Below are 57,671 nucleotides of genomic sequence, written 5' to 3'. Positions count from 1 at the left end.
GAGCGCAACTTCATAGATGCCCAGAAGAAGGGCCTCAAAGGACGCGACATCACCGATTATATCGATGACAACGTGAAGATGGCTAATGTGCTGAAAACCACGATGACCGACTTCGACGGTGGCTACGTGATGTGCGGACTGACAGGAAGCGGAGAGATGTTTGCCATGAGAGACCCATGGGGTATTCGTCCGGCTTTCTGGTATAAGGACGACGAGGTGATAGCATTGGCAAGCGAGCGCCCAGTGCTTCAGACCACATTCGGACTCGACTGCGACGACATCCACGAGCTGGAGCCCGGACAGGCGATAGTAGTGACAAAGAACGGCGTGGACAGTCTGGAGCAGATAATCGAACAGCGTGGCGACAGCAAATGCTCGTTTGAGAGAATATACTTCAGCCGCGGTTCCGACCGCGATATATACAATGAGCGCAAGAAGCTCGGAGAACAGCTCACGGAGAGTATTCTGAAGGCTGTGGATTACGACACCGAACATACAGTGTTCTCTTTCATACCAAACACAGCCGAAGTGGCGTTCTACGGAATGCTCGGAGGCTTCAAGAGGTATATCAACGACCAGAAGATAGAACGTCTGTATAACCTCGGCCATACACCGACTAAGGACGAGCTGCAGGAGATTCTCCATCAGTATGTCCGGAGTGAGAAGGTGGCATGGAAGGACATCAAGCTTCGCACCTTCATCACAGAGGGAAACACCCGTAAGGACCTGGCGTCGCATGTATACGATGTGACATACGGTTCGATAGAGCCATACGTTGACAATCTCGTCATCATCGACGACAGCATCGTTAGGGGAACCACTCTGAAAGAGAGCATACTGAAGATTCTCGACAGCCTGCACCCAAAGAAGATCGTGGTGGTGAGCAGTTCGCCACAGATACGATACCCCGACTACTACGGTATCGACATGCCGAGCCTGGAGGAGTTCTGTGTCTTTGGTGCCACAATGCAGCTGCTGAAGGAACGCGACATGCTCCATGTCGTTGACGATATTTATGAGAACTGTCTCGCAGAGCTCAAGAAACCGAGAGCCGAGATGCGCAACTGCGTGAGAGACATCTACACGCCTTTCACGGTGAATGAGATAAACCAGAAAATCATCGAGATGCTGCGCCCAGAAGGCATGACAACACCGGTGGAACTCGTGTTCCAGTCTATCGAAGGACTCCACGAGGCTATACCTGGCCATAAGGGAGACTGGTATTTCACCGGCAACTATCCTACTCCCGGAGGCACGGAGCTTGTAAACAGAGCCTTCGTCAGCTTCTATGAGAACAAATACAAGAAGAGAAAATAGAATTATAACAAAATAACCGCAAGGTTTAAAAACAACTATATAAATGAGAAATGTAACTTTAGTCTTGGAAGATGGAACCAAGTTCCACGGAAAGTCGTTTGGCTACGACCAGCCCGTTGCTGGCGAGGTGGTGTTCAATACAGCCATGATGGGCTATCCGGAGAGCCTTACCGACCCTTCCTACGCAGGTCAGCTGATGGTTCTCACTTATCCGCTTGTAGGTAACTATGGCGTGCCTCCGTTCACTATCGAAGAGAATGGTCTGGCTACATTTATGGAGAGTGACAAAATCCATGCTTCGGCAATCATCGTTGCCGACTATAGCGAGCAGTATAGTCATTGGAATGCTGTAGAGTCGCTTGCCGATTGGCTCAAGCGCGAGCATGTGCCGGGAATTACCGGCATCGACACCCGCGAGCTGACTAAAGTGTTGCGTGAGCACGGTGTCATGATGGGAAAGATTCTCTTCGACGACGAGCCGGACAATGTGCCGGTGGCAATGTATGAGGGAGTGAACTTCGTCGACCGTGTGAGCTGCAAGGAGATTATCCGCTACAACGAGGGTGCCGGCCGCAAGGTGGTGCTTGTTGACTGTGGCGTGAAGCATAACATCATCCGTTGTCTCATCAACCGTGGTGTGGAAGTTATCCGTGTGCCATGGAACTACGACTATACCGACATGGAGTTCGACGGCCTTTTCCTCGCCAATGGGCCTGGCGACCCGGACATGTGTGAGGAAGCAGTGGCAATCATCCGCAAGCAGATGTCAAAGTCTACAAAGCCAATCTGTGGTATCTGTATGGGTAACCAGTTGCTCGCCAAGGCAGGCGGCGCAAGCATCTACAAACTGAAATACGGTCACCGTTCCCACAACCAGCCAGTGCGCATGGTTGGCACAGACAGGTGTTTCGTGACGAGCCAGAACCACGGCTATGCCGTTGACGCCAAGACTCTCGGCAAGGACTGGGAGGAACTTTTCGTGAATATGAACGACGGCAGCAACGAGGGCATCAAGCACAAGACCAACCCTTGGTTCTCAAGCCAGTTCCACCCGGAGGCTTGCTCCGGACCGGTAGATACAGAGTTCATGTTCGACAAGTTCGTTGAAGCACTCAAATAATGATTCGCTGAAACACGTTATAGTCACATTCTGCCGTCCTCTCTCTCTTGAGACTGGCAGTGTGGAATCAAAGTATCAAGAAACTCAAGATAATATAATAATGAAAGACGATAATATAAAGAAAGTCCTGCTCTTAGGTTCAGGCGCATTGAAGATCGGTGAGGCCGGTGAGTTCGACTATTCCGGTTCTCAGGCACTCAAGGCACTCCGTGAGGAGGGAGTGGAAACAGTTCTCATCAACCCTAACATCGCCACCGTACAGACATCCGAGGGCGTTGCCGACCAGATCTATTTCCTTCCTGTCCAGCCATATTTTGTGGAGAGGGTAATCGAAAAGGAGCGTCCGGATGGTATCCTCCTTTCTTTCGGCGGACAGACGGCTCTCAACTGCGGTGTTGAACTCTTCAAGAGCGGTGTGCTCGAGAAATACAATGTCAGGGTGCTTGGCACACCGGTGCAGGCTATCATGGACACAGAAGACCGTGAGCTTTTCGTTCAGAAGCTCGACGAGATTGACGTGAAGACCATCAAGAGCGAGGCTTGCGAGAACATCGAACAGACACGCAAGGCAGCTGCCGAACTCGGTTATCCTGTTATTATCCGTGCCGCATACGCATTGGGAGGTCTGGGATCAGGTTTCGCTGACAACGAGGAGGAACTGGACAAGCTCGCTGAGAAGGCATTCGCTTTCTCTCCGCAGGTGCTTGTGGAGAAGAGTCTCAAGGGATGGAAGGAGATAGAGTATGAAGTGGTGCGCGACCGCTACGACAACTGTATCACCGTTTGTAATATGGAGAACTTCGACCCGCTGGGAATCCATACGGGAGAGAGTATCGTAATCGCTCCTTCACAGACGCTTACAAACTCAGAATATCACAAGCTCCGTGCCTTGGCTATCAAGATCATCCGCCATATCGGTATCGTGGGTGAGTGTAACGTGCAGTATGCGTTCGACCCAAAGAGCGAAGACTATAGAGTGATCGAGGTGAATGCCCGTTTGAGCCGTTCGTCAGCTCTCGCTTCAAAGGCAACAGGTTATCCTCTGGCTTTCGTTGCTGCAAAGCTCGGTATGGGCTACGGACTCTTCGAGCTGAAGAACTCCGTGACCAAAACCACCAGCGCATTCTTCGAACCGGCTCTCGACTATGTGGTCTGCAAGATACCACGCTGGGACTTGAGCAAGTTCCGTGGCGTAGACAAGGAGTTGGGATCATCGATGAAGTCTGTCGGTGAGGTAATGGCTATCGGCCGCAACTTCGAGGAAGCTATCCAGAAGGGTCTCCGTATGATCGGTCAGGGTATGCACGGCTTCGTTGAGAACAAGGAACTTGAGATTCCTGATATCGACGCCGCCCTTCGTGAACCTACAGACAAGCGTATCTTCGTCATCTCGAAGGCTATGCACAAGGGATATACCGTTGACGATATCCATGAACTGACTAAGATTGACAAGTGGTTCCTCGAGAAGCTGAAGCATATCATCGACATCGACGAGGAGATGAAGAAGTGCAACATAAATACTCTTGACAAGGAACTGATGCGCACGGCTAAGGTCTATGGTTTCACCGACTTCCAGATAGCTCGTGCAGTCGGCTTGGAGCAGGAGCTTCACAGCATGGCTAAGGCAGGTCTTGTTGTAAGACAGTTGCGCAAGAACTATGGCATCCTTCCTGTAGTAAAACAGATAGATACCCTTGCCGCTGAATATCCGGCACAGACCAACTATCTGTATGTTACATACGCCGGTGTGAAGAGCGACATCACCTTCGAGAACGACCACCGCAGCATCGTGGTGCTCGGTTCAGGTGCCTACCGCATCGGTTCTTCAGTTGAGTTCGACTGGTGTGGCGTGCAGGCTCTCAATACTATCCGCAAGGAGGGCTACCGCTCGGTGATGATAAACTATAACCCTGAGACCGTTTCTACCGACTATGACATGTGCGACCGTCTCTATTTCGATGAGTTGACATTCGAGCGTGTTATGGATATCATCGACATGGAGCAGCCTTATGGCGTCATTGTTTCCACCGGTGGACAGATTCCTAACAACCTTGCAATGCGCCTCGATGAGCAGCATGTGCCGATCCTCGGTACCAAGGCTAAGGATATCGACAATGCCGAAGACCGTGCCAAGTTCTCTCAGATGCTCACCAACAACGGCATCAACCAGCCTGAGTGGAGCGCTCTGACCAGCATGGAAGACATCGACAAGTTCATCGATAGGGTAGGCTTCCCTGTTCTTGTGCGCCCAAGCTACGTGCTCTCAGGTGCTGCCATGAACGTATGCTCTAATGAGGACGAGCTGAAGCGTTTCCTCCAGTTGGCTGCCAATGTCAGCGAGGATCATCCGGTCGTAGTGAGCAAGTTCATCGAGCATGCCAAGGAGATTGAGATGGATGCCGTGGCAAAAGACGGTGAGGTCATTGCTTACGCCATTTCTGAGCATATCGAGTTTGCCGGTGTACACTCCGGCGACGCTACAATACAGTTCCCTCCACAGAAACTCTATGTTGAGACCGTGCGCCGTGTGAAGCGCGTCGGCCGTCAGATTGCCAAGGAACTCCACATCAACGGACCGTTCAACATCCAGTTTATGGCTCGCGACAATGACATCCTCGTCATCGAGTGTAACCTGCGTGCCAGCCGCTCGTTCCCATTCGTGAGCAAGGTATTGAAGATCAACCTCATCGAGCTTGCCACACGAGTTATGTTAGGTCTGCCGGTAGAGAAACCGAGCAAGAACCTCTTCGATCTTGACTACGTGGGAATCAAGGCTTCTCAGTTCTCGTTCAACCGTCTGCAGAAGGCTGACCCAGTTCTCGGTGTAGACATGAGTTCTACTGGTGAGGTTGGATGTATCGGAAACGACACAAGCTGTGCCGTGCTCAAGAGTATGCTTTCCGTAGGTCAGCGTATTCCGGAGAAGAACATTCTTCTTTCTACTGGTAGTGCAAAGCAGAAGGCAGACATGCTCGACGCTGCACAGATGCTCGTGAAACATGGTTATAAGCTCTTTGCAACAGACGGAACAAGTAAGTTCCTCACTGAGAACGGCATTGAGAACACCCATGTGCTCTGGCCTTCAGACCCGGACGACGGCAAGACTCCAAAGGCTCTTGATATGCTCCACAACCACGAGATTGACATGGTGGTGAACATTCCTAAGAACCTCACCAGCTCTGAGCTTACCAACGGTTACAAGATTCGCCGTGCGGCAATCGACCTCAACGTTCCGTTGATTACCAACAGCCGTCTTGCCAGTGCATTCATATCAGCATTCTGCACTACCAAGCTCTCAGATATCGAGATTAAGGCATGGGGTGAATATTAATCGTGATAAGCTGGAGTTGATATACTCCAAGAATAAAGGTACATAGTTACCATAATAAAAACAGCCAAGGATTCAGTTATTGCCGAGTCCTTGGCTGAGTTTTTTTACCACCCCAAAAACGACCTAATGACCGATTGGGGTTAAACCCAAATCGGTCATTAGGCCGTTTAATGTATAATTTTAATAACTGCTTGCAGTCTTTTGCTTTTTATAAGGCGTCTTTTGCTCGTTTTTAATTCGCAATAGCCCGCTATTACTCATTAAAAGCCAAACAAAATCCACTCTTCTAAAAAACAAAATCCATGCAAGCCCTAATGACCGATTTGGGTTAAAAAAATGGCATAATCGCACTTTTCAGCGATTATGCCATTTTTTTTGTATATATGAAGGATTAGAATTCCACTTTGATGATATAGTCGTCTTCGTCACCCTTTCTGTCGTTCAGCTCGAAGATTGTCTTGCCAGTGGCTTTGTCCTTTCTGAACGCCAGTTTGTCGCCTGTGATGAGGTTTGTCGCCTTCTTGGCTTTACCCTTCATTGTCACGGCGATTTCACCATCCTTCTTGTCTGTGAGGATATGTATATAGAGAGGAGCCTTTTTCCCCTTTCCGCATGTCGACACGATGCTGTCGCCAAGCGCCACTTCTCCTGCCACAGTGCGGTATATGCTTTCGCCGGCATTGCCGTTCAGCCATTTGCCCATGTCGGCAAGACGGTCGAGAGCCGTTGCCGGAAGTTCGCCGTTTGGCTGCGGACCGATATTGAGCAGCAGGTTGGCTCCCTTAGCCGCTGTGCGCACGAGCAGTCTGATGAGTTCCTTGGCCGATTTATAGTTCTGGTCTTTTATCTTGTATCCCCACATGCCGTTCATCGTCTGACAAGTCTCCAGCGGCAACCGGCTGATAGACTGTCCTGACAGACCGTTCTTGTTCTCTCCCGGAATGTCTCTTTCAAACATCTGCATGTCTTCGCCCTCAAACGGAGTCTGGTGGTGGTTGTTGCCGATGATGCATGCCGGTTGCAGTTTGTGTATCATAGCATACTGCTCAGGCAGCTGCCAGTTGAATGGGATTGTGTCCTCGTCGTGGTCCCACCATCCGTCAAACCATATACCGTCCACCTTTCCGTAGTTTGTCAGCAGTTCGGTGAGCTGTGCGTTCATGAATTTGTAGTAGTGGTTCCAGTCCGCCTTCTTCGGGTCTTTGCCCGTTGTCAGTCCTGTTCTGCCGGCAGGGTAGTCCTCTCGTGTCCAGTCGATGTGAGAGTAGTAGAGATGCAGTCCAATGCCCTGTTTGTGGCATTCGTCAGCCAGCTGTCTCACGATGTCTTTGCCGTATGGCGTGTTCATGATGTTGTAGTCGGACTGTTTTGTGTCCCACATCGAGAAACCCTCGTGGTGGCGGGTTGTGAAGCAGATGTATTTGGCTCCCGAAGCCTTTATCGCCGAAATCCATTTCTCGGCGTTGAAGGAGTGCGGATAGAAAGCGTCAGCCACCTTGGCGTATTCGTCCTTGTTGGGACCATAGTTGAGATACCATTCCCCCTGTGCGAACATACTGTAAAGTCCCCAATGCAGGAAAATGCCGAATCGGTTGTCAGAAAATTCATTTCGTGCCTGCAGGTTCTCTGCTGTCGGCACGTAATGCTGCTGGTTGCAGGTTTCGGCTTTCTGCTGGTTCTGTGCGTTGCCCAGAAGAGTTGCCGATGCAAGTAGTGCTGTTATCAATGCGTGTTTCATAAAAATAAGGTTATCAAAAGATTATTATAAACCCAGTTCCAAAAGTCCGCATAGCGGGAGTTTCCTGCGATGCGGACCATGAAGCCGGTTTTTCAGTCATTGTGTATTTCTTGTTCCGTGTATTGTCAAGGTCTCATCGTGTTAGGCAGTTTGAAGTCCTTGTTGAACACGTCAGCCACCTTGTCGATTTCGAGGAACGTGGTGCCGCCGCCCCTTCCGAAGCTGCCGCTCAGATATGCAATCTTGTCCTCCATCTTCAGGTAGCCCTTCTGTCGCAGCATTCTCAGCGCTGCCACGAACTGGTCCTGCGGTTGCAGTTTCTTATGCTGGAACACCGGAATCACTCCGTAGCTCAGAGCCAGCAGTCTCTGCACCCTTTCCTTTACGCAGATGGCGAGTACGGGGTTAGGACCGCGGAAAGCCGCCAGGTTGCGTGCTGTGCGTCCGTATAGGCTGTCGGTGATGATTCCCCTCACTCCGAGACGCTCCGTTGACTCGATAGCCTGTTTTGCAAGGAATTCGCTCACGTTACAGTCGTTGCTCAATGGCACAGGGATGTCGTTTTCGCGCATCTTGTCCTTCTCAGCCTGTTCGGCTATGGCAGCCATTGTCTTTACAGCCTCCACCGGGTATTTACCCGATGCCGTCTCGCCGCTGAGCATCAGGGCGTCGGTGCGGTAGTATATGGCATTGGCGATGTCGGTCACCTCGGCACGTGTAGGACGAGGGTTGTTTATCATCGTGTGCAACATCTGTGTGGCAACGATAACAGGCTTCTTTGCCTCGATACACTTCTTGATGATCATTCTCTGGATTCCCGGAATGCGCTCGATAGGCACCTCGATGCCCAGGTCGCCACGGGCGATCATGATACCGTAAGACGCCTCGATAATCTCGTCGATATTGTCAACGCCCTCCTGGTTCTCGATCTTTGAGATGATCTTTATCTCGCTGTTATGCTCGTCAAGAATTCTCTGAACAGCCAGCACGTCTTCCTTGCTGCGCACGAAAGAGTGGGCTATGAAGTCGATGTCCTCTTCTATTGCGAGCAGGATGTTCGCTTTGTCCTTTTCAGTCAGCGCCGGCAGGTCGATATGCTCTCCCGGAACGTTGACGCTCTTTTTCGAACCCAGCTTTCCGTCGTTCTGCACCTCCACGCAGAGCGAGTCGCCGTCTTTTTCATAGACGAGCATATCCAGTTCTCCGTCGTCGAAGAGCACGTGGTCGCCCACCTTCACGTCGTCAATGAAATTTTCGTATGAAACGTTCACTGTGTCGTGAGAAGTATCTTCTGTATTGTGTCCGTAGATTTTCACCCTTTCCCCCGTTTTGTATTCAATGGGTTGGTCAGTGGCTGTGGTCCTCACTTCCGGTCCTTTGGTGTCGATGAGTATTCCGATGTGTCTTGACACCTTTCTCGTGTTTTTGATAATCTCGCGTAGACCGTCGTGTGAGGCATGTGCGGTGTTCATTCTGACTACGTTCACACCTGCCAGGAATAGCTGGCGGATAAAGTCTACACTGCATCTGCGGTCGCTGATAGAAGCTACAATCTTAGTTTGTTTCATACCTGTATATTATTTACCTATTTAAATTCAATGCAAAAATACAACAATAATTTCTATTTCCGTCTCAGGTGTTGTGATTATTTGCTGTTATTCGACTAAAACGATTTCGTTCAGGGGCTGAACCGTTGATGATGGTCATCTGTATGCAGCTTCAGTCCCATTCCTTGAAGTGCAGTTCCTGTTCCACCCATTGTGGTCTCTTCTTGTCGTCGCAGGGGTTCGACACGCTCAGTCCGATGAGCCGGATAGGTTTCGTTGTGGTGTCCACCTGTCTGAGGAGTTCCTTTGCCAGTGGCAGGATGTCCTGTTTCTTTGTGAGCACCCTGTCAGACGTTATGCTGCGTGTGATGTTGGTGAAGTCGGAGTATTTTATTTTCAGGCTCAGCGTCAGTCCTCTGAATCCGCTTTTCTCCAGTCTTGTCAGCAGTTCCATCACCGTGTGGTATAGTTCTATTATTATCGCCGACCTTTTGTTAATATCCTCCAGGAAAGTCTGTTCGCAACCCACCGACTTCCTTATCCTTACGTTCTCCACAGGCCGCTCGTCTATGCCACGTGCGAAATTATAGAACGTGGGTCCCGCCTTTCCGAACACCTCAGTGAGATGCTTCAGCGAGCATTGTCTCAACTGTTCCCCGTTGAATATCCCCATGCGGTGCATCGTCTCTCTCGTCTTCGGTCCCACGCCCCAGAAATCCTCTATCGGCAGCGTTGCGATGAAGTCGAGAGCACGGTCAGGGTGGATGGTAAACAGTCCGTCGGGTTTGCGGTAGTCAGAGGCTATCTTGGCGAGAAACTTGTTGTACGACACTCCCGCACTTGCCGTCAGCTCCGTCTCCTGCCTTATAGCTTCCTTTATCTCCCTTGCTATGTCTTGAGCGAGCAGAATCTTCGGCTTGTTGCAGGTCACGTCGAGAAAAGCCTCATCGATAGACAGCGGTTCTATCAGGTCTGTATAGCGTTGGAAAATGGCGTGTATCTGTCGCGACACCTCTTTGTACGCCTCATGCCTGCACGGCACGATAATCAGTTCCTTGCACAACTGTTTCGCCTTTGCCATCGACATAGCCGAGCGCACTCCATATCGCCTTGCCTCATAGCTCGCCGTAGACACCACACCACGTGGTCCGTCGAACCCCACGGCAATCGGTTTGCCGCGCAGCTCCGGATTGTCTCTTTGTTCCACTGCAGCAAAGAAGGCATCCATGTCGATATGTATTATCTTTCTCATATTGTCCATTGGCTTGTCATGCAAGGATTTCTGTTTGATGCTTCATGCCTGTTTCTGATGTAGGCATTTTGCGTGACTGACACGTTTGCAAATGCAAAGATAATGTTTTTATGGCAGATATATATAATGTTTCATTAACATCATTCAGTCTTGTTGGTCCTTGAAGTGGTTTGGATATTCTTCAGCAGTCTGGCTACAAGATTCTTTGTGTTGTCTGACAAAATCAAGGAATCCTCATGAAACCTATACAATTTCATCCAAGTCATTAATGATATGGATGGTGTATATAGCATCCTTGTTGAAGTCCTTTATCATGTTTTCATGGATTTCCTGCTCTCTGGTGTTCTCATAATAGGGCATTATAATGATGAGGAACTTATGCCTCAGTGACCTTCCAAGTCTTTGTGGTCCAATCACTTCTGAAGAGGAATAGTTTGCAAATACAGCATATTTGCAGTCTGTAAGGTTGGCATTCTCATTGAGAATATTGACAGAGACTATGTGGTCAATCTTCCTGTTGTTGCAATCATTGTATATTTGGTCAGAATCTTTGTTCTTTGAGGTCGTTTCCTGTATTATTGTTTTTCTGAAACAAAGTGTCATAGTATCATTTTGAGCTTCACTTCAGAATCTAAAGTACTGGCGGTGAAAGAATTACGTCAATGATACTTTTCTGAATGTTTTACAGAAAAGTATCATAAAAGTATCATAGAAGTATCATCGGGATGTCATCGAGGGAATATAGATGTATTATCAATCAGCCATCGGCTTTTCATCGGAATCCCCTTCGTATGCGAAAGCGTATACCTAAACATTTTAGCATCCGCTTAGGCATAGCATTCATACTATATTATCAACTTGATGATTGACATTTACCATAATGCTATTTTCCCCGCTATACCCAAATCAAGTGTAGCTGTAGAAATTCCCAATGCTTGGAACACACGGCTTATAGTAGGCAAGGTTATAACACTTGTACCTTTTTCTAATTTGGAAATTTGAGCACGCTGCACACCGATACGCTCGCCAAGTTGTTCTTGTGTGAGATTCTGTGCCAGTCGAGTCTTTCGAATGGCTTCACCTACAATATAGGCATTCACATCCTCTTTGAGCTTTGCTTCCATGGCTTCACGCTCCGGTGTACCTCTTTTACCCCAAAGTTTATCCTTCATATTGTCTGCTGGTATCAATTTCATCTGTGCCATAATGCTATTTCTTTTTATTATTAAAATACTCTTTTCTTATCTCTTCCGCTTTGGTTATTTCCTTTAGTGGTGTCTTCTGGGTTTTCTTGACAATGCCATGAGTTGCGATAACCAATGTTTCTTCTTCTGTCAACACCACTTTTAGTTTGTTGATGCCCATTTTGTTTGATTTATAGTGCAAAGATAATATATTGTTTCCAAACAACGATACAAAATTAAGTGTTTCGATTGCTTGTCTCTCATTTTTTTTCGTAATGGTAATCTCATAGTATCATATATGCATCTACATCTTCCTTTATTTCCCTAAATATCATGATTCAAATATTGCTGTCCGGTATAGCTTTTGCAAGCTGCATATGGTCAGCCTTCTCTCTGGTTTGCCATTTATTTTGCGAATATCCCGATGGCCAAATCACAGTCATTGGCAAGGAGAACAAAAAAGTACAAGAAATGGGCACGGTGCTTGCCCATGTTGGGCAACGTGCTTGCCCCAGTTGGGCACGGTGCTTGCCCCAGTTGGGCAGAATCCGTTCCGGAAAAGTGCCCAAAAACATTAACCCGAATCGGTCATCAGGGCTTGCCTGGATTTTATATTTTTAGAAGAGCGAATTTTGTTTGGCTTTTATGAGTAATAGCTTGCCGTTATGTTTTCTGTTCTTCGTGCTGAGGTTTTATAACCTGTGGATTTTTACCATAAAACAATATGTTTGGCATTTGCAAACCGCATACTTGGTCCCCGTTTTCCGCTTGTTTGCATCAAGAGAATGATAGAAATAAGAAGCCATGACATCTATTGCCAAATGACCGTTGTTATGAAAACCGTTACAGAAGATGAAAATGTGCTATTTAAGTTGGCAATAATAATAAAAATGTGTAACTTAGCACCCCAATTATGTATTTACTAAAATATAAGGAAATGATTATAACTACAACACCCTCTATAGAGGGACATCCGGTTAAGGAATATAAGGGCATTGTGACCAGCGAAGTGATAATCGGTGCCAATGCCATCAGAGACTTCATGGCAGGTATCCGTGACTTCTTCGGCGGCAGGAGCAGAACCTACGAACAGGTGTTTGCCGAAGCGAGATTCAACGCCTTCCGTGAGATAGAGCAGCATGCCGTGAATCTCGGCGGCAATGCCGTTGTGGGCGTTCGCCTCAGTTATGAGACCGTTGGCTCAGGCAACTCCATGCTGATGGTGGTCTGCAGCGGTACGGCAGTCGTGATCTGATTTCCGAAAGCCCCATCTGCAAGGAGGGAAGAAACATACTACTACTATATAATAAGACTAATCCAAGAGTCGCAAGTGTAAACTCGCAGCTCTATCGAAACAAACAAGATGATGAAGAAAAGTAATATCGTGAGGCTACTCTGCCTCGCTGTATTTACGGCAGGCGCTATTGAAGCAGCTGCCGATACCACGACAATCACCGTGATGCTGAAGAATCCTCTCAATGTAAGGCGTGCTGACGTTCCGGTGGTGTTGCAACTGAAAGATGTGCCCTTCAACGTGAAGGATGCAGTGGTGAGATGCGAGGGCAGGGAAGTGGCATCTCAGATAGACGACCTGGACCGTGACCTGCACAATGACGAACTCGCCTTCGTGATAGACATGGACGCCAAGGGCAAGAAGGTGGTCACCGTAGACCTGTATTCGGAAAAGCAGGCGGACCGCAGCTATCCGCGCCGCACATACGGCGATATGATAATGAGAGACAACAAGACGAAGGTGAAGAACGGATTCCGTTCCTACGTCCACTCGGTCTCAGCACCCGAAGGAGTTGACGTATTCCATCTTCTGCATCACCACGGAGCAGATTTCGAATCAGAACTCGTGGCATACAGAGTGTATTTCGACGAGCGCCAGACCTTCGACCTCTACGGCAAGTACAAGAAGCAGCTCGAACTCGAAACAAGCCAGTTCTATCCCGATGACAAGCAGCTTGCCGACGGATATGGCGATGATGTGCTCTGGGCAGGCAAGACTGTGGGACTCGGAGCCCTGCGCGGTTGGGACGGCGAGAAACCGACAATGGTCAGTCCGGTGCTGTCGAGAGGCCAGCGTATGGTGGCGAGCGGACCCGTCCGCACCATCGTGGAACTCACCGACGAGGGGTGGCAGCTCTCGGGCGAGACCTTCAACATGAGGCAGAACGTGATAATCTATGCCGGACACAGAGACTGCGAGGTGCATGCCTGGGTGGACACGCCGGCAAAAGACGTGAAGTTTGCCACGGGAGTCATCAATCTGAACGACAAGATGTATTCCGACCATCGCGGACTCGTGGGCGACTGGGGCGGCAACTGGCCTAACGGTGCCAAGGACTCGATAGCCGGAAAACCGAAAATCGTGGTTGGTCTGGCAGTCAACGTGCCGGAGAAATATGTGGATAGCGAGCCGACGACGGAGAAAGACCAGTATCTCTATGTCATGCACACGGCAGGCGGCAATTATCTCACATACAATATGGCGTTCACCTGCGACAAGGAAACCTTCGGCTATAAGGACGCCAAGGAGTGGTTCGCATGGATGAAGCAATGGAAGAAAGAACTCGACAATCCCGTGACCGTCACCATAGAGTAGCGGACGGGAAGGAAAGAAAAATCAAATAAATGTCAACTATGCTGTAGTTTTCCAGATACTGCCAGCGTTATATAAGTAGTATTGACATTAAAACGAAAGAGTATGAAGGAATTTTTCAAGCAAGTAGGAGCTACGGTAGTAGGTATCATGATCTTCTGCCTCGTAGTGGGAGTGATGAGCGTGATGAGCATCGTGGGCATGATTGCCTCGTCAAGTGCCACAAAGGACGTTGCTGACAACACGGTATTCGTGATAGACCTGAACGGACAGCTGCAGGAGCGTGCCGAAGACGACATCATGGCGGTGCTCTCCGGCGGCAGAACCGACGTGATAGGACTCGACGACCTGCTGCTCGCCATCAAGAAGGCAAAGAACAACGACAAGGTGAAGGGCATTTACATACAGTCGGGACTCTTCGTCTCTGACTCTTACGCTTCGCTGCAGGCGGTGCGCAAGGCGTTGGTAGACTTCAAGAAGAGCGGCAAGTGGATAGTGGCATACGGCGACGTGTATACACAGGCCACATACTACCTCTCGTCGGTTGCCGACAAAGTGTATCTCAACCCCAGCGGTCAGGTGGAATGGAGCGGAATCTGCTCGCAGACGATGTTCGTGAAAGACCTGATGGCAAAGTTCGGCGTCAAGATGCAGGTGGTGAAAGTAGGAGCCTACAAGAGTGCAACCGAGATTTTCACCGGCGACAAGATGAGCGACGCCAACAAGGAGCAGGTGTCTGCATTCATCAACGGAATATGGAACACGGTGTGTACCGACGTGGCGAAGAGCCGCAAGGTGACCGTTGCACAGCTCAACCAGTATGCCGACAACATGATAACGCTGGGCGATCCTAAAGACTACGTGAAATACAAGCTCGTGGACAAGCTGCTCTATGTTGACCAGCTCAAGGCAGAGGTGAAGAAACTGATGAACCTGAAGGATGACGACGACGTGAACACAATAGGCATAACAGGAATGGCCGGAGTGCCCGGCGGAGCCGACGACGGAGACTGCATCGCCGTGTATTACGCCTATGGCGACATCGTGGACAACGCCACAGGAATGGCATCTCGCAGCCATGTGATCGACGGTGCCAAGGTGTCGGCAGACCTGCGCGACCTCGCCGATGACGACGACGTGAAGGCAGTGGTGATAAGGATAAACTCAGGAGGCGGCAGCGCCTATGCCTCAGAACAGATATGGAGAGCCGTGCAACTCGTGAAGGCAAAGAAGCCGGTAGTGGTTTCTATGGGCGGAATGGCAGCATCAGGCGGATACTATATGAGCTGCTCAGCCAACTGGATTGTGGCAGAACCAACCACGCTGACGGGAAGTATCGGAATCTTCGGAATGTTCCCAGACGCCAGCGGACTGCTCACAGAGAAGCTCGGAGTGAAGTTCGACGAGGTGAAGACAAACAAGAACAGCGGTTTCGGCACTATGGCTCGCCCGTTCTCTGAAGAGGAGATGGGCTATCTCTCGGCATATATCGACCGCGGATACAAACTCTTCCGCCAGCGTGTGGCAGACGGACGCCGTCTCTCTACCGATGCTGTGGAGAAGATAGCACAGGGCAGAGTATGGCTCGGAGAGGATGCGCTGAAGATAAAGCTCGTAGACCAGCTCGGCGGACTCGATGACGCCGTGGCAAAGGCTGCGAAACTCGCCAAGGTGAATGACTACTATACTGCCGAATTTCCGGCAAAGGCAAGCTGGATGGACGACCTGCTGGACAACGGATTCTCTTCGGGCAGCTACATCGACGAGCAGATGCGCATGACGATGGGAGAATACTACTCCACATTCATGTTGCTGAAAAACATCAACCGGCAGTCGGCAATCCAGGCACGCATGCCTTATGTCATAACAATAAAATAGCGAAAAAACAATAACTCCACAACAGATATGGAAGGCGATTTCATCAAAATCAACGATTGGCTGCTGCCGCTGAGCTGGATCTACGGAGCGGGAGTGAGGCTGCGAAACCAGATGTTCGAAATGGGCATGCTGAAGAGCCGCAGCTTCGACATCCCCGTAATCTCCGTTGGTAACATCACCGTGGGAGGCTCCGGCAAGACACCACATGTGGAGTATCTCATCAATCTGCTCAGAGACAAAGTGAAAGTGGCTGTGCTAAGCCGCGGATACAAGCGCAAGAGCAAGGGATATATGCTTGCCACCGCCGACACTCCGATGAGCGACATTGGCGACGAGCCGTATCAGATGAAGAAGAAATTCGCCGATATCTATGTGGCTGTTGACAAAGACCGCTGTCATGGCATCGACCAGTTGACGGCAAACGAGGAGACGTCAGACACCGACGTGATACTTCTCGACGATGCCTATCAGCACCGCTACGTGAAGCCGGGAGTGAACATACTGCTCGTTGACTATCACAGACTGATAATGTATGACAAACTGCTGCCGGCAGGAAGACTCAGAGAGCCGCAGAAGGGGAAGGCGAGAGCCGACATCGTGATAGTGTCGAAATGTCCCGCCGAACTCAAACCGATGGAATTCAGGGTCATAACCAAGGCGATGAACCTCTTCCCGTATCAGAAACTATATTTCACTACGCTGAAATACGGCAGTCTGAGACCCATCTACGGCGGTGAGGACAGAAAACTCGACACGCTGACCGGCGATACCTCGATATTGCTGCTCACGGGAATAGCGTCGCCGCAGCAGATGATAGTAGACCTGAAGCCATACACGGAGCGTATCACACCGCTCACCTTTCCTGACCACCATCAGTATACCGATGCCGACATCGACCGCATCAATGCTGAATTTGAGGCGATGAAAGGCAACGACAAGATGATTGTCACCACGGAAAAAGACAACGCCAGACTATGCGGAATGGAAGGACTGAGCGACGAGGTGAAAAAGATTATCTACGTGCTGCCCGTGGAAGTGGGCTTCATGTTAGACCAAGAAGAAGATTTTAACGAAAATATTATTGGCTATGTACGAAAAAATTCAAGAAACAGCATCCTGGCTAAAGCAAAGGATGACAACAAGTCCGACAACAGCGATAATTCTGGGAACAGGACTCGGACAATTAGCTTCAGAAATAACTGACAGCTATGAGTTTCCCTATTCTGAAATCCCCAACTTCCCTGTATCTACAGTGGAGGGCCATGCCGGAAAACTCATTTTCGGCAAGCTCGGAGGCGTAGACATCATGGCGATGGAAGGACGCTTCCACTATTATGAGGGATACAACATGAAGGAGGTTACATTCCCTATCCGAGTGATGTATGAACTGGGCATCAAGACCCTCTTCGTGTCTAACGCCTCGGGAGGCATGAACCCGGAATTCAAGATCGGAGACCTCATGATCATCACAGACCACATCAACTTCTTCCCGGAGCATCCGCTGCGCGGAAAGAACTTCCCCACGGGACCACGTTTCCCGGATATGCACGAGACCTATGACCACGCCCTCATCAAACAGGCAGAAGACATCGCCCGAGAGAAGGGAATCAGAGTGGTGCATGGAGTGTATATGGGAGTGCAGGGACCTACATTCGAGACACCTGCAGAATACAAGATGTATCACCGCATGGGAGCCGACGCAGTGGGAATGAGCACCGTGCCGGAGGTTATCGTGGCACATCATTGCGGCATCAAGACCTTCGGAATCAGCATCATCACTGACCTCGGACTCGAGGACACACCGGTGGAGGTGAGCCACGAAGAGGTGCAGGTGGCTGCAAACAACGCACAGCCGCTTATGACTGAAATCATGCGTGAGATGATCAGACGCGCATGATAGAGACGGAGAACTTGTAAACATATAGACACGTGGGGCAGACAGACTGGCAGACAATGTAGTGAAACGCCAGGGCTGCTGGCAGACGGGAGTATGTTTGGATATTGACTTGTCCTGTGACCTATATAATATAAGGTGACGGGACAAGTTACTTTGGTTTAGCCCACTAAAACTCGTCAACTTGTTTACTTGTCATCTTGTCAACTCGTTTACTCGTCAACTGTATCGCAAGTTTAATACTTGCGATACCCAAATAATATAAAGAAACAAAAGAAAATAATGACAGATATCTCAAAGCTCGGAGAGTTCGGGCTCATCCATCGTCTTACGGATGGAATAAAGATAAAAAACAGTTCAACGCTGAAAGGTGTAGGCGACGACTGCGCCGTGATGCACTATCCAGACAAGGAGGTGCTTATGACAACCGACATGCTTATGGAGGGAGTGCATTTCGACCTGACATACATCGACCTGCAGCACCTGGGATACAAGGCAGCGATGGTAAACATCAGCGACATCTTCGCCATGGGAGGAACACCAAGGCAGATGACCGTCAGCCTGGCTATAAGCAAGAGGTTCTCGGTGGAAGACATGGAGATGTTTTATAGCGGACTGCAGATGGCGTGTGACAAATGGAACATCGACATCGTGGGAGGCGATACCACTTCGTCATATACAGGCATGGCGATAAGCATCACTTGCATTGGAGAGGCAGACAAAGAAGACATCATATACAGAAACGGAGCCAAGGACACCGACCTCATCTGCGTGTCGGGAGACCTCGGAGCGGCATATATGGGACTGCAGCTGCTGGAGAGAGAAAAGCATGTGTATTATCAGCAGGTGGAAGAGGCAAAGAAGAAAAACGACAAAAATGCCCTGAAGATGCTGACGGACTTCCAGCCCGATTTCGCCGGAAGAGAATATCTGCTGCAGCGACAGCTCAAACCGGAGGCAAGAGGCGACGTGATAGAAAACCTGCGCAAGATGAACATCAAGCCTACGGCGATGATGGACGTGAGCGACGGACTGAGCAGCGAGTTGATGCATATCTGCGAACAGAGCGGATGCGGATGCAGGGTGTATGAGAAAAACATTCCGATAGACTATCAGACGGCTGTCATGGCAGAGGAGATGAACATGAACGTGACCACCTGCGCACTGAACGGAGGAGAGGATTATGAACTGCTCTTCACCGTGCCAATCGGCGACCTGGACAAAGTGAGACAGCTCGACGACGTGAAACTGATAGGAAACATCACGAAGAAAGAATATGGCTTGCAGCTCGTGGCAAGAGACGGAAACGAGTTTGAACTGAAAGCGCAGGGATGGAACCCACTGGCGTGATGGATTAAAGGAAAGGATTTCATAAAGTATATATCGACTAATTATATAAATATAAAGAAGAAGGACTAAGGAACAAGCACAGATCTTCATGGAGGACAGAATATTAAAGGAAAAGAAAATCAGACGCGAACTTGACCTGTTGCTCAGAACCGGTGAAGTGCTCGTGGCAAGTGGAGCTGATACAAATAGAATAATCAGAAACATGCATCGTACGGCAGCATTCCTCGGATTGCCGGAAGAGAATCTGCACATTCATGTGACGTACAATATGCTTCAGGTGAACCTCAGTGATGAGGAACACTCGCTCAGCAAATTCCAACGTTGCGACAGGCATGGCATAAACATGACTGCCATAACGGAAATCAGCCAACTCTCATGGAAGGCAATCAGAGAAGACTATTCTCTCGACAAATATGAGGAGGAGCTTGAGAAGATAAATGGCAAACCGCGCAACTACACGGTGAACCAGGTGGCTGTGGGAGCGGGATTTGCCTGCGGAGGTTTCTGCATACAGTTCGGCTGCGACTGGACGGCATTCTTCTATGCCTCGATAGCAGCCATCGTGGGATTCAGATTGAGAGCCTATCTCAACGAGAAAGGGTCTAACGGATATGTGAACATCGGAATTGCCGCATTCGTATCCACGCTCCTCGCATGGCTCTCGACATTTATATCGACACCGGCTGTAGCACAGTATCTGCCAGAATGGCTGTATGCCATCTTGCATACCGACACACCGTGGCATCCGCTCATGGCATGCGCATTGTTCATTGTGCCAGGCGTACCGCTGATAAACTTCGTGTCGGATATGATAGAAAGCCATATCCAGATGGGACTCAGCAGAGCCATCAACACGCTGCTTATGGTCACGGCGATGTCGTTCGGAATATCAATGGCGATTACGGTGTGTGGAGTGGACAACTTTGTGAAAGACCTCAGCATGACGCCACACAACACATACATCAGCTATTCTATAGCGGCAGCAATATCGGCAATGGGATTCTCAATGATTTTCAACATACCGAAGAGGCTGCTTTGGGTAGTCGCCATAGGAGGTATCATCGCTGTATGTACGAGAAACTTCGTGAATCTCGGAGCGAGCAACAACAACGTAGGACTCGACCAGGGACCTATCATGGCATCGCTTGTAGGATCGACGCTTATCAGCATCATTGCCGTGAAGTTCGTGCATGTGTTCCATGCGCCGCATCAGTGTCTCGCCATTCCGAGTGTCATACCGATGGTGCCGGGAGTGCTTATGTATCGTGCGCTTTTCGCACTTATAGAGATGCAGGGCGTGGTGGGAGAACTTACCGAGGCGTTCTCTAATGCAGTGAAGGCATCGCTCATCATCCTGTGCATCGCCATTGGTGTAGCCATTCCGAACATCTATGCGCGCCGCTGGCTGATGCCGATGAGGAAGCATAAGCTGAACCAGCTTATTGCGCAACGCCGCGAGAAACGTATTTTCGAAGGACTTGATCCGGAATAAACAGAAACAAACAACAAGATGTGACAATAAGTCACGTCTGTGGTGTGCCAAAATGTCGTATGGACGTTTTGGCACACTATTCGTATATGGACCGGTGAACGCTCGCAAATGGATTGCAGCGGAAATTAATAGTATAAACAATTAAATACATACAATTATGAATATCAAACCATTAGCAGACAGAGTTTTAATCGTACCTGCTCCAGCAGAGGAGAAGGTTGGTGGTATCATTATCCCAGACACTGCAAAGGAGAAACCTCTTCATGGAAAAGTCGTTGCCGTAGGTCATGGCACCAAGGACGAGGAAATGATTCTGAAAGAGGGTGACGAGGTGCTCTACGGAAAGTATTCCGGCACAGAGCTCGAGTTTGAGGGCGAGAAGTATCTCATGATGCGCCAGAGCGATGTACTCGCTGTATTGACAAAATAATTAGTATAGAACAACAATTTAATTAAAAGGATTACAATCATGGCAAAAGAAATAAAGTTTGATGTAGATGCCCGCGAGATGTTGAAGCAGGGCGTAGACCAGTTGGCTAACGCCGTAAAGGTTACACTCGGTCCTAAGGGCCGCAACGTTGTCATCGAGAAGAAGTTCGGTGCTCCACAGATTACCAAGGACGGTGTTACCGTAGCCAAGGAGGTAGAGCTTGAGAACCGTTTCGAGAATACCGGTGCACAGCTCGTGAAGAGCGTGGCAAGCAAGACTGGCGATGACGCCGGTGACGGTACTACTACAGCTACCATCCTCACACAGGCTATCGTGAACGAGGGCTTGAAGAACGTTACTGCCGGTGCCAACCCAATGGACTTGAAGCGTGGTATCGACAAGGCTGTAAAGGCAGTCGTTGCTTACATCAAGGAGAATGCTGAGATTGTTGACGACAACTACGACAAGATTGAGCAGGTGGCTACTGTCAGCGCCAATAACGACCCGGAAATCGGTAAGCTCATCGCCGATGCTATGCGCAAGGTGAGCAAGGATGGTGTTATCACCATCGAGGAGAGCAAGAGCCGCGACACATATATCAATGTGGTTGAGGGTATGCAGTTCGACCGTGGTTACCTGAGCGGATATTTCGTTACAGACTCTGACAAGATGGAGTGTGTCATGGAGAACCCATACATCCTTATCTACGACAAGAAGATCAGCAACATCAAGGACTTCCTGCCTATCCTGCAGCCAGCAGCCGAGAGCGGACGCCCATTGTTGGTAATCGCTGAGGATGTTGATTCAGAGGCTCTTACCACATTGGTTGTCAACCGTCTGCGTGGCGGCTTGAAGATCTGTGCTGTAAAGGCTCCTGGTTTCGGCGACCGTCGCAAGGCAATGCTCGAGGATATCGCAGTATTGACAGGTGGCGTTGTTATCAGCGAGGAGAAGGGTTTGAAGCTTGAGCAGGCTACTCTCGAGATGCTGGGTACTTGCGACAAGGTGACTGTTTCCAAGGACAACACCACAATCGTGAACGGTGCCGGAGAGAAAGAAAACATCGCCGACCGTATCGCTCAGATCAAGAATGAAATTGCAAATACTACAAGCACTTATGACAAGGAGAAACTGCAGGAGCGTCTCGCCAAGATGTCTGGTGGCGTAGCTGTGCTCTATGTCGGTGCAAACAGCGAGGTTGAGATGAAGGAGAAGAAGGATCGTGTTGACGATGCACTCTGCGCTACACGTGCCGCAATCGAGGAAGGTGTAGTAGTAGGTGGTGGTACCACATACATCCGTTCTCTCGGCGTGCTCAAAGACATAAAGGGTGAGAATGCTGATGAGCAGACAGGTATCAACATCGTTGAGCGTGCCATCGAGGAGCCTCTCCGTCAGATCGTGCGCAACGCCGGTGGCGAAGGTGCTGTAGTAGTACAGAAGGTTCGCGAAGGCGAGGGTGACTTCGGTTACAATGCCCGCAAGGATGTTTATGAAGATCTGCGTGTAGCGGGAGTTATCGATCCTGCCAAGGTGGCTCGTGTAGCTCTTGAGAATGCAGCATCAATCGCAGGTATGTTCCTCACGACTGAATGTCTCATCGTTGACAAGCCAGAGGAGAAGCCTCAGATGCCAATGGGCAACCCTGGAATGGGCGGTATGATGTAAAAAATGACAAGTTAAGATAACAAAAGAGGGAGCCGGTTTGTGTGCTGGCTCCCTTTTTTTATTTCTTTTATCACTAATTTATAATTTTCTTGTCAAATAATTTGGCAGTGATGAAAGTTATTCATAATTTTGTGGCGTAAATAAAAGAAGAATATATTAGCATAATAATATAACATTATTTTTTGATTTGTTTTAGTAGATTAGTTTTTAAGTAGTTTGTTTTTGAAAATCGGTTGTCGTGAGACATCCGATTTTTTTTGTATCTATATATTTGTATGTAGAATTATTTGCGTACTTTTGCATCATGGAAAAGCTCATAGAACTTTATGCAGGATGGTCGGGTGAGAAGCCCGCCAAAACAGAGAAGATTGCGGGAGCTGGCAGCAACCGTGAGTATTACAGATTTACGGATGCGGCAGGCAAGACTGTAATAGGAGTCATTGGAACAAGTCGCGACGAGAACCACGCCTTCATATATCTTGCCGAACATTTTAACTCGATGAAACTTCCGGTGCCTACCGTTCTTTGTGTTTCGGATGATGAGCTGCGCTATCTGCAGACCGACCTTGGCGGCACTTCGCTCTACGATGCTCTCAAGGCAGGACGGGATGCAGGTGGACGCTATACACGGAAAGAGAAGCAGTTGCTCGTGAACACCATACGAGAGTTGCCGGCTATACAGATGCAGGGAGCTGTGGGGCTGGACTGGAGCAATTGTTATCCGCAGCCTGAGTTTAACCAGGACAGTGTGCTCTTCGATCTCAATTACTTCAAGTATTGTTTTCTGAAACCTACAGACCTCGACTTCCATGAGCTGAAGCTTGAGGCAAATTTCAGACTCTTTGCCAAAGACCTGACATCAGAAAACACCGACTCTTTCCTCTATCGTGATTTTCAGGCACGCAACATAATGCTCGATGATGCCGGCAATCCATATTTTATAGATTTCCAAGGCGGCAGGAAAGGACCTTTCTATTATGACATCGCCTCCTTTCTCTGGCAGGCATCTGCGAAATATCCGCATAAGCTGCGACGCGAACTGATATATGAGTATTATCATTCGCTGAAGAATTATACTGAAGTTCCTTCGGTGAGGCATTTCGTGGAGAGATTGTCACTCTTCGTGTTGTTCCGCACGCTGCAAGTGCTCGGCGCATACGGTTTCCGCGGATATTTCGAACGTAAGAAATATTTCATCGACAGTATTCCTGCGGCTATGCAGAACCTGAGAGAACTGTTGGAACTCGACGTGTTCCACTATCCATATATGATAGACATGCTGAAGCGTCTCACACAGTTGCCGCAGTTTGCTCCCAAGGAAGAACCGCGCCAGAGTCGCACTGACGGACTCAAGACCGATGACGCTTCTATCTTCAAGGGACATCCGCAGGATGGTCCTGCCACATTCTCGAAGTATGACGGCAGGGGACCTCTCGTCGTAAGGGTATTCAGCTTTTCATTCCGCAAGGGCATTCCGGAAGATGAGTCAGGCAACGGCGGTGGTTATGTGTTTGACTGTCGCAGCACCCATAACCCTGGTCGCTATGAGCCATACAAGAAATTGACAGGGCTCGATGAACCGGTAATCCGATTCCTGGAGGACGACGGTGAGATACTGACATTCCTCGACAGCGTGTATAAGTTGGCAGACGCTCATGTGGCTCGCTATATGCAGCGCGGCTTCACCGACCTGATGTTCAGTTTTGGTTGCACAGGCGGTCAGCATCGCAGTGTGTATTCTGCACAACACCTTGCCGAGCATCTCAACCAGAAGTTCGGAATAGAAGTGAGGGTGGTGCATAGAGAGCAGAATATCTCACAGGTGTTGGAGAGAAGATAAATGACAAGTATACGAGTAGACAAGTTGACGAGTAGACAAGTAGACGAGTAGACAAGTTTACAAGGCTCATTCCATGTCGTATCGTTCTCGTAATCTTTATAATATAAAAACTTTCATGCAAAGATATTTCATTTATTTGAGTTATGACGGCACCTCATATCACGGTTGGCAGGTGCAGCCCAATGGCAATTCTGTTCAGGAGGAGCTGCAGCGTGCCCTCTCGACATTGCTTCGCGAGAAGAAGGAAGTGGTGGGAGCCGGTAGAACCGATGCCGGTGTGCATGCCCGTGTGATGGTAGCACATTTCGAGCATGACGCATCCGTTGATTGTCCCCAACTCGCATACAAGCTCAACAGACTGCTGCCGCGCGACATCTCCGTGATGAAGGTCATTCCGGTGGATGCTGATATGCATGCACGTTTCAGTGCCACGAAGCGCACCTACCATTATTATATACACACGCGTAAAGATCCATTCCATCGCTTCTTCTCGTGTGAGACACATTACGACCTCGACTTCACATTGATGAACAAGGCAGCTTCGCTGTTGCTTTCGGCTTCCGACTTTGCTGCATTCTGCAAGACACATACCGATGTGAAGACCACTATATGCAGGGTGACAAGAGCCGAATGGGTGGACGACGGCTGTGGCTGTTGGCATTTCGTCATATCTGCCGACAGGTTCTTGCGTAATATGGTGAGAGCTGTTGTAGGTACGCTCATCGAGGTGGGCCGCCATCGCATGACTCTGGAACAGTTTCAGAGCGTGATAGAAGGCAAAAACCGCTGCAAGGCAGGCGAGAGCATGCCAGGCAATGCTCTCTTTCTTGAAGACGTGAAGTATCCTTTTGATGAGTAAGAAGATGAACCGTCAACTGGTCTACAATAAACAATAAAAAAATATATATAATCATGTGGCTGATATTAGCATTCTTATCAGCGACGCTTCTCGGATTCTATGACTCCTTCAAGAAGCAGTCGCTGCGCGACAATGCTGTAATTCCGGTATTGTTTCTCAACACGTTGTTTTCATCATTGATTTTCCTGCCGTTCATCCTCTTGTCGTCAAGCACCACGGTGCTCGACGGGTCGATATTCCATGTGGCATCCGGAGGATGGGAGGTCCACAAATATATAATCGGCAAGAGCTTTATCGTATTGTCCTCCTGGATATTCGGATATTTCGGTATGAAGCATCTGCCTCTCACTATCGTCGGACCAATCAATGCCACCCGTCCTGTAATGGTATTGGTGGGAGCCTTGCTCGTCTTTGGCGAACGGCTCAACGTTTATCAGTGGATTGGTGTGGCGCTGGCTGTCGCATCCTTTTTCATGCTCAGCAGAAGCGGCAAGAAGGAGGGCATCGACTTCAAACACGACAAGTGGATATATTTCATCATCCTTGCCGCTGTGCTCGGTGCTGTCAGCGGACTCTACGACAAATACCTCATGGCACCGCAAGATAAAGGTGGAGTGGGGCTCAACAGTATGATGGTGCAGAGCTGGTACAACATCTATCAGTGCTTCATGATGCTCGTTATGATGCTTGTGTTGTGGTATCCCAAGCGCAACACCACTACGCCCTTCCGCTGGCATTGGGGAATCATCTTCATCAGCATCTTCCTCAGTGCGGCAGATTTCGTATATTTCTATTCCCTCAGTTTCCCTGATGCCATGATAAGTATCGTGTCGATGGTGCGCAGAGGCAGTGTGATAGTATCGTTCCTTTTCGGTGCCGTGTTGCTTCATGAAAAGAATCTCAAGAGCAAGATGGTAGACCTTCTTCTTGTGCTTTTGGGTATGGTATTCTTATATATAGGCAGCAAATAATCTCGTGATGTTGCCGAATTTGAATTTTAGGGCGCAAAATGTTTTGCAAATAACGTATAAAATAGTACATTTGCAATAGAATATTAATATGAAATCATAACCATTATGTCTCAAAACATATTCAAGGGCCTCGGAATAGCCCTTATAACGCCCTTTAATGCGTCTGGCGCTGTAGATTATGTAGTACTCAAGCAGCTGGTGGAATATCAGTTGAAAAATGGCGCAGATTTCTTTTGCATCCTCGCCACCACAGGCGAGACCCCGACTCTGACAGATGACGAGAAGCAGAGGATCAAGGAACTTGTAGTAGAAGTAGTGGCAGGCAGAGTGCCGATTCTCATGGGATGTGGCGGAAACAATACTGCAGCCATCGTTGAGGAACTCCATACGCGCGATTTCTCAGGTATCGATGGAATATTGAGCGTTTGCCCTTATTACAACAAGCCTTCGCAGGAAGGACTATACCAGCATTTCAAGACTATTGCCAATGCCACAGACATGAAAGTGGTGCTCTATAACGTTCCTGGCAGAACGGGTGTCAACATGAAGGCGGAAACCACTGTTCGTCTGGCTCGCGATTGCAAGAACATTGTCGCCGTGAAAGAGGCGAGTGGCAATCTGGAGCAGGTGGACGAGATTATAAAGAACAAGCCCGACACCTTTGATGTTATCAGCGGTGACGATGCTTTGACATTCCCGATGATAGCCTGTGGAGCGGTTGGTGTAATCTCCGTAATCGGCAATGCTTTGCCCAAGGAGTTCTCACGTATGTTGAGGCTGGAGCAGAATGGAGAGTTTGAGCCGGCACGCAAGATACACCATATGTTTACCGATCTCTTCAATCTCCTGTTCGTGGACGGTAATCCTGCCGGTGTGAAGGCGATGCTCCATGAGATGGGAATGATAGAGAATGTGTTGCGTCTTCCTCTTGTGCCGACGCGTCTCACCACGATGCAGAAAATCAGTGAGTGTCTGAAGTTCAGACTCTGAACAACATATTTTGAATCTTTGGTTTAGATCATTGAATAAGTTCCTTAGGTTGGGTCTCATTTGTTGGGATTCAGCCTATTTTCATATTCGGCAGCATACTATTATAAGAATAGAAGGTCAGCCCTTATGTAGCTTGCAATAAGTTTTACCTGACTGTAATGAACAAGACATAATCCAAGAAAGCCCTAATGCCGATTGGGCTTAACCCCCAAACGGTCATTAGGCCGTTAAAGGTATATTTTTGATAACTGCTTGCAGTCTTTTGTTTTTTATAAGGTGCCTTTTGCCTGTTTTTAATTCGCAATAGCTCGCTATTACTCATTAAAAGCCAAACAAAATTCACTCTTCTAAAAATTCAAAATCCAAGCAAGCTCTAATGACCGATTGGGTTTTAAAAAAAACAAAAGCGCCCTGAAAGGATAAAGCCAGAAGAAAGATTCTGGCTTTTAGCCTTTCAGGGCGCAATATTGTTGAAGTCTGTGTGCCGTTTGTCATCGTAGACATTGTTAGTCATCGTAGACATTGTCAGTTGCCATTTGCAATGCTTGTCATCATTGGCAACATGCGGCACAAGGCGGGATGTCGTCGGGATAACCGTTAGTTGTTTATCACCTTCTTGCCGTTGCGGATGTATATACCCTTTGGCAGACTGTTGATGTCGTTGCCCATATATGTTCCGCTGATAGAGTATACACGGCTGTCAGTTGTCTTGTTTACAGTCACCTCGTTGATACCGTCAACAGGTTCGCCGCCGCCCATGAACTTGAATGACACGATACCCTTCTCCGTATCGTTAGTGATGTCGGTGATAGGCTTGCCCATTGTCTCTCCATTGTATGTCCATGCCTTCATAGGCTGTGAGTCGTCGGTCAGCGATGTAGCGTTCGATGTGCCAGGGAAGAGGTCGCCGGCAGCCTCAGCCTTATAGTCATCGATGCTGAATACTTGTCCGCCGTATTTTGCCACGAGGTCAGCGTTGTGCTCCTTCAGGAATGTGATGTAGCTGTCCTCGATGGTAGAACCGAGGAAGTATTCAGGAACGAACATACCGTCGGCAGCCATGACATGCATGCGTGGATGACCTTCAGTGTTGTTCACCTTGCATCCTCCGAGTGAGAACTGGCTTGAGAGATAGTCAACGTGGGTCACCATCAGTCCGTTGCCGAACAGGTTCTTGTTCCAACCATTGTTCTGCACGTTCTCCACGATATAATACTCGTGGCCCGTCTCGTCCTTGTCGTTATAGATGCGGAATGCTGCGCCACCCTCGTCAAGCGATTTCAGTTCCACGTTTGAAGGACCGGTCAGTGTGCCGATTTCCATCCATCCCAGACGCTCGCGCTCCCATGCTGTGTAAGCAGTAGGGCGGTATCCGTTCGCTGTATATTCTCCGGCGTCCATCAGGCTCCAGTAGTCCATATTCTGGTTTATGCAAGCCTCTGCAATTGAACCCGATTTCGGATATAGGTCAGGCAGTCCCATGCAGTGTGAGAACTCATGGCAGAAAAGTCCGATGCCGTTTATTATCGGTCCATTCGCCTGGTCAGCCGGTGTGCCGTTCAGCTCGTTGTTCACGCCATAGCGCTTCACGTCCATTCCGTCAAACGATTTTGCCAGTGAGAGATAACCCGATTTCGGGTGTATGCAGTCGGTAGAGTTTCCGGCGATACTCTGTGAGAATCCGGCGTAGATGATGTAGATGAGGTCGATATTACCGTCGTCGTTAGAGTCATATTGGGTGAAGTCCACCTCGTCGTCAACAGCTGTGCAGGCGTCGGTGAGCAGCAGTCCCATATTCTCCTCTGATGAATATCCCGCTCCGTATGTTGCGAGAGGTTTGCCAAGGTTCACAGGACCATACACTTCAAATTCCGGCTCGAATTTTCCGAAGCTCATGTCTTTGAAATACTTAGCCACGCTGGCATAGTTCTGTCCCATCTCCGGGTCGGTCTCCTTGTTGAAAAGTTCTTTGCCGTTGAGATATTTGTCGAAGGTAGCCTTAGGATTCTCCACGCTGAATTCCACGTCGCTGAATTCCACGAGGATTACCGGTATCTTGTGTTTGCCGAGCGAAGGCAGCAAAGAATTGTCCGGTGTCATAGGCTCACGTCTCACCTTGTTTGCCTTTGCCTGTGTCTCCATCGAATTGTAGAAAGCCTTGGCATTCTGCGCTTTGATGGCAGAGATTTCCTTTATCGTTCGCATGCTTGGCTCGTGGGCGAGCACTCCGGTTGAATACAGAGTGCCGTCGGCTTTCACGCCGGCGATATAGAAGTTTGTGCCTTCCTGATAGAGCAGTGTGCCGTCAGAAGCGAGGAAATAGCTCAAGTCCTCGTCTCCGTAGGCTCTAACGGTTATAGTCGTTCCGTCAGCCTGCTTGATGATATTGATTCCAGGCTTCATTTTCACTGCCCCTGCTGTCATTGCGGCAAACAGAAGTCCGAATAGTAATTTCTTTCTCATTGTGCAGTATTAATAATATTGAAGTTAATATCGTTAAGATTAAGATGGCCGAAGGTTATTGTTCAGCCTCGTTTCCGTTCAGTTCGTTGAAAATCTTGTCGAACAAAGCCCTGAGAGCTGTCCGGTTGTTGATATAATCCCTTATCACCTTCAGGTTCTTTTCGTTTTCGCTCCCCGGAATCCATAGTTTTATGTATCCCGTATTGGAGTATTTGTTGTCGAGATGTTCCGTAAACCTGTCCCATTGCTGCTCCATGCTCATCTCCGGATAGTGGTCGCGTCCGTAGAGTATCGTGCGTCTGAACACGGTGTCGGGTTCGAGTTCCCTGTCAGCCTCAGCCACAATCTTGCCGTAGATGCTTCTTGGAGCGTGTGATGCCGAAGCCCTGTGGTCTTCCACTGCCTCCTTCATAATTTTCATCTGTTCGGCAGAGAACCATTTCTTCAGTCTTGTGTCTGAAATCAGTATTTTCCCGCTCGTCAGGTGGTGTATAGCTCTCGGTCCCTCCAGTCCCAGGTCGTGGTAAGCCGCCGTGACATAAGCCATGTTGATGTCGGCACCGATTTTCCTGGCCAGAGCCAGCGACTGTTTGATGACATGGTTGACGTGGTTCAGACGATGGGCCTGGTCGAAATTGGCATATCTCGGTAGAATCTGTGTCTCGACAAACTCCATCAGGTCCAAACTTACATTAATGTCTATCATGCAAAAGTAGTTCTTATTTTTTTGCAAATATACGATTTAATGTTTATTTTTGCAAGCCATTGGCGGTTTTAACACATTTGAACCCCCATATAGGCAAAAAGATTGAGCAGATGAATGATACTACAGTAAGAACTAACTCCCTACGTGCTTGGTTGTGTCCTGTAGAGATTGTCGGAGAGATGGTATGGAGAGCTGGATAGAATTAAGAACAAGAATATAAAGGAAAATAATCGATAAAACTATAGAATTATGAGAACAAGAACTTCAACATGGTTTGAGTGCAAGATCCGTTACGACAAGATGATGGAGGATGGAATGCAGAAAAAGATTACCGAGCTCTACGTTGTAGACGCTCTCAGCTTCACGGAGGCAGAGTCGTCTATCATCGACGAGATGTCGGCTTATATAAGCGGTGAGTTTGAGGTGCGCGACATAAAGAAGGCGCCTTACGGAGAGATTTTCTTCAGCGAGGATGCATCCGCCGACCGTTTTTTCAAGGCAAAGCTCCAGTTTATCACTATCGACGAAAAGACAGAGAAGGAGAAGCGCAGCAACGTGAACTACCTCGTTCATGCCAACACTTTCAACCAGGCAGTTGCCAACATCGACAAGGTGATGGGAACTACAGCTATCGACTATGTAATAGCTTCTGTTGCCGAGACACAGATAATGGACGTCTTCGAGCATAACTCAGCCGCCAAACTGAAGAAAGAGGAGCCCAACGACGTTCCGGAATACGAGCAGCAGCCGGCTGCCGAAGGCGAGGCAACGGCAGAATAAGGTGCGGTGATAGATAGCAGAGTCAGGAAATCTTATTTTCAAATAAAATTATATTACCATGGATTATGATGTAGCAGGCAAACTGCGCGAAGTTAAGAGCAACATTCCCGAGGGAGTGACTCTCGTTGCCGTGAGCAAGTTTCATCCCAACGAGTATATAGAGGCAGCATACGCCGAGGGACAGAGGGTGTTTGGAGAGAGCCACGAACAGGAACTCTCAAAGAAGTATGACACGCTGCCCAAGGATATTCAATGGCATTTCATCGGACATCTGCAGACCAACAAGGTGAAGTATATCGCACCGTATATCTCTATGGTGGATGCCGTGGATTCGCTCAAGCTGCTCAAGGAAATCAACAAGCAGGCTGCAAAGCACGGCCGCGTGATCGATGTGCTTCTCGAACTGCATATCGCACAGGAGGCGACGAAATACGGACTGACGATTGACGCCTGCCGCCAGCTTCTCGACGATGGCGAATGGCGGAATCTTAATAACGTGCGTATCTGTGGACTGATGATGATGGCATCGAATACCGATGACGAGAACCGGATACGCTCAGAGTTCATGCAGGCTGCCGACTTCTTCGATGAGGTGAAGGCAAAGTATTTTGCCGACTCTGCAGCTTTCTGTCAGCGTTCCTGGGGAATGAGCCACGACTACAAGATTGCCGTGGAATGCAGAAGCACTATGGTGCGCGTTGGCACTACCATCTTCGGACCGAGAGTATATTGATGATGAAGCAATGCTTTAACCCAAATCGGTCGTTAGGGCTTGCTTGAATTTTGATTTTTAGAAGAGTGGATTTTGTTTGGCTTTTAAAATGAGTAATAGCAAGCTATTGCGAATTAAAAACGGACAAAAGACGCTTTATAAAAAGCAAAAGACTGTAAGTAGTTATAAAATGTCACATTTAACGGCCTAATGGCCGATTTGGGTTTAATCTCAATGGGGTATTATCCCGTTTGGAGTTAATGTGACTTATGCGATAATCTCCAGATTCGTGATTATGATAAAAATTTGCCCACCTGGTTGTATTCGCTGCCGTCTATCTCGAACAGTATCTCCCCTTTGGTGTTCAGGACAGTATATTTGAGCTTGTCGTAACAGAAGCTCTTGTATTCCGTCTTGTATTTCTTGTCGATGGCGATGAACTTGCCGTCGCTGCAGTCCATTATAGCGCAGTAGTTGCTTGGTATTACGGAGTTTCCGTCCATGTCAATCACTCCGTAGTCCTCTCCGGCTATGTATTTTGCGTAGCCTTCCTGGAATCGGAATACGGTATTGACTCTCTTTCCGTCGACCTCATCCAGAGTCTTTATCGTTTTTCCTTCAGTGTCTATGATGGTGATGTATTTGTCCTTCTCGCATACTATAGCCCTGCCGTTGCTGAAGATTGTGGCGCCGGTATATTCAGAGCCAATCTTTTCCGGTTTCTTCTCCGCCTTGTATATCTCCCATAGGTTGGCTTCGTTTTTCACCAGGAACACACCGTTTCTCACCACGGTAGGTTGGTTTTTGAACTCTTGTGAGAATAGTACTTCTCCATCGGTTGTTATCATTCCCCATTTCCCTTTGTCCGTTTCCATATAAGGGAATGCCGTCACGTAGTCGTTGGTTTCCTTGTTGCATGATGAGAGTATCATCACCATGAACAGCAGTAAAGGTGTCAGTCTATTCATAACAGATTTTTTTGTCGTTATTGTTTTCGTGATATTATCTTTTTTATGTGTCTTTGCCATGCGATGAACGGATTGTCGCTTTCTTTTTTTGCAAAGATAGGTGTGGTGGGCAGATAAATAAATGGCATTTTCTTCCAAAAAACTTGCAAATCCTCTCAAAAAGCATGTAAATCGTTGGATTCCCTAAAATGTTACATGAAATGTTACAACAATAAGTATAAGCGTTCTTTTTGTATTGATGTCTTGTGTGCAGGGTGCTAACAAGGTGGTTGTAGGTTTCAGTATGTCTGGTTAGCGTGATGGAGTCTGTTCAGGGTTGTCCTTGGTGCAGTCAGATGAATTACAGGTGTCGGATAAGCAGGATTGCGTTGGTCGCTTTGTAGGGTATAGACACAAAAAAGCCGAAGAACTGAGTTCCTCGGCTTGGTCTTTTCGCTTAAATAGTTCTAGCTTTCGCAGAATTACTTGTTAGCTGTTGTGTCAACAGAAGTTGTGTCAACAGAAGTTGTGTCAACTGTATCAACTGCTGCAGTGTCAGTTGTATCAGCGCCCTCAGCCTGAGCTGTTTTGTTACCACATGATGCGAAAGAGATAGCTGCGATAGCTACGAACATTAAAACCAATTTTTTCATTTTTCTTTGCTTTTTAAATCTGTAAAACAATCATTTGTTTATTAAAACGCTGCAAAGGTAAGTATTTTTCTGATACGTTGTTCTCTTTTTTAGAGTTTTTTTTAGGGGTAAAATGTAACTTTTTTGTAAGTCGCTGTTAATCAGTGAAATATGAAATTAATTAAAGTGTTAAATTTTCTATAATAGTTTTTGTGTGCCTTTACAATCCCTTGTTTTATAGTAGAGTTTTTCTTTTTCCTGACTTAATTTTAGGAAAACATCAGCCCCGCATAGCGGTTTTTATGGAAAAATGAGCTACCTTTGCAAAACGAGCGATTCTTTTATATATATAATAATGTATGTATGGATGAATAATATATGGTATATTGCAGTTTTTTATTGTAATTACCAAGGTGAACAAAAATATCGAAATACAAGAAAATGATAGATACATCCGTTTTTCAAGGAAAGACAGCCGCTTATTTCACATTGGGCTGCAAACTCAATTTCTCTGAAACCTCAACATTCGGCAGGATGCTCCAGGATATGGGAGTGAGAAATGCCGCTGAAGGAGAGAAAGCAGACATCTGCCTTATCAACACCTGTTCGGTGACCGAAGTTGCCGACCATAAGTGCCGTCAGGCAATCAATCGTATGGTGCGCCAGCATCCCGGAGCTTTTGTTGTCGTTACCGGATGTTACGCCCAGCTTGAGGCAGAGACCATCAGCAAGATAGACGGTGTGGACCTTGTATTGGGAGCCAATGAGAAAGCGAGTCTCATACAGTATCTCTCCGACGCCTGGACCCAGTTGCAGTCAGACTCAGAAACCGCTGCTAACGGAGAGTCGCTCCACAGGCATTATTCCGTGAAGACGAAAGACATCAAGACCTTCGCTCCCAGCTGCTCCAGAGGCAACCGCACCCGCTTCTTCCTGAAAGTGCAAGACGGATGTGACTATTTCTGCACTTATTGCACCATTCCCTATGCCCGCGGATTCAGTCGCAACCCAAGCATCAGCTCACTCGTGGAACAGGCACGTCAGGCTGCTGCCGAGGGAGGCAAGGAGATTGTTCTCACCGGAGTCAACATCGGTGACTTCGGAGCCACCACCCATGAGAGTTTCCTCGACCTCGTGAAGGCTCTCGATGGAGTGGAGGAGATAAAGCGCTTCCGCATAAGCAGTCTGGAGCCAGACCTTATGTCAGACGACCTCATCGAATACTGTTCCCGAAGCCGCGCCTTCATGCCACACTTCCATATCCCGTTGCAGAGCGGTTCCGACGCAGTGTTGAAACTCATGCACCGCCGTTATGATTCGGCGCTTTTCGCACACAAGATAGAACTGATAAAGAAATATATGCCCGACGCCTTCATCGGAGTAGACGTGATGGTGGGAACAAGAGGTGAGACGCCCGAGTATTTCGAGGAGACATACGAATTTCTGAAGCGCCTCGATGTCACCCATCTCCATGTGTTCCCATATTCAGAGCGCCCGGGCACTGCTGCCTTGCGTATCCCGTATGTGGTTTCAGACAAGGACAAGAAACTGAGGAGCAAGCGCCTCATAGAACTTTCCGACGAGAAGACACAGGCGTTCTATTCCCGATATATCGGACAGGAAGCGGAGGTGCTCTTCGAGAAATCCACCCGGGGCAGGGCGATGCATGGCTTCACACGCAACTATGTGAGAGTGGAGCTGCCGGCGGCAAAGTCTTCGGATGATCTCGACAACCAGCTCGTGATGGTCAGACTCGGTGGTTTCAACCATGACAAGACAGCCCTGATGTGTGAAATCTTAGATAGATAACAAATATAACTTTCAATAATGATGCCGTTATAAGAGGGTATACACATTATTATATATTAATACAATATTATATAATATAGGCAGAGCCTCTTGTCTCGGTGGAATTAAAAAACCATAGCGCTATGGATAAGATAGCAATAGTGATACTCAACTGGAATGGAGTGGGTATGATGGAGAAGTTCCTGCCCTCTGTCTTGCAATACTCCATAGAGGATGGCGCCACGGTATATGTCGCCGACAATGCCTCTACCGACAATTCCATGCAGATGCTGAAAGAGAAGTTTCCGCAGGTACGCACCATACAGCTCGAGAAGAACTGGGGCTTTGCCGAAGGCTACAACAAGGCGCTGGCGCAGATAGACGCAGAATACTATGTGCTCCTCAACAGCGATGTAGAGGTGACACATCATTGGCTCGTGCCTTTGCTCGAGTTTATGGACAGCCATCCCGAAGCAGCCTTCTGTCAGCCCAAGCTGCTTTCTGAGAAAGACCGCAACTCTTTTGAATATGCCGGGGCGTCAGGCGGATATATCGACAAGTACGGCTATCCCTTCTGCCGTGGTAGGATATTCAATACCGTTGAGACCGACGACGGACAGTATGACTATACCACCAAGATACTATGGGCTACAGGCGCCTGCCTTATGATTCGCTCCGAAGATTATTGGCGTGCCGACGGTCTTGACGGACGCTTCTTTGCCCACAGCGAGGAGATAGACCTCTGCTGGCGTTTGAGGATAATGGGAAAAGACGGTTACTGCGTGCCCGACAGCGTGGCATATCATGTGGGAGGCGGTACGCTGCCAAAGGGAAATCCGATGAAGACCTATCTCAATTTCCGCAACAACCTCACTATGCTATACAAGAATCTCGCCGACGACGAACTCAAGGGAGTGATGCGTATGCGCTGGTTCCTGGATTATCTCGCCGCCTTTCAGATGCTGATACTGGAGAGGAATTTCAAGGACTTCAAGGCTGTCGTGAAGGCGAGAAGGGATTTCAAGAAATGGAAAGATGATTTCATAGACGACCGCAGTTTCATACAGGCCTCGAGGTCGGTAGAAAACAAGGATATACAGGGCTTCTGCAGTTTCTCTATCCTGTGGAAATATTATGCCAAGGGAATCAGGAAGTTCTCTCAACTCTGACCCTCCCTTTTTCTTACATAACAATATTTTAAAACCGCTATATTATGAAAGACTCCGATACTATCAGCTCATGGGATGAACTGCTGGCTTCGCTTGAGACCGCAGTCAGTCATCCCGTTGACACGGCATGGCAAATATACCGTTATTTGCAGAACAACTATACCACTATGGGCTCGCATCAGGTGCGCATGCTTTTGGTGGCATATCTCAAGCTGCCGGTAGACCGTCCGTCGCTGGTGCATTCGTGTGTTCTCGGCATCGCCGTGAAGATCAGTTCGGAGTATGCCGACTTCCAGTTTCCGCAGTTTCTGCAGATGTGGGGTTACGACAGATATCTGCGCGAAGAAGACAAGCAGAGGCAGACGGGAAAGGACGGCCGCAGCTATCCTTCGCTCATGCAGCGTGTGGAGCGCAGACTCCAGTCGTATGCCCTCCATCATCAGAGCGAGATGCCCCATCCCGTTGACGGCATCAAGGATATGGTAGCCGTCAAGGTGTTTGAGAAGCAGATGAACGGCAAGCGTCGCTACTTCGCCAAGCTTGTGGCTTCAGACGGTATGGAACTTGTGGCGAGCAGCCACCTTTTTCCATGCAAACCGTGGGAGATACAGGGACGGATGTATTCCGTGTCGGTAAGGGTGTCGAAGGAAGGCAATGAGAGGGCAGACGAAATAGTGGTGTCAGAGAAAAACATTGCTGACGCGTTTCCGTCCGTGGTAGGTTATGTAGGCGGTGTGGATATGGGTCACGGTCATTATCATATATACGATTCATTGTCGCGACATTTCGTGGCAGAGAAACCCGCACTTATGGTCAAGCAGCAGGATTTCGTGGTCTTCTCGCCTGTCATACCGGCAGTAGACAAGTTCAAGAGTGCCATAATCTCTACTGTCCTGCCTCATGACGAAGGCTTGAAGGCCTTCGGAACGATGAAGGCGGAGATAACATATATGAATACCGACGAAGGTTATCTGCGCTATCGCATAACATCTCCAATCGCCGACACTCCGGAAGGCACCCTGGCGGAAGAAGGCTTTGCCCGTCTTTCTGCCGTTGCCGACGACAAGATGCGCCAGTCTTTGACAGTAGGCGATAGTGTCAGTCTTCTCCTTTTCCTGAAAAGAGGAAAAGATGGAGAGAAGCGAAACCACGTGGTTGAGATATCGTAAACTATTTTTTTTGATGAGCAAAGCATAGGCTTCGGATTTCCCCCACGGCGTGGGGAATCAATCCCCCTTATGTGGGGTTTCATTCCCCACGCCGTGGGGAATATTCAGATGTGCCAATTGGCAATGATACTTCGATGATACTTTAGTGATACTTTTCTGTAAAATAACCGGAAAAGTATCATTGTCCTTAACTTATTGATTTGTAGGGCTTTGGGTACTTGCTGAAAGCCCGAGAATGATACTATGATACTTTTCTGCGGATTATCTTCACATCCTTGATAATCAAGCGCATTGCACTTTAATCGGTACGGACGAAATTTCAACATTTAGCCGAACATTCTCGGAATGTTCAAATCCTTGATACTCAGCCGTTGCGTGTATCCTGTCGTACCACGCTTCTTCTTTGTGCTATTTTGCGGTAGCTCTGATATGGCAAAGATAGTTATAATCAGTGAGAAAAGGGAAGGAAATGGTAGAAATAAGATTGTGACTTACCCTAAAAAAACTTGACACTTTTGGATGCCTAAAACAAAAGTGTATGAGAACAAAAGTAAAACGTGAAAGAGATCGTGTCCTAAATGAAGCGACAGGTCAGTATGAATGGGTATGGGTAGAATCCACTCGCTACATTCATGATGAAGAAGATCGAGTACTTGCTGCACTTGATTTCCTTAAAGGCGAGAATACGCCTGAGGAATTAGTTGAGAAACATCATATTTCCAACATTCAGGTGCTGTTTTCTTGGGTAGGTCGTTATCTTTCTGAAAATCGTTTAGTATCTTTGCAGGAGAACAACGATGACACTATGGCAAACAAAAGTAAAGACGAGCAGATCAGAGAATTGAAAGCAGAGCTCAAGAAAGCAAGAAAAGAGGCAGAACTAGAGAAACTACGTGCCCATGCCTACGACACAATGATTAACCTTGCAGAAGAACGATTCAATATTCCAATAAGAAAAAAATCTGGCACCAAACAGTAAGTCTGCTCCGCGAAGAGTCTTCACCAGCATCGATGAATACCCTTTGCAGGCTGTTTGGTTATAGCAGACAGTCGTTCTACAACCGTGAAGATCCAGACAATGACTTTGTCGATAATGCCTTAGAAACCATGATAGTGGAGAAGGCCAGAGAATACCGTAAGGCTAACCCTGGACTTGGTTGTGCCAAACTATACCTCATCGTCAAACGCTTGTTTGAATCCACTGATCGTATGCCTGGACGAGATGCGTTCATAGAATTGCTCCGTGCCAATGGATTGATGGTGCAGTTGAAAAGACGTCGTCACTACAAGACAACTGACTCCAGTCATCATTACCACAAGTATGACAACTTGATAAAGGATGTGGTTCCCATGCGACCTAACGAAATATGGGTCAGTGACATAACGTACATAGAAACAACTGAGGGTGTGTGTTACTTGTCGCTTATCACGGATGCCTATTCTCATAAGATTGTGGGATGGGCAGTAGGACCGACCTTGGAAACCATATACCCATTGGAGGCACTGCGTATGGCACTGGCAACAATTGACGATGAAACAGCATCCCGTCTCATCCATCATTCTGATAGAGGAAGCCAGTACTGTAGTGCTGCATACGTTAAGGAGCTAAAGGCACATAATATAATGATAAGCATGACCCAAAGCGGTGATCCTCTCGAAAATGCCATTGCAGAACGCGCCAATGGCATCATCAAAACAGAATGGCTCTACAAGATGAGCATACCGTCAATAGAGAATTGTAAGGAAGAACTGACTCGTATCATACGTTTCTATAATACAGAACGTCCGCATATGAGCATTGGATACAAGACTCCCGAAACGGTACATACAGAAGTTGGAGAACAAAAAAGGTGTTGGTGCAATCCATGGAACAGACCTGCTGCCACAGGCAGCTGATAGGTTTTTCTTAGCCATACAGCATCTCCTAAAATAATGGGCGCTGCCCCGAAAGACAACGCCCATACCACTATTTCAGTGTGATGCAGAAACCTATTGCTGGCGAGTTGCTCCTCAGCAGGGCTCGCTTCCTCTTCGGCTTCTGACAGCAAAATTACGAAATATTTTTATTTCTTGCACTAATCAAAGGAATAATCATTAACTTTGCAATTGGAATGCGAGAAGGTAGTAAAGCAAATCAGTTTACTGATGAAATCTTGTAAAACAAATCAGTTCAACTAACAGAACTTGTAAAGTAAAACAGAGAACTGAATAAAAGTAGTAAACCTAATTAGTTAATCGCATCCAATTCTGTCAACTAATTTTAGGAATAGTCATTGTAAAAATTTGAAATGCTACTGTTTTGTGCTTAAATAGATGTAAAACGCAATAATTTAGGCAACTATTTCCATAGTCTTTCGTTATTTTCATAGAATGTTTTTATCTTTGCATATGAAATAAATTAAAAGATATGGCAAGGAAAGACATCAATCGCATAAAAATAGTATTGGTAGAAAACAAACGAACTGCTAAGTGGTTGGCAGACCAATTGGGTAAAGATCCTGCAACAGTGAGTAAATGGTGTACCAACTATTCGCAACCAAGCCTCGAAACGCTTGTTCAAGTGGCAGACGCTCTTGATGTGGATGTCCGCTCTCTCATTGTGCAGACGAAGAAAAGCCGGATTGAGATAGAGGCGGAGAAACTTCTAAATATATCGCCTAACCAATAGAACATGATTCAATTAATTTATGACAACAAAAGAAATTGGCGAAAAGCCGTTAGACAACGCTCACCGTCTATTTGAGTCGGGCGATATAGACAAAATACCAGTCGGTACAACAGCAGGTATTCAGCAGATACGCAATATTTGTTTGAGGGTTTGTACCCATTTTCCGGTGTAATTCGTGATAAGAATATAGCTTAAGGAGGCCTCCGCTTTGCCAACTCGCTGTATCTTGAAGCGGCTCTCGCTGCCGTGGAGAAGATGCCCGAAGACTTTTGAGCATATTACAGAAAAGTATGTTGAGATTAACGTATGCCATCGTTTCATGGAGGGCAATGGTCACTCCACTCGCATCTAGCTCGACATGATGCTCAGGTGGTGATAGTCCTGATGTATTAGTCATAAGACTTGATTCTCGTGATCATCTGCCAGAATATGTTTACCATGTTTGGCTCGTCAGCGATTCTTTGATTTCGTAATGACTGATGTAAGGGGCATGAAAATGCCAAGAGGCAATAAAGAAAACATTATGCGATATGAGATTCCTTCAATATCTCTTGTAGAGCAGCAGCAAATAGTAGATAAAATTTATGAATACAAAAGGCAAATAGATTTGGCTCAAGAGGTAATGAGAGGTTGCACAAATCGTAAAAGATCAGTGATAGAGCATTACTTGAGTTAAGTTTAATATATACAAATAAGTGAACTATGATACAAAGCGTAAACAAATACCATATCTATGAGATATTCGCTTCGGATGGAAAGTTCTACTATTCCATTCCGAAGTATCAGCGTGAATATACATGGAGTTACAGAGAATGGGATGCTCTCTATGACGATATCAGCGAGAACAATCCCGAATATTTTATCGGTTCTATCATCTGTATTCCTTTGGGTGATTCGATTAACCCATATATGGAAGTGATTGATGGACAACAAAGACTTACTACTGTTAGTCTGTTTTTAGCTGCAATCTATACCCGCTTGAGGGATTATAAAGCCTTCATGGATGAAGATGACGAGGATATTCTTCCGGCATTGCGAAAGTCGTTGAAAAGCGGTCTGTCTCCAAATGAAATGAAGTTGGTGCCTCAAGTTCAGAACAACAATTTGGAAGATTACAATTTCATCATGTCTGAACTTGGTTTGAAGAAGTCGGCATCAACGAAACACCCATATTTTGGCGTGCGTAAAGTGTCACGTTGCTATCAACATTTCCTTTGGCTAATGGACAAAGAAATGGAGAATATGACACCAGAAGAAAAAGTATCATTTCTTTTGGACAAGTTTGACAAACTGAAGCAGGCAATGCTTGTTAAGATGGAGGTGTCCACTCATTCGGATGCTTATGTGTTGTTTGAGTCGCTAAACAATCGAGGAACACCACTTACAGCCATCGACTTGATGAAAAATCTCATTATGGCAAGGGCAGAATACAGTCATCTCACAACGGACGATTGCTTCAATCGTTGGCAGCAACTTTTGGCGTATCTTTCGGATGACTATGGAACCCAAGAACGTTTCTTCCGTCAGTATTACAATGCATTTAAACGTACTTTGAACGATCCTTTCCGTAGCGATAACGACAGAAAGAAAGATCCTCTTGGAGTAGTTGCGACAAAATCTAATTTGCTCAATATCTTTGAGAAACTGATAAATAAAGATCTCAATTCGTTTCTTACAGACATTCTAAAATGCGGACAATATTATTCGTGGTTAATACTGCAAGAACAAGACGAAAATCCATACAGAAAGAACTTGGAAGACCTTGACCACATTCAAGGTGCACCTTCTTATCTCCTTCTGATGTATATATTGAAGCATAAATCGGAACTTGAATTGACTGACTCTGATATCAACGCATTGATTGAGTTGTTGAATAAGTATTTTGTCAGACGTAATGTTACGGACTACCCAAGCACTCGTGACCTTACACGTATTTTCATGGACATTATTGCCCATATAGAGGATGAAATGCCCAAAGGCAAAGAAGTAACCAATACTATCATAAAGTTATTGGGTACAGCGAATAATTGTGCAACAGACGAAATGTTCGAAAAAAGTCTGCAAGGAGACATTTATAAGGAAAATGTTGGTGCTGCTCGATATATGCTTTGCAAACTTGCAGAGTCTGCCATGACACAAGAAACATGGACTGACCTTTGGGCTCGTACTCCGAAGAATGTGTATGTATGGACTATTGAGCATATCTTCCCTGAAGGAGAGAATATACCACAAAGTTGGGTAGATATGGTTGCAAGTGGAGATACAGAACTTGCAAGAAAGTATCTAAACGAATACACACATAAGATAGGTAATCTGACAATTACGGGCTATAACAGCACATTGGGCAACAAGTCTTTCTTGGAGAAACGTGACCGTCAGAGTAAAGATGGCAAGCGGTTTATTGGTTACAAGAATGGACTTGACATTAACAACGAAATAGCCAAGTTGGACGCATGGACTATCGAAAATATTAAGCATAGATCCGAAACTTTAATACAACAACTGATGGATATGTTTAAATTTCCAGGTCTATAGGTGTGGAAATGTGGAGAACTCAATCTATGAGATTTAAATTAAAGGACATTCTGTATGGGTGATATCAAACAACATTACACCGACTTCGATGAATACATCTGTCAAGGCGAGCCAAGTCAGAAGGAGAAAGCCTCCATTTGGCAGACGGCAATCGGATTGCAGGCTGTGGATGGGTTGCAGACTTCTGATTATCTGAAGGCTACGGCATGTAAACACATAGAGGGCGAGATCGATATTGATGAGGCTCGTGAACTGATAAATAGTTATTATCAGTCGAAAACTCTGCGTGAACCTGATGATGACGAGAAGCAAGAGGCGGATAAGGTCTCGGCTAATATCACTAAGATTCTTTCGTCGCAGACATTGGATTTTAGTACAGGTGGTTATATCTCTGTTCATCGGAGAGTCTTTGATGGTGTATTCAAGCATGCAGGAAAACTGCGTGACTATGATATAACCAAGCGTGAATGGGTACTTGACGGTGATACCGTAAACTACCTGAACTGGGAGGATTTGAGAAGAGCTATTGACTATGATATCAGTCATGAGAAGGAGTTTAGCTATAAAGGAATATCACCTGACGCCATGGTGGAACACATCACTCGATTTGTTTCTGGTCTGTGGCAGATTCATGCTTTCTGCGAAGGCAATACTAGGACGACGGCTGTATTCACAATACTCTATCTTCGATCAATAGGCTTCAAAGTAGATAATAGTCTTTTTGCTCGGCACTCATGGTATTTCCGTAATGCCTTGGTTCGTGCAAATTATAAGAATGCTCTGAAAGGAATTGATTATACCTCTGTATATTTGGAACGTTTCTTCCGAAATCTGTTGTTGGGAGATAAATGGGATTTGCGTAACCGTTACCTTCACATCCATGCAACAGACGAATGGAAAGTGCAGCAGAATCTTGAAGGTGGAACAAACAATCAGCAAGAAGAGTATAAGCACGGGTCAAGTACGGGTCAAGTACAGGACAAGCTATCCACGGATAATGCCAATATCAAACGGCTGATTATTGTAATTGGAAATCAAGAGTTATCTGTGAAGAGTATGATGAATGCTTTGGAATTAAAGGGAAGAGACAATTTTCAAAAGCTTTATCTGAAGCCGGCTATTAGTGAGGGATATGTACGTTTGCTTTATCCGAACTCTCCACATCATCCTCGCCAGAAATATCTTCTGACCGTGAAAGGGTTAGCGGTGTATGATGAGTGTGTCAAATCAATGTGAAAAATCTGCCAGAGCTTGCTCCCCGAAGGCGATCAGCCGAGGAACTCCGAGGATGCTTGACTTGTACAAGAACTCCTTTTGGAGAGGCAGCCTGATGCGGTTTTCAAAAACCGGTAATTAGGCTTACCGATTTTTAAAATCGTTGTTTTAGCGGCATCAAGATAGCTCGTTGGAAAAGTAAAAGCCAGTGTTCTTTGTGCATCTTATGTGAGGTGCGCATTGAGCATTGGCTTGACATTTATGAACAATTATTGTTTCTTAGCCTCTGTATGAGCCATTCAAGAAAGGAACAATCTCGGTTGTCTCTTTCAATCGGTCACCGATACGCTTGCCGTACACTTCTGAGATTTGTTGAGGGGTGAGGTTGGAGGTGATGATAGTCGGCAGTTGGTGTTCATAGCGGTAGGAGATGAGGTCGATGATGGGACTGAGCACATTGCCGTATTCGATGATTTCGCGAGGCTCGGTACCAAGGTCATCTATTGCCAGGATGTCCTTGTCCATGAGTGACCGCCAGTCTTTGGGATGCATTTTGCAGATGTTGGCAAGGTCTTTGGCATTGTAGAGGCTGATGCCGAAGTCCTGACCTGTCGCTTGATACTTGATGCCCAAATGATTGACGAGGTTTTGCATGGCATAGACAAAGGTTGTTTTGCCATTGCCGCAACCGCCAACAAGCAACAGACTGTTCTTGCCGGACATGCCACAAAGCCAGTGGGCAACACTTGCAACTTGTTTATGCAACTCACTACCATTCCGAAATGGATGGTTGCGATATTCCACTTCAGCCGAGATGGCTGCTTTGTCTCGTTTTGTTGGAAAATTGATGTAAAACGCAATTATTATAGCATAAATCATTTGATTTTATTCTTCTTTTACATAGATATTATTTATCTTTGCTGTGTACAATAAATTTGTTCTGATGGCAAACAAAGATATAAACCGAATCAAGGTAATACTTGTAGAAAAGAAGAAAACCGCAAAGTGGTTAGCTGGGGAACTTGGCAAAGACCCAGCAACAGTAAGTAAATGGTGTACAAATGTCTCGCAGCCCAGCCTTGATACGCTTGTGGAAGTGTCCAAGGCGCTTGACGTGGATGTGAGAGAACTACTCGTATCCACCAAGGAAGAGCCGAAGTATATTCGTGTAGAATGATGGCAGACGAAAGACAAACAAAAAAAATGAACGAATCATCATTATACAAAGTTGGCGATGAAGTGGTGTTTACATTGAACGAAATACAAAAAGAAGGAGTAGTTTCTATTTTTGATGCTAACGGAACATTCGAACGCCCCAGAATCCCATCTTATGATATTTTGGTAGAAAATGAGAATATGCTTTATAAACATGTGCCATACGACATGGTAAGTAAAAAATGACATTAATAATGAATACAAAAGCAAAACCATTCATCAAATGGGTTGGCGGAAAAGGTCAACTCATTGAACAACTGGAAGCCAAACTCCCAGCTGACTTTGATAATTGGGATAATGCTACATACATAGAGCCATTCGTTGGCGGTGGGGCTATGTTGTTCTATATGCTGCAACAGCATCCAAATATCAAACATGCCGTAATCAATGACATCAATTCAGACTTGATTACTTGCTATCGAACTGTACGTGACTATGTGGAAGAGTTGATACCTGCTTTGCGTGACATACAAGCAGAATATTACGCTTTGCCAGATATGGAGGCCAAACGTGAGATGTTCATGACTGTACGCCAACGTTACAATGAAAAGAATCTTGATCCGATAGAGAATACAACAAAATTCTTCTTTTTGAATCGTACTTGCTTCAATGGCTTGTATCGTGTAAACAAGAAAGGACTATTCAATGTGCCTTTTGGAAAGTATTTGCAGCCACAAATATGTGACGAAGATGTAGCATAATAACTGTTTCTATATAATTACGACCAAATCATATAGAGATAATGTAATGAGAAGTATAAAATCATGGCAAAAATAATAGTAAAGAATCAAACAATAAAGACTCTATCCAAAAATGGAGTTGATTATATTTGTATCACAGATATTGCAAGACAAAAGAATCCAATAGAGCCAAAAGATGTGGTAAAGAATTGGTTACGTTCTAAAAATACATTGGAATATCTTGGGCTTTGGGAGCAGCTGAACAACCCTAATTTTAAAGGGGTCGAATTCGACCCCCTTTTGAAGGAGGCTGGCTCAAATGCCTTTACAATGAGTCCAACTCGTTGGGTGGAACTCACTAATGCAGTTGGTATTATTTGCAAAAGTGGAGCGAACGGCGGAACTTATGCCCAGAGGGATATAGCCTTTAAGTTTGCAAGTTGGGTTTCTGTTGAATTTGAGTTATACTTGATAAAGGAATTTCAACGACTGAAAGGAGAGGAACAAAAACAGATAGGGTGGTCTGCCAAGCGTGAACTGTCCAAGATAAACTACCGCATTCACACGGATGCTATCAAAGCAAATCTCATACCTGCGGAGGTTACACGTGAGCAAGCTGCCATGAAGTATGCCGACGAAGCGGATGTACTCAACATTGCCATGTTCGGAATGACAGCAAGACAATGGCGAGAACTGAATCCCAACAAGAAAGGAAATATCCGTGACTACGCCAGTATCAATGAACTCATTTGCCTATCGAACATGGAGAACCTCAATGCTGTGTTCATCAATGACGGTATACCACAGTATGAACGACTGATCAAACTAAATCGAATTGCCATCCAGCAGATGAAGATTCTTGAAGATACTGATGGCAGAAAATATTTAAAGTAAAGATACCCGTTGGCGGAATTAATTTAAGTTGATAAATATGAGTAAAAAGTTGTACATATCGTTGATTTTTAGTAACTTAGTGGTGCTCAAAACATTAAGTTCAAACCATCGTATGTACAACCTTTATACAAAATTCGTCAAAATACTTGAGATATGCAAGCAATTCTCTGAATATCTCGTCAATGAATCGGGTAATGTTCCACGTCGTGGTCTTGTTCCCAAGTTTTCGGATTTGGAAGTGGTGGCGCTATCCCTGACAGCAGAGACCGAGAACATTGATAGTGAGAAGTGGTTATTCGACTATAAATTGCAAGAATACAAGGACAACATTCCCAATCTCATATCAAGGAGACAGTTCAATGACCGCAGGAAGAAAACGGCAGACTGTAGCATCTATGGTGACAAAGGGTATATTGGAGCTGACGTACAACTTGACTTGTTCGAAACCGCACACATAAGACTGGAGTGTCCGTATCGGCTCAACCAAAATGACTGGAAACCGACATTCATTCCGTTTGCAAAGGCAAGAAAGAGGATTGAGACAATATTCTCACAACTTACAGACCAGTTCTTGGTCATCAGGAACTACGCGAAAATAACGAATGGTTTGTTTGCCAGAATCATTGGCAAAATTAGTGCACTTACCATTCTGCAATACGTAAACTTCATTAACGACAAGCCCATTGGCAGAATTAAGTATGCACTAAATTAATTCCGCCAACAGGTAGGTATTAGTCTTTTTTTTACCCAAACCGGTCATTGGGGATTGATTGGATTCAGACTTTAAAATGGGTAATAAACAAATACGATAAGGAAACATCAAATATAACTAAATGAACAACAGAATTCTACTTTTTGCCGTAGCCGCTTCATTGGGCTGCGTAAATGCCGTGGCAAGTAATGTATATGATGGAACGGATGGCGACAACGACATTCGCAAGTCAATAGACCTCAACCCGGTGGTGGTAACAGGAAACGGTCACCATCAGCTGCTGAAGTCCACCACGACACCCGTGCATGTGCTTTCGCAGAAAGCAATCAAGGAAACAGGAGCGACAGACTTCCAGGATGTGCTGACAAAGCTCATGCCCCAGGTGTCGTTCACCCCTAACGCCATGGGTTCATAAATCTGAACACCACCCATACCTTCACGGTGGGCAGGATGTTCAAGCTCGTTCCAAGCATCGGCATCGACAATATCTTCGACAAGAACGACCATCGCATTGACACTCCTTCGCAGAAAGTTGCCCTCTATTCACCGGGCAGAATGCTTGTAGTAGGACTAAAGGTGAATTTCGCAAAATAAAACAGACATTTTTACGTTATGCTAAGGAGAGTGGCAGAATCATCATGTTTTGGTTCTCTGCTCTCCTTGTGCTGTTTTGATAAAAAGGACATCTATGACAAAGAAAATACTTCTGAAAATCCATCTGTGGCTTTCATTGCCCTTGGGCGTTATCATAATGCTTATCTGCCTGTCGGGAGCCACCCTCGTGTTCAAGAATGAGATAAGGAATGCTCTCGGAATGCCAAGAGTCGTTGCTCCGCACGCCAAGGGCGACAAAGGAGGAAAAACAGACAATGCCATAAAGGGAAAAGGCGCAAAAGACGCGACAGCTTCTTTCCGAAAGGAAAAGGCAGCAGCTCCCCACCAATGTTCTCCCGACGGATGCGACAAGTGTTCTTCGAGAGAAAAATGCCATCCGTCACCTTCTGCAAAGGATGACGTCATTGGTAAGGGCGCATTGAAGACCATACCTCCTACCAAGGATGCACCATACGGTACTACTACAAAGAGAGACTTCTTCTCCTATGTCACCAAATTCCACACCGGACTCATGATGGGACCGGTGGGCAAGATTATTGTCACCTACACCACATTGTTGTTTGTCTTTATACTGATAAGCGGAATATTCGTATTCCTGCCCCAAAACGGCAAGCAGCTGTGTCAGCGCTTCAAGGTGGAGTGGGGCAAGGGAGGCAAGCGCCGCCTGTTCGACCTTCATGTCAGTCTTGGCTGGTGGGCACTCCTTTGGCTGATGCTTCTCGCCTTAACAGGCTTGGGCTTCGGTCTGAAACTTGTGCCGAAGGGAACGGAGATGATGCAGGTCTTCCATCAACTCCACATCGGTTCGTGGGGAGGAATGATAACGAAGATCATCACTTTCGTGGTCAGTCTCATCGGAGCTTCGCTGCCTGTGACAGGTTACCTGCTTTATTTCCGCCGCAAGCGGAAATAGGATGAGAATACGGAACAAATACTAAGGGAAAGGGGCTCCTTTGCCCCTTTGCACACTATCCGGCCTTTTACATATATCGGCAATTATGGATTGTTGGAATTGATAATTTGGGCGTAAACGTTTACGTCGATAACTTGCCTTACATTGGAATAAGATTGTCTGTATTTTACTATATTTGCAATGCTGATCATACATCTTGGAGTGACAAGATGAAAGAAAACAATATATATAGTAATCTACTAACATTAATACTTATCCTATGAAACAATTATGGGCTCTTGTAGCCACGGTAATGTCTTGTGCCACACTTTCTGCACAAGATGTAGAATCAGACAATCGGTCGTGGTCGTTTACCTCTGTCTCGCAGGCTGATGTAAGTTTGATTTCCGGTGATGCAAACTGGAAGAAAGATTCAAAGAGTCGTTATTGCTATGTTCTCGCCATGGACAATGCGCCAGTGAAGGCCAACGATACGGAACTTGATGTAGCTAAGGGATTGACTTTCACGATTACTGCCAATGACAATGGTAATTTGAGACTTGGCGGCAGCACCGGTGCGTTGTGGCTCGGCGATGCGTCTTCGCTCGTGATTCCCAACCGCAAGGCGGGAGAGATGGTGAAGATAGAATACTGCACTTCTAACAAGTCGTCAACCCGTTCGCTTGCTCTTGTCAATCTTGAAGGCACGTTCCCTGCCTCTACAGGAAAAGAACATCAGCAGGGCAGCGGTAAGATAGTTGCTGATGGCGACGTAGTGGTAGGCATCACAGGAGGAATGTATATCTATAGCCTTGCCGTCGGCGATGAGGAAACCATAGGAGGAGGCGGTGGTACATCGCCCGACAACCCCGACAATCCGAACGACCAGACACCAGGTCTCGACTATATGACGGGAGATGCACCCATAGCAACGGCAAAGTTGGGATCAGGACCAAAGATCTATGTCTCACCGACGGGAAGCGACGCCAACGACGGACTGACACCGGAGACGGCACTTGCCAGCATTCAGCTTGCCATAGACAAAGCTGTGGATCCAGGAACAACAATCTGTCTCGCAGCCGGAGAATACCGTCCTACGGCACGCATAAACATCAACGACCGCAATGGTACGGCAGACAATTACAATTCGCTGGTCTGCCTCGACGGACGCGCCGTGATTAACTGCGACCATCCGTACCATTCGCATAGCGACAACCCATACCAGGGAATACGCCTCACCTCGTCTTACTGGCATTTCTATCATGTTGACGTGACAAATGCCAGTGACAACGGACTGCTCATCGAGCGCAACAAGCCGACCGGCGGTTCGTCAACCGACATCCAGAACAGGACACAGGATGCCCACGACAACATCATTGAAGATTGCAAATTCTATAGAAACGGTGATACGGGCGTTCAGATAAAGAATCTCGGAGCCTATAACTATATCCTCAACTGCGACGCTTTTGAAAACAAGGACGAAGGAGATGGTGATGCCGACGGTTTCGCACCGAAGATTTCCGTGGGAACAGGAAATTATTTCTATGGCTGCCGTGCATACAACAATTCAGACGACGGCTACGACGTGTTCTTCAAGAAAAGCGGAGGCTTCAAGGACAATGTCACGATAGTGTTTGAAAACTGTCTCGCTTACGAAAACGCTATTATCAATGGTGTCTTGACTGAAGGAAACGGTAACGGATTCAAGTGTGGCTCAGACCAGGGAGCGATGAACGTGGTTTTGAACCGCTGCATCGCAGTAAACAATGTGAACAAAGGATTCGACCAGAACCATAACTCAGGCGACATCATCATGAACAACTGTACGGGCTATGCTCTGAAAAGCGTAGACGGTCTTACGCTCAAGAAATCATATTCGTATAGAGCCTATGAGGATATAGCGGCAGGTCATGAGCTGGTGGCAACAAACTGTATATCCATCAACGACAACCTGAAGACGGACACACATCATGAAGACCCTACTAAGCTTGGCGAGAAAAGCACGAAATATGGAAGAACCCAGATTTCTGTCGGCACCCTCGTTACGACAGACCTTAGTGTTGATCCGTCGAATGTGGTAAACGAAGACAATTATGCAGAACTTATTGCCGATCGTGACGCCAATGGCGATTTGCAGTGGGACAACATCACTTGGGCACATCCCGTGGAAGGCAATGCCCTGCTCGTGGACAAGGGCACCGTGGTGGACGAAAATACAAAATATGCTTCACAAAACGTCAGAATACCGGCAATACGCTATGCTGGCGCCGCACCAGACCTCGGTGCTTTTGAACTTGGCTTGAAGAGCAAATCTGTAGCATTCGGTTCCGCCACCAACGGCATTGGCTATATTCAGAACAGCGAGAGCAACGGCAAGAAGGTTCGTCTCGTGCAGGCTTTCAACGGTCAGGTGATAGTAAGTGTTGACGGTGCACAGGCAAAAGACCAATTCGTCATCAGCGCTTACGATGCCGACGGGATGCTCCTGGGCAAACACGACTTCAACGGTACCAACACAAGCATTTATCTACCAAAGTCAAATGGTATGATAATACTGAAAGTCAATGGCAAGAACCTGAAAGAAAGTCTGAAGGTCGTGGTAAAATAACAAGTAAGAAAATGTAAATGTCTCTATAAATATCCTGTTCATTGTTTTTTTTACAATGAATGGGATGTTTTTTTTTAGCTTTATTTGTAAATATCCAATAAATGAGTTAACTTTGCCATAATAAACGAACTAATCTATATCAAAGCATGAACAATTTTCTAAGGACATTGACTTTTTGCGTCATTGCCTTGTTGTCTGCCGTATCGGTTAAGGCACAGGGTGACGTGACTGCAAAATGGGACTTCAAGAACGACCTGCCGGCAGGCATCCAGGAAACTACGAACTATCAGAAGACCACAGTTGACATTCCTTCCACAGTTGAAGGCGTGTCGATGCATGTAGATGCCACCAACGGCAAACTCTATTGTATCGGCAGAAACAACGCACAGTTCAACAGTGGCACGATTCTGCAGGTGCCGGTAAAGTCAACCCGCGACATCGTAGTAGTGGAGAACTATCCCAATTATCGTGGTTACACCGTTGGCGGTGTGACAGCAACAGCCGATGTGAACGAGCATCGCGCCACAACCGATGAAGTGGCTAAAGGATATGTAGAGATAAAGGCTACTGATAGTGGTTATCTTTATGGAGTGCAGGTGACTTTCGTTTCAGCCATCGCTACAAAAGAACTCTACAGCACCGATTTCTCTGATTGGGGAGCTTACGAGACAAAGGCTGACGACAAACAGGTGACTACAGCGGTATGGAATACCAAATACAGTCATGAGTCTCTTACCTTCTCTGTTTTCAATACCCAGATTGGTGCCACAAACTTCAATACCAGTAAATTCCCTGATTGGAACGGCGGTATGCTGATGGCTGCCAAGAGCGAGACTCCATATATAGAGACTTCGGCTTTGGCATCTGTCACTAAGGTTCATTTCCGTCATGGTGCTACAGGTGGCAACCGCGGATGGAAACTCCTGGCCAAAGGTGACGGTGATGCAGACTGGGTGGTAGTGTCAAGCACTGTTGCCAACCCGGCATCGGGATGCGATGTTGATGTTGACGTGAACAAGACAAACTGTAAACTGCGTTTTGAGAATATCACAACAAACCAGAATGCATATCTTCTCGAACTTGCCATCTACGGACTCGTTGACCTCTCGAAGACTCCGGCTTTGGGCAAGGTGACAATCAACGGAGTTGATTACCAGACTGCTGATATCTGTGAGGAAAACGCAGACGGCGACATGTGTGCTACCGTCGAGATTTCAAAGAAGGAGCATATGGTAGACGAGACTGCCAACCCTGTAGTGTTCGGAACTCCAGACAATGGAGAAATCAAGAGCATTGAATATAATAAGGGGGATGACAACAGTACTGTCGTTACCGTGGTGGTGGCTGCAGGCGACAAGACTGTGACATATAAACTGACAGTGGCATTCAAGCCAGACTATACCTTGACATATTATAATACAGACGGAACTGTGCTTGAGGCTGTTCAGCAGGTGGAGAAGGATTCTCCAATAGCAACCTTGAGAAACGGCGACGGCGTAATCGTTACCGACGGAAAGGCGTTCCGCGGATGGTTCGTAAAGAGCGATGGCGGACGCAAATATACTACTGCTGACATCGTGACTGGTCCTACCAGCCTTTACGCTGTGGCAACCGACATTGAAGTGACAAGCGACGTAAACCGCTATACTTATAATCTCGCAGATCCATATTTCTATGCAGAAGACCATGAAGGCTTCTGTCCTACAGGTGGAGCTTTCCACGACAAGCAGCATGGCTGGTCGTTCAGCGACGGCGATAAGATTGATATCCTCTCTGGCCGTCACTCTCTCATCTTCGTTACAGGCTGCAAATATAGCGGTGCTGCTAACCTGAAACTCATGAACGGTGAAACAGAGGTCGCTTCGATCGCTCTCGACAAGAGCAATGACGGTGTGATGCAGAGCATCGAATATACCGGTGAGCCAGGAACTCTTACTCTCGTTGCCGATGGTGGCATGTATATGCACAAGCTCGTTGTTGCCAACCTTGGTGACGCTTCAACTGAGAAGAACGAACTCGGATATTATGTCTGCCAGCCAGGCAACGGCGGCATCTTCCTCACTATGCTCGATCTTGCCAATGCAAACAGCAGCGCTACTGAGCGCACATGTATCTTCCTGCCAAACGGAACATACGACCTCGGTAAGGTTGCGCTGACCGCTGTTTCTGGAAACAATATCTCTATCATCGGTCAGAGCATGGACAAGACCATCATCAAGAATGCTCCGGATGTGAAGAACGAGGGAATCGGAACAACAGCGACTCTCTATGTTACAGGAAAGAATCTATATATACAGGACCTGACTCTTCAGAACGCACTTGACTACTACAGTTCTGGTTCTGCCGGTCGTGCGGTTTGTCTGCAGGACAAGGGTGACGGAACCATCTGCAAGAATGTGAAGATGCTTTCTTATCAGGATACATACTATAGCAACAACAATGGAGGTAAGTATTATTGGGAAGACTCAGAAATCCATGGTACTGTTGACTTCCTCTGCGGTGGTGGCGATGTATATTATAATAGGTGTAAGTTCGTTGTTGAGAAACGTAGTGCCGATGGTAAGGGTGGTTGTACTATAGCAGCTCCTTATACAGACGGTTCAAAATGGGGCTACGTGATGAACGAATGTGTTGTAGACAACTATGCAGAGACCTTCAACTATGGTCGTGCGTGGGGAGGAACACCTCGTCTGGCATACTTGAACACAACTCTTCTTCAGCCAGACATGATTATCAAGGACCGTTTCACTGTTGGTGGAATGAACGTTCCTGCCGACAAATTCGTAGAGTATAACACTATGGATGCCCAGGGCAATGTGATTTCTCCTGCTTCTAACGTGCTGAAGTTCACAAAGGACAATAAAGTAAACGAGATGGAGACAATCCTCACTGCTGACCAGGCAGCTGAGTATGCTCTTGACAAAGTGTTCCCTACATGGACTCCTGATGCAGACTGCGCACAGGTGGGACTCGGTCTCTTGGCATCCGAAGGCAACACCATTACATGGGCTGCATCCGAAGGAGCTAAGGCATATGCAGTGTTCTGCGATGAGCTGTTCGTTGGCATGACATCGTCAACATCATGGACGGTTGCCGAGGGCAAGAAAGCTGCCGATTATCTCGTGCGTGCCGCAAATGCAATGGGAGGCTTCGGTGGAGGTTCAACAACTACCACAGGCATCAACAGCATGAAAGTGGATGGCGAGAATGTTGTATCTACAATGTTCTATGACCTCCAGGGTGTGCGTGTCGACGGCAGTCAGCGTGGTGTGCTCATCATGGTTCAGAAAATGAATGACGGCAGCATGAAAACGACTAAAATCGTGAAGTAATTTATAGAAGTTTTTCATTGGTATAAATATTTAAGGGTGCGCGCATCTTCTTTTGGTGTGCGCTCCTTTTGCCTTATGTTTTCATTGCAAAACAAGTTGTTTGCCATTGAAATATATATGGTTTGTGGAGTTTTTAACGCATTAAGTGAAGTTTGACACCTCTTTATGTTGTTTATATTTTGAAAAATTGTAACTTTGCAATATCTTTTTAATTATTTTATTTTTATTAGTAAAAACTATGTTTGGTAATTTAAAAACTTTTCGACTAGGACTTATTGCGCTTATGCTGTTCTTCGTAGGCAGTCTGTCAGCGCAGTCGCTAAAAGGAAATGTGAAGGATAGCACTGGTGAGCCGATCATCGGAGCTACCATCCAGGAGAAAGGAGCCAAGAACATGGCTGTTACCGATCTTGACGGTAACTTCTCCATCAAACTTTCCGGTGGCAAACAGATTACAGTTTCATACATCGGTATGAAGACTGCTACTGTCAATGTTAGCGGCAAGAGCAGTGTTAACATCGTAATGGAGGACGAAGCGACAACCTTGAATGATGTCGTTGTAATCGGTTACGGTACGGTGAAGAAAAAGGACCTTACCGGTTCTGTCACTTCTGTCAGCGCCAAGGATTTGGCAAACATCCCTGTATCTACAGCCTCTGAGGCTATCCAGGGTAAGATGGCTGGTGTGACTGTTACTACAACAGAAGGTTCACCAGATGCCGATGTGAAGATTCGTGTGCGTGGTGGTGGTTCTCTTTCTCAGGACAACTCTCCTCTCTACATCGTTGACGGGTTCCCTGTCAGCTCAATCAGCGACATTGCGCCTAACGATATCGAGAGCATCGACGTGTTGAAGGATGCTTCTTCAACGGCTATCTATGGTGCACGTGGTGCCAACGGTGTTGTAATCGTTACTACCAAGAGCGGTAAGGAAGGCAAAGTACAGGTGAACTTCAGCGCTTCTCTCGGTGTGCGCAAGGTGATGAAGGAACTCGACGTCCTCTCTCCATACGACTATGCCAAGTATCAGTATGAGACTCAGTATGGCAAGGAGCAGGAGTATGGTGACTGGAGAGATATGGATATCTGGAAGTCTGTTACCGGTCGCAACTGGCAGGATGAGCTCTTCGGCAGAACCGGTCTGCAGCAGATTTACAACATATCTGTAAGCGGTGGCTCCAAGGAGACAAAGTTCAACGTCAGCTATTCTCGTACCGACGACAAGAGCATCATGATGGGTTCAAACTTCAGCAAGAACAACGTTAATGCCAAGTTGAACAGCAAGTTGAACAAATGGTTGACACTCGACTTCAATGCCCGTTTGGCATATTCTGTAGTCGACGGTCTTAACTCAGGTGGCGATACCAACGACGCAAGCGCCTCAAACTCAATCATCAACAAGGCAATCACATACCGTCCTGTTGAACCACTTAACGCATCAAGTGATGACGATGCTGACGAGTCGTCAAATACCGATATCAATCCATACGACCGTATGAGCGGTACTTACAAGCAGCAGCGTCGTTTCCGTCAGGACTACAATGCAGGTTTGAACTGGAAGCCGTTCAAGCATTTCACTTTCCGCTCTGAATTAGGTTTCACATGGAGATTTGAAAATACTGACCAGGCTTGGGACAAGCTCGCTACACGTAGCGACAATACAGGTGCCGGTGCTCCAAAGTCTAAGTTCTCCCGCACAGACGTGCGCAACTGGCGTAACGCCAACACCCTGACATACGATACCAAGGATGCCTTCGCAAAGGGCGACCGTTTGAATGTGTTGGTTGGTCAGGAGTGGTCAAGCTCATTGCAGAAGGATTATTATTCTTCTACAATCAATTTCCCTACAGATTTCTCTATCGGTGAGGTACTCGCCCACCAGGGTGCTGGCGAGGCTCAGCCTAACGCCAACAGAATCGGTGCCAAGGACAATATGGCGTCTTTCTTCGGACGTGTGAACTATACCTATGCCGACAAATATCTTTTGACAGCTACATTCCGTGCCGACGGTTCAAGCAAGTTCGCTTCTGGCAACCGTTGGGGCTTCTTCCCTGCTGTAGCCCTCGGATGGCGTATCAGCGAGGAGAACTTCATGAAGTCTGTTGACTGGCTTTCTAACTTGAAGCTCCGTCTGAGCTATGGTGAGGCCGGTAATAACCGTATCCCTTCTGGCAGCATCTATCAGCCATTCTCTTTCCCTAACGACTACAGCAAACTGAAAGAGCCATATTTCGGTGGCGAGATGGGAACTGTGATGGAACTCGGAAACTCAAAGTCAAACAATGACCTGAAGTGGGAGACTACTATCACCCGTAACCTCGGTTTCGACTTCGGATTCTTCAACAGCCGTATCAACGGTAACTTGGATTTATATTGGAACACTACCAAAGACCTTCTGATGCTGAGCAAGATTTCTTCAAGCTCAGGTTATAACTTCATGTACAAGAACTTCGGTCAGACATCTAACAAGGGT

46 protein-coding genes and 2 pseudogenes (1 of these 48 running past the window's edge) are annotated in these 57,671 nt (G+C 46.9%); 37 read left to right on the top strand and 11 right to left on the bottom strand.

Features of this window, described 5'->3' with window-relative positions:
* The 3 genes from CCC32_RS11655 to carB form a co-directional block, all read left to right on the top strand.
* Positions 1-1,317: the 3' portion of an amidophosphoribosyltransferase gene (locus tag CCC32_RS11655; RefSeq protein ID WP_022315919.1), read on the top strand. It extends 573 nt beyond the left edge of the window; only the last 1,317 of its 1,890 coding nucleotides appear in the window; its start codon lies beyond the left edge, outside the window; its stop codon occupies positions 1,315-1,317.
* 43 nt (positions 1,318-1,360) lie between these two features.
* Complete coding sequence (carA, locus tag CCC32_RS11650) at positions 1,361-2,437, top strand: glutamine-hydrolyzing carbamoyl-phosphate synthase small subunit (RefSeq protein ID WP_022315920.1); 1,077 nt, start codon at positions 1,361-1,363, stop codon at positions 2,435-2,437.
* A gap of 100 nt (positions 2,438-2,537) precedes the next feature.
* Positions 2,538-5,768, top strand: a complete 3,231-nt coding sequence (gene carB / locus CCC32_RS11645) for a carbamoyl-phosphate synthase (glutamine-hydrolyzing) large subunit (RefSeq protein WP_287074695.1) — start codon at positions 2,538-2,540, stop codon at positions 5,766-5,768.
* A gap of 391 nt (positions 5,769-6,159) precedes the next feature.
* Here the strand turns inward: carB and CCC32_RS11640 are convergent, their stop codons facing one another.
* From CCC32_RS11640 to CCC32_RS11615, 6 genes and pseudogenes are all read right to left on the bottom strand, one after another.
* A complete protein-coding gene (locus CCC32_RS11640) occupies positions 6,160-7,506 on the bottom strand; it encodes an alpha-L-fucosidase (protein WP_042518937.1) in 1,347 nt (448 codons plus the stop codon).
* Positions 7,507-7,631: 125 nt separating this feature from the next.
* The gene (pyk, locus tag CCC32_RS11635) at positions 7,632-9,074 is read right to left on the bottom strand and encodes a pyruvate kinase (protein WP_044066284.1); all 1,443 of its coding nucleotides are present in this window, start codon (positions 9,072-9,074) and stop codon (positions 7,632-7,634) included.
* Positions 9,075-9,225: 151 nt separating this feature from the next.
* Positions 9,226-10,305, bottom strand: a complete 1,080-nt coding sequence (gene dinB / locus CCC32_RS11630; protein WP_287074692.1) for a DNA polymerase IV — start codon at positions 10,303-10,305, stop codon at positions 9,226-9,228.
* Between the two features lie 243 nt (positions 10,306-10,548).
* Positions 10,549-10,908 (bottom strand): hypothetical protein, encoded by a 360-nt coding sequence (locus CCC32_RS11625; RefSeq protein ID WP_287074689.1) that lies wholly within the window; start codon positions 10,906-10,908, stop codon positions 10,549-10,551.
* Between the two features lie 269 nt (positions 10,909-11,177).
* On the bottom strand, positions 11,178-11,510 hold the full coding sequence (locus CCC32_RS11620) for a helix-turn-helix domain-containing protein (RefSeq protein WP_287074687.1): 333 nt from the start codon (positions 11,508-11,510) through the stop codon (positions 11,178-11,180).
* A 4-nt stretch (positions 11,511-11,514) separates the two neighbouring features.
* A pseudogene (locus CCC32_RS11615) lies at positions 11,515-11,634 on the bottom strand (type II toxin-antitoxin system RelE/ParE family toxin); the annotation flags it as partial.
* Between the two features lie 792 nt (positions 11,635-12,426).
* Between CCC32_RS11615 and CCC32_RS11610 the strand changes: the two are divergent.
* The 13 genes from CCC32_RS11610 (at position 12,427) to dapA (ending at position 27,466) form a co-directional block, all read left to right on the top strand.
* Complete coding sequence (locus CCC32_RS11610) at positions 12,427-12,744, top strand: heavy metal-binding domain-containing protein (protein WP_022315798.1); 318 nt, start codon at positions 12,427-12,429, stop codon at positions 12,742-12,744.
* A gap of 108 nt (positions 12,745-12,852) precedes the next feature.
* Complete coding sequence (locus tag CCC32_RS11605; RefSeq protein ID WP_287074684.1) at positions 12,853-14,097, top strand: DUF4861 domain-containing protein; 1,245 nt, start codon at positions 12,853-12,855, stop codon at positions 14,095-14,097.
* 102 nt (positions 14,098-14,199) lie between these two features.
* Entirely contained in the window at positions 14,200-15,972 is a 1,773-nt protein-coding gene (gene sppA, locus CCC32_RS11600) for a signal peptide peptidase SppA (protein ID WP_287074682.1), read from the top strand.
* A 27-nt stretch (positions 15,973-15,999) separates the two neighbouring features.
* On the top strand, positions 16,000-17,175 hold the full coding sequence (gene lpxK / locus CCC32_RS11595; RefSeq protein ID WP_287074680.1) for a tetraacyldisaccharide 4'-kinase: 1,176 nt from the start codon (positions 16,000-16,002) through the stop codon (positions 17,173-17,175).
* Complete coding sequence (locus CCC32_RS11590; RefSeq protein WP_082026325.1) at positions 17,060-17,869, top strand: purine-nucleoside phosphorylase; 810 nt, start codon at positions 17,060-17,062, stop codon at positions 17,867-17,869. Before lpxK ends, CCC32_RS11590 begins: the two co-directional genes overlap by 116 nt.
* A gap of 279 nt (positions 17,870-18,148) precedes the next feature.
* Positions 18,149-19,216: a thiamine-phosphate kinase gene (thiL, locus tag CCC32_RS11585; protein WP_022315803.1), complete on the top strand. Its 1,068-nt coding sequence runs from the start codon at positions 18,149-18,151 to the stop codon at positions 19,214-19,216.
* A gap of 88 nt (positions 19,217-19,304) precedes the next feature.
* Positions 19,305-20,708: a threonine/serine exporter family protein gene (locus CCC32_RS11580; protein ID WP_044074198.1), complete on the top strand. Its 1,404-nt coding sequence runs from the start codon at positions 19,305-19,307 to the stop codon at positions 20,706-20,708.
* A gap of 157 nt (positions 20,709-20,865) precedes the next feature.
* Positions 20,866-21,138 (top strand): co-chaperone GroES, encoded by a 273-nt coding sequence (locus CCC32_RS11575; protein ID WP_022315805.1) that lies wholly within the window; start codon positions 20,866-20,868, stop codon positions 21,136-21,138.
* Between the two features lie 39 nt (positions 21,139-21,177).
* Positions 21,178-22,806, top strand: coding sequence for a chaperonin GroEL (gene groL, locus CCC32_RS11570; RefSeq protein WP_022315806.1), 1,629 nt, complete (start codon positions 21,178-21,180; stop codon positions 22,804-22,806).
* A 304-nt stretch (positions 22,807-23,110) separates the two neighbouring features.
* Positions 23,111-24,646: a RapZ C-terminal domain-containing protein gene (locus CCC32_RS11565; protein WP_042518965.1), complete on the top strand. Its 1,536-nt coding sequence runs from the start codon at positions 23,111-23,113 to the stop codon at positions 24,644-24,646.
* Positions 24,647-24,761: 115 nt separating this feature from the next.
* On the top strand, positions 24,762-25,505 hold the full coding sequence (gene truA / locus CCC32_RS11560) for a tRNA pseudouridine(38-40) synthase TruA (protein ID WP_287074676.1): 744 nt from the start codon (positions 24,762-24,764) through the stop codon (positions 25,503-25,505).
* Positions 25,506-25,558: 53 nt separating this feature from the next.
* Positions 25,559-26,476 (top strand): DMT family transporter, encoded by a 918-nt coding sequence (locus CCC32_RS11555; RefSeq protein ID WP_044073294.1) that lies wholly within the window; start codon positions 25,559-25,561, stop codon positions 26,474-26,476.
* A gap of 105 nt (positions 26,477-26,581) precedes the next feature.
* Entirely contained in the window at positions 26,582-27,466 is an 885-nt protein-coding gene (gene dapA / locus CCC32_RS11550) for a 4-hydroxy-tetrahydrodipicolinate synthase (RefSeq protein WP_022316224.1), read from the top strand.
* 597 nt (positions 27,467-28,063) lie between these two features.
* On the opposite strand, the gene CCC32_RS11545 is transcribed toward dapA, so the two are convergent.
* Together CCC32_RS11545 and CCC32_RS11540 are read right to left on the bottom strand one after the other, a co-directional pair.
* A complete protein-coding gene (locus CCC32_RS11545; RefSeq protein WP_287074672.1) occupies positions 28,064-29,929 on the bottom strand; it encodes a M6 family metalloprotease domain-containing protein in 1,866 nt (621 codons plus the stop codon).
* 55 nt (positions 29,930-29,984) lie between these two features.
* Positions 29,985-30,635: an HD domain-containing protein gene (locus CCC32_RS11540; RefSeq protein ID WP_022317199.1), complete on the bottom strand. Its 651-nt coding sequence runs from the start codon at positions 30,633-30,635 to the stop codon at positions 29,985-29,987.
* A 249-nt stretch (positions 30,636-30,884) separates the two neighbouring features.
* Between CCC32_RS11540 and CCC32_RS11535 the strand changes: the two genes are divergently transcribed.
* Entirely contained in the window at positions 30,885-31,415 is a 531-nt protein-coding gene (locus tag CCC32_RS11535) for a DUF4494 domain-containing protein (RefSeq protein ID WP_287074671.1), read from the top strand.
* Positions 31,416-31,473: 58 nt separating this feature from the next.
* Positions 31,474-32,148 (top strand): YggS family pyridoxal phosphate-dependent enzyme, encoded by a 675-nt coding sequence (locus CCC32_RS11530; protein WP_287074669.1) that lies wholly within the window; start codon positions 31,474-31,476, stop codon positions 32,146-32,148.
* A 272-nt stretch (positions 32,149-32,420) separates the two neighbouring features.
* On the opposite strand, the gene CCC32_RS11525 is transcribed toward CCC32_RS11530, so the two are convergent.
* The gene (locus tag CCC32_RS11525; protein ID WP_287074666.1) at positions 32,421-33,095 is read right to left on the bottom strand and encodes a WG repeat-containing protein; all 675 of its coding nucleotides are present in this window, start codon (positions 33,093-33,095) and stop codon (positions 32,421-32,423) included.
* A 461-nt stretch (positions 33,096-33,556) separates the two neighbouring features.
* Positions 33,557-33,727 (bottom strand): PG1828 family lipoprotein, encoded by a 171-nt coding sequence (locus tag CCC32_RS11520; protein WP_022317203.1) that lies wholly within the window; start codon positions 33,725-33,727, stop codon positions 33,557-33,559.
* Positions 33,728-34,147: 420 nt separating this feature from the next.
* Here CCC32_RS11520 and mtaB point away from each other — a divergent pair, with 420 nt between their 5' ends.
* The 8 genes from mtaB to CCC32_RS11480 all read left to right on the top strand — a co-directional run bounded on the left by mtaB (position 34,148) and on the right by CCC32_RS11480 (position 44,271).
* A complete protein-coding gene (mtaB, locus tag CCC32_RS11515; RefSeq protein WP_044073282.1) occupies positions 34,148-35,515 on the top strand; it encodes a tRNA (N(6)-L-threonylcarbamoyladenosine(37)-C(2))-methylthiotransferase MtaB in 1,368 nt (455 codons plus the stop codon).
* Between the two features lie 122 nt (positions 35,516-35,637).
* Positions 35,638-36,663 (top strand): glycosyltransferase family 2 protein, encoded by a 1,026-nt coding sequence (locus CCC32_RS11510; RefSeq protein WP_287074664.1) that lies wholly within the window; start codon positions 35,638-35,640, stop codon positions 36,661-36,663.
* A gap of 44 nt (positions 36,664-36,707) precedes the next feature.
* Positions 36,708-37,832 carry a hypothetical protein gene (locus CCC32_RS11505; protein WP_287074662.1) on the top strand — a complete coding sequence of 375 codons (1,125 nt, stop codon included), beginning with the start codon at positions 36,708-36,710 and terminating at the stop codon, positions 37,830-37,832.
* A 538-nt stretch (positions 37,833-38,370) separates the two neighbouring features.
* The gene (locus tag CCC32_RS11500; RefSeq protein WP_052484576.1) at positions 38,371-38,811 is read left to right on the top strand and encodes a hypothetical protein; all 441 of its coding nucleotides are present in this window, start codon (positions 38,371-38,373) and stop codon (positions 38,809-38,811) included.
* 32 nt (positions 38,812-38,843) lie between these two features.
* Positions 38,844-39,728 carry an IS3 family transposase gene (locus CCC32_RS11495; RefSeq protein ID WP_287074660.1) on the top strand — a complete coding sequence of 295 codons (885 nt, stop codon included), beginning with the start codon at positions 38,844-38,846 and terminating at the stop codon, positions 39,726-39,728.
* 511 nt (positions 39,729-40,239) lie between these two features.
* Positions 40,240-40,500: a helix-turn-helix transcriptional regulator gene (locus CCC32_RS11490; protein ID WP_287074658.1), complete on the top strand. Its 261-nt coding sequence runs from the start codon at positions 40,240-40,242 to the stop codon at positions 40,498-40,500.
* A gap of 702 nt (positions 40,501-41,202) precedes the next feature.
* On the top strand, positions 41,203-43,035 hold the full coding sequence (locus tag CCC32_RS11485; RefSeq protein ID WP_287074656.1) for a DUF262 domain-containing protein: 1,833 nt from the start codon (positions 41,203-41,205) through the stop codon (positions 43,033-43,035).
* A gap of 54 nt (positions 43,036-43,089) precedes the next feature.
* Positions 43,090-44,271 (top strand): Fic family protein, encoded by a 1,182-nt coding sequence (locus CCC32_RS11480; protein WP_287074654.1) that lies wholly within the window; start codon positions 43,090-43,092, stop codon positions 44,269-44,271.
* 258 nt (positions 44,272-44,529) lie between these two features.
* Here the strand turns inward: CCC32_RS11480 and CCC32_RS11475 are convergent, their stop codons facing one another.
* Complete coding sequence (locus CCC32_RS11475) at positions 44,530-45,129, bottom strand: ATP-binding protein (protein ID WP_502705624.1); 600 nt, start codon at positions 45,127-45,129, stop codon at positions 44,530-44,532.
* Between the two features lie 61 nt (positions 45,130-45,190).
* Between CCC32_RS11475 and CCC32_RS11470 the strand changes: the two genes are divergently transcribed.
* The 11 genes and pseudogenes from CCC32_RS11470 to CCC32_RS11420 form a co-directional block, all read left to right on the top strand.
* The gene (locus CCC32_RS11470; RefSeq protein WP_278816538.1) at positions 45,191-45,427 is read left to right on the top strand and encodes a helix-turn-helix transcriptional regulator; all 237 of its coding nucleotides are present in this window, start codon (positions 45,191-45,193) and stop codon (positions 45,425-45,427) included.
* 26 nt (positions 45,428-45,453) lie between these two features.
* The gene (locus CCC32_RS11465) at positions 45,454-45,651 is read left to right on the top strand and encodes a hypothetical protein (protein WP_022315633.1); all 198 of its coding nucleotides are present in this window, start codon (positions 45,454-45,456) and stop codon (positions 45,649-45,651) included.
* Positions 45,652-45,659: 8 nt separating this feature from the next.
* Positions 45,660-46,157 (top strand): annotated as a pseudogene (locus tag CCC32_RS11460) (DNA adenine methylase); the annotation flags it as partial.
* 72 nt (positions 46,158-46,229) lie between these two features.
* Positions 46,230-47,039, top strand: a complete 810-nt coding sequence (locus CCC32_RS11455; RefSeq protein WP_287074649.1) for a KilA-N domain-containing protein — start codon at positions 46,230-46,232, stop codon at positions 47,037-47,039.
* A gap of 37 nt (positions 47,040-47,076) precedes the next feature.
* Positions 47,077-47,751: a transposase gene (locus tag CCC32_RS11450; RefSeq protein WP_287074646.1), complete on the top strand. Its 675-nt coding sequence runs from the start codon at positions 47,077-47,079 to the stop codon at positions 47,749-47,751.
* A gap of 121 nt (positions 47,752-47,872) precedes the next feature.
* Entirely contained in the window at positions 47,873-48,166 is a 294-nt protein-coding gene (locus tag CCC32_RS11445) for a TonB-dependent receptor plug domain-containing protein (protein ID WP_022316014.1), read from the top strand.
* A gap of 35 nt (positions 48,167-48,201) precedes the next feature.
* On the top strand, positions 48,202-48,345 hold the full coding sequence (locus tag CCC32_RS11440; protein ID WP_287074643.1) for a hypothetical protein: 144 nt from the start codon (positions 48,202-48,204) through the stop codon (positions 48,343-48,345).
* Positions 48,346-48,439: 94 nt separating this feature from the next.
* Positions 48,440-49,279 carry a PepSY-associated TM helix domain-containing protein gene (locus tag CCC32_RS11435; RefSeq protein WP_287074640.1) on the top strand — a complete coding sequence of 280 codons (840 nt, stop codon included), beginning with the start codon at positions 48,440-48,442 and terminating at the stop codon, positions 49,277-49,279.
* A 259-nt stretch (positions 49,280-49,538) separates the two neighbouring features.
* Positions 49,539-51,866 (top strand): right-handed parallel beta-helix repeat-containing protein, encoded by a 2,328-nt coding sequence (locus CCC32_RS11430; protein ID WP_082030909.1) that lies wholly within the window; start codon positions 49,539-49,541, stop codon positions 51,864-51,866.
* Positions 51,867-52,012: 146 nt separating this feature from the next.
* Complete coding sequence (locus tag CCC32_RS11425) at positions 52,013-55,198, top strand: pectinesterase family protein (RefSeq protein ID WP_287074638.1); 3,186 nt, start codon at positions 52,013-52,015, stop codon at positions 55,196-55,198.
* A 238-nt stretch (positions 55,199-55,436) separates the two neighbouring features.
* A partial coding sequence (locus CCC32_RS11420) for a SusC/RagA family TonB-linked outer membrane protein (RefSeq protein ID WP_287074636.1) occupies positions 55,437-57,671 on the top strand: 2,235 nt, incomplete at its 3' end.

The organism is Prevotella sp. LMAG:51 (assembly GCF_008680225.1).
GTDB lineage: Bacteria > Bacteroidota > Bacteroidia > Bacteroidales > Bacteroidaceae > Prevotella > Prevotella pectinovora.
This window is presented reverse-complemented; position numbering and strand designations above follow the sequence as displayed.

Bases quoted from the DNA above. Each gene is read 5' to 3' on its own strand.
- carA (WP_022315920.1), top strand. From the start codon at position 1,361: ATGAGAAATGTAACTTTAGTCTTGGAAGATGGAACCAAGTTCCACGGA.
- CCC32_RS11580 (WP_044074198.1), top strand. From the start codon at position 19,305: ATGGAGGACAGAATATTAAAGGAAAAGAAAATCAGACGCGAACTTGAC.
- CCC32_RS11425 (WP_287074638.1), top strand. From the start codon at position 52,013: ATGAACAATTTTCTAAGGACATTGACTTTTTGCGTCATTGCCTTGTTG.
- CCC32_RS11545 (WP_287074672.1), bottom strand. From the start codon at position 29,929: ATGAGAAAGAAATTACTATTCGGACTTCTGTTTGCCGCAATGACAGCA.
- CCC32_RS11610 (WP_022315798.1), top strand. From the start codon at position 12,427: ATGATTATAACTACAACACCCTCTATAGAGGGACATCCGGTTAAGGAA.
- CCC32_RS11555 (WP_044073294.1), top strand. From the start codon at position 25,559: ATGTGGCTGATATTAGCATTCTTATCAGCGACGCTTCTCGGATTCTAT.
- CCC32_RS11520 (WP_022317203.1), bottom strand. From the start codon at position 33,727: ATGAAAAAATTGGTTTTAATGTTCGTAGCTATCGCAGCTATCTCTTTC.
- CCC32_RS11450 (WP_287074646.1), top strand. From the start codon at position 47,077: ATGAGTAAAAAGTTGTACATATCGTTGATTTTTAGTAACTTAGTGGTG.
- CCC32_RS11530 (WP_287074669.1), top strand. From the start codon at position 31,474: ATGGATTATGATGTAGCAGGCAAACTGCGCGAAGTTAAGAGCAACATT.
- CCC32_RS11590 (WP_082026325.1), top strand. From the start codon at position 17,060: ATGTACGAAAAAATTCAAGAAACAGCATCCTGGCTAAAGCAAAGGATG.
- CCC32_RS11430 (WP_082030909.1), top strand. From the start codon at position 49,539: ATGAAACAATTATGGGCTCTTGTAGCCACGGTAATGTCTTGTGCCACA.
- CCC32_RS11475 (WP_502705624.1), bottom strand. From the start codon at position 45,129: ATGATTTATGCTATAATAATTGCGTTTTACATCAATTTTCCAACAAAA.
- CCC32_RS11575 (WP_022315805.1), top strand. From the start codon at position 20,866: ATGAATATCAAACCATTAGCAGACAGAGTTTTAATCGTACCTGCTCCA.
- mtaB (WP_044073282.1), top strand. From the start codon at position 34,148: ATGATAGATACATCCGTTTTTCAAGGAAAGACAGCCGCTTATTTCACA.
- CCC32_RS11480 (WP_287074654.1), top strand. From the start codon at position 43,090: ATGGGTGATATCAAACAACATTACACCGACTTCGATGAATACATCTGT.
- CCC32_RS11505 (WP_287074662.1), top strand. From the start codon at position 36,708: ATGAAAGACTCCGATACTATCAGCTCATGGGATGAACTGCTGGCTTCG.
- CCC32_RS11620 (WP_287074687.1), bottom strand. From the start codon at position 11,510: ATGGCACAGATGAAATTGATACCAGCAGACAATATGAAGGATAAACTT.
- CCC32_RS11485 (WP_287074656.1), top strand. From the start codon at position 41,203: ATGATACAAAGCGTAAACAAATACCATATCTATGAGATATTCGCTTCG.
- carB (WP_287074695.1), top strand. From the start codon at position 2,538: ATGAAAGACGATAATATAAAGAAAGTCCTGCTCTTAGGTTCAGGCGCA.
- pyk (WP_044066284.1), bottom strand. From the start codon at position 9,074: ATGAAACAAACTAAGATTGTAGCTTCTATCAGCGACCGCAGATGCAGT.
- CCC32_RS11435 (WP_287074640.1), top strand. From the start codon at position 48,440: ATGACAAAGAAAATACTTCTGAAAATCCATCTGTGGCTTTCATTGCCC.
- thiL (WP_022315803.1), top strand. From the start codon at position 18,149: ATGACAGATATCTCAAAGCTCGGAGAGTTCGGGCTCATCCATCGTCTT.
- CCC32_RS11605 (WP_287074684.1), top strand. From the start codon at position 12,853: ATGATGAAGAAAAGTAATATCGTGAGGCTACTCTGCCTCGCTGTATTT.
- lpxK (WP_287074680.1), top strand. From the start codon at position 16,000: ATGGAAGGCGATTTCATCAAAATCAACGATTGGCTGCTGCCGCTGAGC.
- dinB (WP_287074692.1), bottom strand. From the start codon at position 10,305: ATGAGAAAGATAATACATATCGACATGGATGCCTTCTTTGCTGCAGTG.
- CCC32_RS11565 (WP_042518965.1), top strand. From the start codon at position 23,111: ATGGAAAAGCTCATAGAACTTTATGCAGGATGGTCGGGTGAGAAGCCC.
- CCC32_RS11540 (WP_022317199.1), bottom strand. From the start codon at position 30,635: ATGATAGACATTAATGTAAGTTTGGACCTGATGGAGTTTGTCGAGACA.
- CCC32_RS11535 (WP_287074671.1), top strand. From the start codon at position 30,885: ATGAGAACAAGAACTTCAACATGGTTTGAGTGCAAGATCCGTTACGAC.
- CCC32_RS11510 (WP_287074664.1), top strand. From the start codon at position 35,638: ATGGATAAGATAGCAATAGTGATACTCAACTGGAATGGAGTGGGTATG.
- dapA (WP_022316224.1), top strand. From the start codon at position 26,582: ATGTCTCAAAACATATTCAAGGGCCTCGGAATAGCCCTTATAACGCCC.
- truA (WP_287074676.1), top strand. From the start codon at position 24,762: ATGCAAAGATATTTCATTTATTTGAGTTATGACGGCACCTCATATCAC.
- sppA (WP_287074682.1), top strand. From the start codon at position 14,200: ATGAAGGAATTTTTCAAGCAAGTAGGAGCTACGGTAGTAGGTATCATG.
- CCC32_RS11445 (WP_022316014.1), top strand. From the start codon at position 47,873: ATGAACAACAGAATTCTACTTTTTGCCGTAGCCGCTTCATTGGGCTGC.
- CCC32_RS11525 (WP_287074666.1), bottom strand. From the start codon at position 33,095: ATGAATAGACTGACACCTTTACTGCTGTTCATGGTGATGATACTCTCA.
- CCC32_RS11625 (WP_287074689.1), bottom strand. From the start codon at position 10,908: ATGACACTTTGTTTCAGAAAAACAATAATACAGGAAACGACCTCAAAG.
- CCC32_RS11490 (WP_287074658.1), top strand. From the start codon at position 40,240: ATGGCAAGGAAAGACATCAATCGCATAAAAATAGTATTGGTAGAAAAC.
- CCC32_RS11500 (WP_052484576.1), top strand. From the start codon at position 38,371: ATGAGAACAAAAGTAAAACGTGAAAGAGATCGTGTCCTAAATGAAGCG.
- CCC32_RS11440 (WP_287074643.1), top strand. From the start codon at position 48,202: ATGTTCAAGCTCGTTCCAAGCATCGGCATCGACAATATCTTCGACAAG.
- CCC32_RS11640 (WP_042518937.1), bottom strand. From the start codon at position 7,506: ATGAAACACGCATTGATAACAGCACTACTTGCATCGGCAACTCTTCTG.
- CCC32_RS11465 (WP_022315633.1), top strand. From the start codon at position 45,454: ATGAACGAATCATCATTATACAAAGTTGGCGATGAAGTGGTGTTTACA.
- CCC32_RS11495 (WP_287074660.1), top strand. From the start codon at position 38,844: ATGAATACCCTTTGCAGGCTGTTTGGTTATAGCAGACAGTCGTTCTAC.
- CCC32_RS11455 (WP_287074649.1), top strand. From the start codon at position 46,230: ATGGCAAAAATAATAGTAAAGAATCAAACAATAAAGACTCTATCCAAA.
- groL (WP_022315806.1), top strand. From the start codon at position 21,178: ATGGCAAAAGAAATAAAGTTTGATGTAGATGCCCGCGAGATGTTGAAG.